Source organism: Dyella tabacisoli, from assembly GCF_003350925.1.
GTDB classification, from domain to species: domain Bacteria; phylum Pseudomonadota; class Gammaproteobacteria; order Xanthomonadales; family Rhodanobacteraceae; genus Dyella_C; species Dyella_C tabacisoli.
This window is the reverse complement of the sequence record NZ_KZ857178.1, coordinates 1-45,638: the sequence shown is the minus strand read 5'-3', so window position 1 is coordinate 45,638 and position 45,638 is coordinate 1. Positions and strand designations below refer to the sequence as shown.

General features: G+C 61.4%; 35 protein-coding genes. 13 read left to right on the top strand and 22 right to left on the bottom strand.

Annotated elements, in window-relative coordinates; genetic code table 11:
• Positions 1-734: DEAD/DEAH box helicase (locus tag DVJ77_RS21460; protein WP_225428005.1), on the bottom strand; the 734-nt coding region annotated here is incomplete at its 3' end.
• A 189-nt stretch (positions 735-923) separates the two neighbouring features.
• Here DVJ77_RS21460 and DVJ77_RS14075 point away from each other — a divergent pair.
• Both DVJ77_RS14075 and DVJ77_RS14070 read left to right on the top strand, forming a co-directional pair.
• A complete protein-coding gene (locus DVJ77_RS14075) occupies positions 924-3,173 on the top strand; it encodes a TonB-dependent receptor (protein WP_114846151.1) in 2,250 nt (749 codons plus the stop codon).
• Between the two features lie 201 nt (positions 3,174-3,374).
• Positions 3,375-4,256, top strand: coding sequence for an alpha/beta hydrolase (locus DVJ77_RS14070; RefSeq protein WP_114846150.1), 882 nt, complete (start codon positions 3,375-3,377; stop codon positions 4,254-4,256).
• Between the two features lie 57 nt (positions 4,257-4,313).
• Here DVJ77_RS14070 and DVJ77_RS14065 read toward each other — a convergent pair whose 3' ends face one another.
• Both DVJ77_RS14065 and DVJ77_RS14060 read right to left on the bottom strand, forming a co-directional pair.
• On the bottom strand, positions 4,314-4,613 hold the full coding sequence (locus tag DVJ77_RS14065) for a hypothetical protein (protein WP_114846149.1): 300 nt from the start codon (positions 4,611-4,613) through the stop codon (positions 4,314-4,316).
• A 122-nt stretch (positions 4,614-4,735) separates the two neighbouring features.
• On the bottom strand, positions 4,736-5,638 hold the full coding sequence (locus DVJ77_RS14060; RefSeq protein WP_114846148.1) for a LysR family transcriptional regulator: 903 nt from the start codon (positions 5,636-5,638) through the stop codon (positions 4,736-4,738).
• A 128-nt stretch (positions 5,639-5,766) separates the two neighbouring features.
• Between DVJ77_RS14060 and DVJ77_RS14055 the strand changes: the two genes are divergently transcribed.
• Both DVJ77_RS14055 and DVJ77_RS14050 read left to right on the top strand, forming a co-directional pair.
• On the top strand, positions 5,767-6,633 hold the full coding sequence (locus tag DVJ77_RS14055) for a pirin family protein (protein ID WP_114846147.1): 867 nt from the start codon (positions 5,767-5,769) through the stop codon (positions 6,631-6,633).
• 118 nt (positions 6,634-6,751) lie between these two features.
• On the top strand, positions 6,752-7,054 hold the full coding sequence (locus DVJ77_RS14050) for a DUF6916 family protein (RefSeq protein ID WP_114846146.1): 303 nt from the start codon (positions 6,752-6,754) through the stop codon (positions 7,052-7,054).
• 7 nt (positions 7,055-7,061) lie between these two features.
• Here the strand turns inward: DVJ77_RS14050 and DVJ77_RS14045 are convergent, their stop codons facing one another.
• From DVJ77_RS14045 to DVJ77_RS14030, 4 genes are all read right to left on the bottom strand, one after another.
• Positions 7,062-7,610 carry a GNAT family N-acetyltransferase gene (locus tag DVJ77_RS14045; RefSeq protein ID WP_225428004.1) on the bottom strand — a complete coding sequence of 183 codons (549 nt, stop codon included), beginning with the start codon at positions 7,608-7,610 and terminating at the stop codon, positions 7,062-7,064.
• Positions 7,610-8,143, bottom strand: coding sequence for a phage tail protein (locus tag DVJ77_RS14040; RefSeq protein ID WP_114846145.1), 534 nt, complete (start codon positions 8,141-8,143; stop codon positions 7,610-7,612). The genes DVJ77_RS14045 and DVJ77_RS14040 overlap by 1 nt, the downstream gene beginning before the upstream one ends.
• Before the next feature lie 65 nt (positions 8,144-8,208).
• On the bottom strand, positions 8,209-8,739 hold the full coding sequence (locus DVJ77_RS14035; protein WP_114846144.1) for a phage tail protein: 531 nt from the start codon (positions 8,737-8,739) through the stop codon (positions 8,209-8,211).
• Positions 8,740-8,775: 36 nt separating this feature from the next.
• A complete protein-coding gene (locus tag DVJ77_RS14030) occupies positions 8,776-9,306 on the bottom strand; it encodes a phage tail protein (RefSeq protein WP_114846143.1) in 531 nt (176 codons plus the stop codon).
• 458 nt (positions 9,307-9,764) lie between these two features.
• Between DVJ77_RS14030 and DVJ77_RS14025 the strand changes: the two genes are divergently transcribed.
• The gene (locus DVJ77_RS14025; RefSeq protein WP_114846142.1) at positions 9,765-16,358 is read left to right on the top strand and encodes an Ig-like domain-containing protein; all 6,594 of its coding nucleotides are present in this window, start codon (positions 9,765-9,767) and stop codon (positions 16,356-16,358) included.
• Between the two features lie 47 nt (positions 16,359-16,405).
• On the opposite strand, the gene DVJ77_RS14020 is transcribed toward DVJ77_RS14025, so the two are convergent.
• Positions 16,406-17,305: a LysR family transcriptional regulator gene (locus tag DVJ77_RS14020; protein ID WP_114846141.1), complete on the bottom strand. Its 900-nt coding sequence runs from the start codon at positions 17,303-17,305 to the stop codon at positions 16,406-16,408.
• A gap of 114 nt (positions 17,306-17,419) precedes the next feature.
• On the opposite strand from DVJ77_RS14020, the gene DVJ77_RS14015 reads away from it, so the two are divergent.
• Positions 17,420-18,430 (top strand): aldo/keto reductase, encoded by a 1,011-nt coding sequence (locus DVJ77_RS14015; RefSeq protein WP_114846140.1) that lies wholly within the window; start codon positions 17,420-17,422, stop codon positions 18,428-18,430.
• Between the two features lie 172 nt (positions 18,431-18,602).
• Here the strand turns inward: DVJ77_RS14015 and DVJ77_RS14010 are convergent, their stop codons facing one another.
• From DVJ77_RS14010 to DVJ77_RS13985, 6 genes are all read right to left on the bottom strand, one after another.
• Positions 18,603-19,292 (bottom strand): TIGR02117 family protein, encoded by a 690-nt coding sequence (locus DVJ77_RS14010; protein WP_114846139.1) that lies wholly within the window; start codon positions 19,290-19,292, stop codon positions 18,603-18,605.
• Between the two features lie 3 nt (positions 19,293-19,295).
• Positions 19,296-19,829, bottom strand: coding sequence for a DinB family protein (locus tag DVJ77_RS14005; RefSeq protein WP_114846138.1), 534 nt, complete (start codon positions 19,827-19,829; stop codon positions 19,296-19,298).
• 80 nt (positions 19,830-19,909) lie between these two features.
• Positions 19,910-20,500: a class I SAM-dependent methyltransferase gene (locus tag DVJ77_RS14000; protein WP_114846137.1), complete on the bottom strand. Its 591-nt coding sequence runs from the start codon at positions 20,498-20,500 to the stop codon at positions 19,910-19,912.
• Positions 20,501-20,598: 98 nt separating this feature from the next.
• Complete coding sequence (locus DVJ77_RS13995; protein ID WP_225428003.1) at positions 20,599-21,975, bottom strand: sensor histidine kinase; 1,377 nt, start codon at positions 21,973-21,975, stop codon at positions 20,599-20,601.
• Positions 21,972-22,649 (bottom strand): response regulator transcription factor, encoded by a 678-nt coding sequence (locus DVJ77_RS13990; RefSeq protein WP_114846136.1) that lies wholly within the window; start codon positions 22,647-22,649, stop codon positions 21,972-21,974. Before DVJ77_RS13990 ends, DVJ77_RS13995 begins: the two co-directional genes overlap by 4 nt.
• 103 nt (positions 22,650-22,752) lie before the next feature.
• Positions 22,753-24,003: an MFS transporter gene (locus tag DVJ77_RS13985; RefSeq protein WP_114846135.1), complete on the bottom strand. Its 1,251-nt coding sequence runs from the start codon at positions 24,001-24,003 to the stop codon at positions 22,753-22,755.
• Between the two features lie 120 nt (positions 24,004-24,123).
• Here DVJ77_RS13985 and DVJ77_RS13980 point away from each other — a divergent pair, with 120 nt between their 5' ends.
• Complete coding sequence (locus tag DVJ77_RS13980) at positions 24,124-25,017, top strand: LysR family transcriptional regulator (RefSeq protein WP_114846134.1); 894 nt, start codon at positions 24,124-24,126, stop codon at positions 25,015-25,017.
• A 17-nt stretch (positions 25,018-25,034) separates the two neighbouring features.
• Here DVJ77_RS13980 and DVJ77_RS13975 read toward each other — a convergent pair whose 3' ends face one another.
• The 8 genes from DVJ77_RS13975 to DVJ77_RS13940 all read right to left on the bottom strand — a co-directional run bounded on the left by DVJ77_RS13975 (position 25,035) and on the right by DVJ77_RS13940 (position 32,867).
• The gene (locus DVJ77_RS13975; RefSeq protein ID WP_114846133.1) at positions 25,035-25,298 is read right to left on the bottom strand and encodes a 2-hydroxyacyl-CoA dehydratase; all 264 of its coding nucleotides are present in this window, start codon (positions 25,296-25,298) and stop codon (positions 25,035-25,037) included.
• Between the two features lie 817 nt (positions 25,299-26,115).
• Positions 26,116-26,487, bottom strand: coding sequence for a hypothetical protein (locus tag DVJ77_RS13970; RefSeq protein WP_114846132.1), 372 nt, complete (start codon positions 26,485-26,487; stop codon positions 26,116-26,118).
• Positions 26,487-27,302 (bottom strand): SDR family NAD(P)-dependent oxidoreductase, encoded by an 816-nt coding sequence (locus tag DVJ77_RS13965; protein ID WP_114846131.1) that lies wholly within the window; start codon positions 27,300-27,302, stop codon positions 26,487-26,489. Before DVJ77_RS13965 ends, DVJ77_RS13970 begins: the two co-directional genes overlap by 1 nt.
• 198 nt (positions 27,303-27,500) lie before the next feature.
• Positions 27,501-27,896, bottom strand: coding sequence for a tRNA (N6-threonylcarbamoyladenosine(37)-N6)-methyltransferase TrmO (tsaA, locus tag DVJ77_RS13960; RefSeq protein ID WP_114846130.1), 396 nt, complete (start codon positions 27,894-27,896; stop codon positions 27,501-27,503).
• Between the two features lie 41 nt (positions 27,897-27,937).
• Positions 27,938-28,354, bottom strand: coding sequence for an SRPBCC family protein (locus DVJ77_RS13955; RefSeq protein WP_114846129.1), 417 nt, complete (start codon positions 28,352-28,354; stop codon positions 27,938-27,940).
• Positions 28,351-28,674: an ArsR/SmtB family transcription factor gene (locus DVJ77_RS13950; protein WP_114846128.1), complete on the bottom strand. Its 324-nt coding sequence runs from the start codon at positions 28,672-28,674 to the stop codon at positions 28,351-28,353. Before DVJ77_RS13950 ends, DVJ77_RS13955 begins: the two co-directional genes overlap by 4 nt.
• A 238-nt stretch (positions 28,675-28,912) precedes the next feature.
• Positions 28,913-31,126 (bottom strand): hypothetical protein, encoded by a 2,214-nt coding sequence (locus tag DVJ77_RS13945; protein ID WP_162791497.1) that lies wholly within the window; start codon positions 31,124-31,126, stop codon positions 28,913-28,915.
• Between the two features lie 94 nt (positions 31,127-31,220).
• A complete protein-coding gene (locus DVJ77_RS13940; protein ID WP_114846126.1) occupies positions 31,221-32,867 on the bottom strand; it encodes an alpha-L-fucosidase in 1,647 nt (548 codons plus the stop codon).
• 421 nt (positions 32,868-33,288) lie between these two features.
• Between DVJ77_RS13940 and DVJ77_RS13935 the strand changes: the two genes are divergently transcribed.
• From DVJ77_RS13935 to DVJ77_RS13910, 6 genes are read left to right on the top strand one after another with little or no spacing between them, the layout of a single operon-like run.
• Positions 33,289-36,177, top strand: a complete 2,889-nt coding sequence (locus DVJ77_RS13935) for a TonB-dependent receptor (RefSeq protein WP_191983703.1) — start codon at positions 33,289-33,291, stop codon at positions 36,175-36,177.
• Positions 36,178-36,179: 2 nt separating this feature from the next.
• Positions 36,180-38,486, top strand: a complete 2,307-nt coding sequence (locus DVJ77_RS13930) for a WD40/YVTN/BNR-like repeat-containing protein (RefSeq protein ID WP_380038633.1) — start codon at positions 36,180-36,182, stop codon at positions 38,484-38,486.
• Positions 38,483-40,414: a sialate O-acetylesterase gene (locus tag DVJ77_RS13925; protein ID WP_114846125.1), complete on the top strand. Its 1,932-nt coding sequence runs from the start codon at positions 38,483-38,485 to the stop codon at positions 40,412-40,414. The genes DVJ77_RS13930 and DVJ77_RS13925 overlap by 4 nt, the downstream gene beginning before the upstream one ends.
• A gap of 41 nt (positions 40,415-40,455) precedes the next feature.
• Complete coding sequence (locus DVJ77_RS13920) at positions 40,456-42,039, top strand: GH35 family beta-galactosidase (RefSeq protein WP_114846331.1); 1,584 nt, start codon at positions 40,456-40,458, stop codon at positions 42,037-42,039.
• A 15-nt stretch (positions 42,040-42,054) separates the two neighbouring features.
• The gene (locus tag DVJ77_RS13915) at positions 42,055-44,556 is read left to right on the top strand and encodes a beta-glucosidase (RefSeq protein WP_225428002.1); all 2,502 of its coding nucleotides are present in this window, start codon (positions 42,055-42,057) and stop codon (positions 44,554-44,556) included.
• Positions 44,556-45,206, top strand: a complete 651-nt coding sequence (locus DVJ77_RS13910; RefSeq protein ID WP_114846123.1) for a DUF5110 domain-containing protein — start codon at positions 44,556-44,558, stop codon at positions 45,204-45,206. Before DVJ77_RS13915 ends, DVJ77_RS13910 begins: the two co-directional genes overlap by 1 nt.
• The last annotated feature ends 432 nt before the right edge of the window (positions 45,207-45,638 follow it).

The window sequence follows — 45,638 nt, the reverse complement described above, 5'->3', positions numbered from 1 at the left end:
GGCGAGGTTTGACCCCCTCCCAGCCTCCCCCTGCTAGCAGGGGGAGGAGCAAGCGTAAGCGCAGCATCTTCACCCACACCAACCAAAAACCGCGCCACCTCTTCAATCGGCTTCTGCGTCGCCGACAAGCCGATTCGCAGCAAGCGTCTCTGGCACAAACATTCCAGCCGCTCCAGCGACAGCGTCAAATGCGCGCCGCGCTTGTTGCCGGCAAGCGCGTGAATTTCATCCACGATCACCGTACGCGTGGTGCCGAGCATTTTTCGGCCGGACTCGGAGCCGAGCAGGATGTACAGCGATTCAGGGGTGGTCACCAAGATGTGCGGCGGCAGCTTGCGCATCAAGGTGCGCTCCAACTGCGGCGTATCGCCGGTGCGCACGGCGGTGCGGATATCCACATCGGGCAGGCCGAGTTTTTCCAGCTCGGCGCGAATGCCCGCCAGCGGGGCCTCCAGGTTGATACGGATATCGTTGGATAACGCCTTCAGCGGCGACACGTAGACCACGGTGGTGCGGTCCGGCAGGGTGCCGCCATTGGCCACGCCTTCGCAGATCAGTGCGTCGATAGCCGCGAGAAAGGCGGTCAGCGTTTTGCCCGAGCCGGTAGGCGCGGCGATCAGGCTGTGCTGGCCGTTGCGTATGGATGGCCAGGCAGCCGCCTGCGCGGCGGTGGGGGCCGGAAAGGTGTGTCGAAACCACGCGGTGACGGCGGGATGAAATGGCTGCAGGGGCATAGGTCTGGACCCGCCATGGCGGGAAAGCGAACTCGATCATAGATGAGGGCGATCTACCCGGTCGCAAAGCCGGCTGCAAAAACTTACGCTTTCACCAAGACCCACGACTGTATGACAATATCGTGTCGCTGCAGCGCAACAATGCCGCGTAGCGCTATCACCCGTTGCCTTTCATCCTGGGGAATACCTATGTCCGTTGCCAGTCCGTCGCGCCTTGGCGTGCTCGCTTTGTCCATTGCCGCCGCACTCACCTTCGGCGCGGTCCAGGCGCAAGACGCCGCCGCCCCGCAAGCCAAGCCGCAAACGGCTAAGACCACTGAGCTGCAGACGGTGAATGTCACCGCCGCAAAGCGCGTGGAGAACATGCAAAAGGTGCCGATCGCACTGACGGTGATTACGGCAGAGAAGATCGAGGCGTTCGGCCAGTCAGGCGATACCGTGTTGCAGCTCGCCTCGCGCGCGCCCAGCGTCTATGCCGAAACTTCGTATGGCCGGGTGTTTCCGCGCTTCTATATTCGCGGCCTGGGCAATAGCGATTTCGATTTGAACGCATCGCAGCCGGTGTCGATGGTGTACGACGACATCGTGCAAGAAAACCCGATTCTCAAAGGCTTCCCGCTGTTCGACCTGGATCAGGTCGAGGTGCTGCGCGGCCCGCAAGGCACGCTGTTCGGCCGCAACTCACCGGCCGGCGTCATCAAGTTCGATTCGCGCAAGCCAAGTCAGGAGACCAGCGGCTACGCGCGCGTCTCCTACGGCACGCTGGGCACGGCTAATGTCGAAGCGGCCCTGGGCGGCGCCCTGAGTTCGCACTGGTCTGGCCGTGTTTCCGCGCTGGCCCAGCATCGCGACGGCTGGATCGACAACGACTACACCGGCAAGAAAGACGCGCTCGGTGGTTACAACGACCGTGCAGTGCGTATGCAGGCGCTGTACGAGAACGGCGACTTCAACGCACTCATCAACACGCATGCCCGTTGGTTGAACGGCAGCGCCATGGTCAATCGCGCCAACGCTATCGAGCTGGGCAGCGACACCCTGGTGCCGGGCTTCAGCCGCGACCGGGTCACGCAGGACGGTCGCAACAAGCAGCACCTGTTTAGCTGGGGCAGCAACCTGCACCTGAACTGGAAGCTGGGCGACTACAGCTTCACCTCGATCACCGGCCTGGAACGCGCTACTACCTACAGCCTGGGCGACGTGGACGGTGGTATCGCGATACCCAATACCCCGGCGCAAGCCTCCGCAGTGACGGCGTTCCCGGTGGAAACCGCCGATGCCTTGCCGCGCGATCGCCAGCTCACCCAGGAATTCCGCCTGGCCAGCAATACACAGGATCGCTTGAACTGGCAGGTCGGCACCTACTACTTCGACGAAGACATCAAGATCACCAATTACGACTACGCCACGCTCAACAACCACGCGCTGGACGGCTACGCCAACCAGACGCAGCGGACCAAGGCGTGGGCGGTGTTCGGCTCGACCAACTACCAGCTCGCCGATGACTTTGAGCTGCGTGCCGGTGCGCGCTATTCGCACGATTCGCGCACCTTCCGCGTGGACCGCCTGTTGTCGCCGATCGGTGCCGGCCCGATGCAGTTGAGCGCCAATCCGCACGACTCGCGCTGGAGCGGCGACGTGACCGGCACCTGGACGCTCAACCCCAACGTAAACGTATATGCGCGCGTGGCCAATGGCTTCCGCGCCCCCAGCGTGCAGGGCCGCGTGCTGTTTTCCAACAGCATTTCGCAGGCCAAGCCGGAGACCATTACCTCCTACGAGCTGGGCATCAAGACCACCGGTATGGATAACCGCGTGCGCTTCAATGCCGACGTCTACGCCTTCAATATGCACAACCAGCAGCTCACCGCGGTCGGTGGCGATATCAACGTGACGCGCTTGCTCAATGCACGCAAAACACAGGGCTACGGCGCCGAATTCGATCTGGAGGCCTACCTCACGCCGCACTTCGTTCTCACCGGCGGCGGCAGCTACAACTACACCGAGCTGAAAGACAAGAATCTGGCCGTGGCCCCGTGCGGTTCCGCTTGCACCGTGCTCAACCCGCTCAACGCCAACGGCAACGCCCTGGTCGATGGCAACCCCTTGCCGAACGCACCCAAGTGGGTCGGCACAGTGACGGCGCGTTACGGTATCCCCTACGGCGAGAGCGGTGAGTTCTTCATCTACACCGACTGGAACTACCGCAGCGAAGTGAATTTCTTCCTCTATCAATCGGCGGAGTTCCGTGGCAAGCCGCTGCTCGAAGGCGGCGCGCGTGTCGGCTACAACTGGGATTTCGGCAAGCGCGAGGTAGCCCTGTACGGCCGCAACCTCACCAACAAGCGCGCCATCACCGGTGCCATCGACTTCAATAACCGCACCGCCTTCGTCAACGATCCGCGCGTGATCGGGGTGGAGTTCCGCGCCGAGCTGTAATCGGCGCGCGACCGCCGGCGCCTCGCCTGCAGGGGGAAGCAAGCTACCCCCTCGCTGGCGACCGCGCCGTTACGGTCGTGGAGCAGGCTTTTCACAGCATGCAGGGTGAGCCTGTCGCCTGGTGCCCCGCACGAAAACGCCGGGATCAGGCAAAATCGGCGTTTTGTCGCGTAGAGCACGCAAGTGAATCACCCAGGCAGCATGGTCGGCGAGCAGACCCATAGGCTATCGATGGCTGACGGCCAGACCGTGCTGGTGCGCGACTGGCCGCATCCGAAGGCACGCGACCCGGTACTGATCGTGCATGGTCTGGGCGAGCACAGCGGCCGCTATCGGCGGTTGGCGCAATGGTTTCATGCGCGCGGCTATGCGGTGCGTTGCTACGACCAGCGTGGCCATGGCGAGACAACGGGCCCGCGCGGTGCGTTACGGCATGAGGACGACTTGCTGGAGGATCTGGCCATTGTCTACAACGACTACGCCGACCAGCAGCCGCGCCTGCCGCTTTTGCTCGGCCACAGCATGGGCGGTCTGGTGGCTGCGCGAGCGGTGCTGGATGGCCGGGTGACCCCGGCGGCGCTGGTGCTGTCATCGCCGGCGCTGCGTAGCCTGGAGTCGGTTTGGATGATGCGCCTGGCCAAGCTGTTGGCGCGCGTCGTACCCAATCTCCCATTACGCAACGGCTTGCCGTCCGAGAAGCTCACGCACGATATGCAAGCCGTGGCCGCCTACCGCAACGACCCTTTGCGGCATCGCTGGGTCACCCCGCGCTTGGCCGATTTTATTTTCCGCGCCGGCGCCAGCAGCATCGCCGACGCTTTGCGCTTATCGGTGCCGACCTTGTTGCTCGTCGCCGGTAGCGACGATGTGGTCGACCCTTCCGGCAGCCGCGACTTTGCCGCCGGTGCCGTTGCCACCCGGCAACTCACCACGCGCTTCTTCGACACGCTTTATCACGAGCTATTCAACGAAGCCGAGCCTGCGCGCAGTCAAGTACTGAAGCAGCTCGGTGATTGGTTGCAGCGACGCACGTCCGCACCCCTCCCCAACCCTCCCCTGCACGCAGGGGAGGGGGCCAACTGAGGCAAGCTTTCGACTCATCTCCCTGCATGCAGGCAGGGAGTTGAATGAAGCGAGCTTTTAGCTTCTCCCCCTGCAGGCAGGGGGAGGCTGGGAGGGGGCGCAGCTCTTCGCTTCCCTCCGCGCATACCGCAACTGCACCTGGGCATGGTTGGATGAGCTTTGCGCCATATCGATAAAGGTGGCGAGGGCGGCGAAGGTGCCGGCAATGTGGTGGCTATCCATTTCAGTGTTTTCAGTGATGCTGTGACTCATGGCATTGGCCACGCTGTAGGCGTAATCGAGCAACGTGACGGCATCATCGAGCAGATCATCCGCCGAGGCGTCGGCGGCGACGTGATACGCGTCGGAAAGGCGCATCCAGGTATGAATGAATGGATAGGGCCGTTTTGGCCTTACAGAATCAAGTTGAGTGATCTAACAGAAAAATTCGACCTGGTCGTTGCTCTCTTCACCAGGGCATGTGTCACGCAACACCCGCGCTAATCCTCAATCTGTGCAAACCGTGCCACCAGAAAATCGATCAACGTGCGCACAGCGGGAAGCACACCGCGCCGCGATGGAAAGACCACATGAACAATGCCGTGCTTGGGCGCCCACTCGGGTAGCAGTGCGAGCAGGCTGCCATCTTTGATTTCATCGCAGACGATCATGCTGGGTAGTTGAGTGACGCCGATACCCCGTATCGCGGCAGTGCGTAGCGCGATCATGTCGTCGGTGACCATGCGTGGCTCGTGACGGATCGCAGCGCGCGCGCCTTCCGGGCCATCCAGTTCCCAGATGTGTTCGCCCAGTGCTGGGCGCATATCCACCGTGGGCAGGCTGTGCAGATCGGCCGGCACGTGTGGCAAGCCTAAGCGCTCGATCAAGGCCGGGCTGCCGACCAGCCGCCAGCCGCGTTCGGCCAGTACGCGCATGACCAGATCGCTATTTTCCAGTGGTGGCGGGCGCACGCGTATCGCCATATCGACGCCTTCGCCGATGACATCAACGCGGCGATTGGTGGATTCGAGCTGGATGGTCACCTTGGGATTTTCGGCCATATAGTCGGCCAGCATCTGCCCCACGCGGGCATGCAGTATCGCTACCGGACAGGTCAGGCGGATAACACCTTGCGGAGCTGATTGCCTGAGGTCGATGACCTCCTGCGCCGCCTCGGCTTCGATCAGCATGGCCTTGCAGTGCTGGTAGTACTCCAGGCCGATATCGGTTACCGAAAAACGGCGCGAGGAGCGTTGGATCAGGCGTGCGCCAAGCCGCTCCTCCAATAGGGCGATGCGTCGGCTGAGCTTGGATTTGGGAATGCCCAGCGCGCGGCCTGCTGGCGCAAAGCCCTGGTAATCGACGACCTGGGTGAAGAAATACAGATCATTGAGATCGTGCATGGCCAGGTCATCGTTCCATGGATAGGACGCAAAGGATAAATCGCGCTATCTACCGGCGCCATCGTTGCAAGCCTATCGTGCCTGTCATTCGGGTCGGCCCATTCGGCTGACTGCCAAAGGAGATCACCATGAAGAAGATTCTCGGCATTTACAGCGCTCCCAGAGGGCATTGGGTGGGCGACGGTTTCCCGGTGCGTTCGCTTTTCAGTTACGACAGCCACGGAAAGCATCTAAGCCCCTTCCTCATGCTGGACTATGCCGGCCCGGCCGCGTTCACGCCGACCGAAAAGCAGCGTGGCGTGGGTCAGCATCCCCATCGTGGCTTCGAGACGGTAACCATCGTCTACGAGGGCGAGGTCGAGCATCGCGACTCCACCGGAGGCGGCGGCAAGATCGGTCCGGGCGATGTGCAATGGATGACGGCAGCGTCGGGCATCCTGCATGAGGAGTTTCATTCGCGCGACTTCAGCCGCAAGGGCGGCACGCTGGAAATGGTGCAGTTGTGGGTAAACCTGCCGGCCAAGGACAAGATGGCGCCGGCGCGCTACCAGACCCTTATGAACAAGGACATTCCCGCGGTCGATCTGCCCGATGGTGCCGGCAAGGTGCGCGTGATTGCGGGCGACTATCAAAAGCATCGCGGCCCGGCACTGACGTTCACGCCGATCGACGTGTGGGATATCCGCCTCAATCAAGGGCATGAGGCCCGCTTCGAGGTCCCGGCGGGGCGCACGCTGGCGCTGGTGGTGTTGCGCGGTACGGTGCAGGTCAACGGCAGCCAGATTGCCCGCGAAGCGCAGTTGGTAATGCTCGATCGCGAAGGCAGCGATGTACTGGTGGAGGCAAATTCGGACGCCTCGCTGTTGTTGCTCAGCGGCGAACCGATTGACGAGCCTATCGTCGGCCACGGCCCGTTTGTGATGAACACGGTGGAGGAAATCAACCAGGCCATCGTGGATTTCAATAGCGGTCGCTTCGGCCAGATCGCGCGCTGAAACATGGCGACTTCGGCACACGTGCCGAAGTCGCAACGTCACTTTGAACTGCGCCGGAGCGCATGCTTTGTGCAACACTTCGCCCTTAAGTCTGGCCACGCTCGGGGGGAGCGCAGCGATGCAATTTTTTGCGTTGGAACATTTCGCGGGTCATCTCAATGAGACCTTTACGGTGGCGCTGGACAGCGAGGGGCGAGCACCGTTTGTTCTGGTCGAGGCACGGCCATTGGCCGTGACGGGGCGGGCCATTCCCGGCATGGTGCGCTCACCGTTTTCGCTGCTGTTTCGCAACGAATCGGCGATTCTGCTGCCGCAAAAGATCTATCAGATGACGCATGCGGCGTTGGGCGAGTTCGGCATCTTTCTGGTGCCGATCGCACGCGATCGCGATGGGTTTATTTATCAGGCGGTATACAACTGACCGGCAGTCATTCGTATTGCCAAAGCATCCGCTGATAAGGCCCTTCTTCGGCGACAACCTGGAAACCGAGGCGCTCGTATAAACGACGCGCCGCCGTGTTGCGTTGATCGACATGCAAGGCGACGCCACGACCGAAACTGCTGGCCCTGTTTTGGGTAGCGCGGATCAACTCGGTGCCGACGCCAAGCTGTCGCCATGTCGGCAGCAAGGCGATATCGACGATCATGAAATCGGCCGCTGCTTCGTGCAGTAAATAAAAGCGCCCAACCGGCGAGTGATCGTGCTCGATCACCAGAAAATCGGCGGCCGCATAGTGGCGCACGAAATGCAGATGCTGCAGCGCGAACTGATCGTCGAGAAAGGTTTGCTTGGTCGCGTTTGGCCACGGCAGCGGCGCCAACTCATCGGCGCGCAGGACGCCGTAAAGCTCGCGCATAAATACCAGGTCGCGCTCGGTCGCCGCGCGCAACCGAATACCGCGCTCCCGAAGGAGCGCGGACTCGGCAAAGGGCTTGCGATCCGGCGGAAAGGCCGGCAGTGCACGCGAAGCCCGCATTAGCTGAAGGCGGGAAAGATGCCGGTCAAGGCGATGCAGTAGTTGATGGCCAGATAGGGTTGATCGTTTTCATGGGGCAGGCTGCCGCCGATCGGGCTTAACATGCTCGGCGCGAAGGACGTGTTGGGTGCAACGTTGGGTAGAAAAGGCGAGATTTGAGTCGGTATCAGCAAACTGGCTCCAGCGGACGGTACGTTGGTGCGCTTGGTCACATCGCGTTGTGTATGCAGGTCGAAAACATGATTGTGCATCGGCATCTCACTGGCCAATAGCGTCACCGTGTCTTCACCAAAATTCTCGCCGATGGTTCGCGGCGATAGCCCCACTCCGCTACCTTGGCTACACGCTGCACGGGTCATCAGGTTGGGTAGTTGATAGGTGTTTTGGCCATTGCCGCCATAGTAGGTACCAAGCAGCGAGAACAAGGCCGTGTTCTGCGAAATCGACATCACGGCACCATTGCACTGCGAAAAACCCATGGGTGCAAAGTTAAAACCGAATAGCTGAATTTCGCCGATAAAAGGTGAGCTCATAAGATTCTCCTGGCACTGACGCGGCGCGGTGGCAGCCGGCGTCTGCGCGCGTTGATCGTAGGTGGTTAACTCTGCGACGGATAAATACCGGCCCAGGCGATGCAATACGACACGGTCAGCGTCGGCATGGTGTTGTCATGCGGAAGGCTGTTGCCTTGCATATCGATGCTGGCGCTGCCGAGTGCGAGGGTGTTGCTGCCGGTGAGATCAGTGGCATACATGGTATCGGTCGCGGGGACGGCACCTGGCAGCATAGTCGGGCCCGGTGTGGTGGCGCTGCCGTTGGTGGTAGCCGTCAAGGCGTGCGTGTGCGCTGGCATTTGCGCGGCTATCAAGGTGACGGTTTCGGTGCCGCTCCTCTCGCCGATGACTCGCGGGGTCAGTCCGTTCCCCCGGCCCCAATGCAATGGCACCCGGCCGCTCAGGTCAGGCACACTGAAAGTTGTCTGGCCGTCGCCACCGTAAGTTGTGCCTATCAATTGAAACAGCACTTGGTATTCAGCGATGCTTTTCAAACTGCCGTCACAGGCGAACCAGCCGTCGGGTACGCGTTGAAAGCCGAATAGACGAATTTCGCCCACATAAGGTGTGCTCATGGATTGCTCCGCAGTAAGAGAGTGGTGGTCGACCGCTTAGTTGCGCGACGGAAAAATGCCGACGAGAGCGATATTGAAATTAATCACCAGATACGGCTGCATATTGTCATGCGGTCCGCTGCCACCTGTCGGGAGTATTTCGGCGGGATTGAGGGCGACCAGGCCGCTGCTGGCGGCGCCGTACAAAGCATCGGCTGATGTACTACTGCCGTAGACGGCGTTGTTTGGATTTTTTACGGTACCCGCTTGCGTGCTGGCCATCACCTGATGCGTATGCTGCGGCAGATTGGATTGTAGAAGGGTGACGGTTTCAGTGCCCCCTGTTTGCCCGTAGGTATAAGACGCTCCACCACCACCTGCGGGTATGCCTGCGCCTACCGGTGTGACGCCTTGCATATTGGGCAGCATGAAGGTGGTTTGACCGTTACCGCCATAGCTGGTGCCGAGCAAGGCGAACAGCGCGGCGTTTTGATTGATGGCCAACGCCTGGCCGTTGCACAAGGCAAAGCCTTTCTGCGCAAAGCCGAAGCCGGTGAGCATGATTTGCCCGAGATAGAAATTGGACATCGGTATTCCCCCCTGTTGGATTCCGTTGTCTCTCTACTGTCCGCGATGCGGCCTGCCGGTACAAGTGCAATCTTCACGCGACTTGGAGATATGTGGTTATAGACACCCCGAGAATTTCGTAATCTCCTGGAAATAAAGTACTGAATCAGTGCGATATTCAAATCCTGTCGTAAATAAGTGCAGCTTTTATGCTCGATCTAAATTCGTGAAGAGAAGCTTCATCGCAAGTTTTTACTTCCCTTTATTCGTGCCAAAGCAGGGGTGCCAAAAGGCACGTTGAGATAAATGGTTGGGTAAATGCAAAGAAATAGCGTAATAATGCGCAGGGTTTGGGCTGACGGTAGATAACTGTCCACCCACCGATGGGGTTCGGTTCTTGCACTTCTGCCGCGCACCATCTGTGTCGTTCGAGGCGCGTCTCGCTGGGTACGCGCAATAGGGGCTCGAAGGAGTAAGACATGCAGGGTTTTCAGACTGTCGGCTCGACTGTGGGCGCGAGAGGTTTTCAGGCTCGTTTTCTATTTTGGTTTGCGATGCTGGTGCTGTGTGCGGGCATGCTATTGCCTGTCACGGCACGGGCGGCTTGCACGAATCCGATTGTCGACACGGTGGCCTCGGGCGGCACGCTTGTTATCGACGAAAATACCTGCTCGCCCGGAGGCATCACTGCCACCGGTTCACAGCCAGCGCACGGCACGTTAGTCGTCGATCAAACCGCGAATAACCTTACGTATGTCAACAACGGCGATAGTTCAGTCACTGACTCGTTCACCTTCATGGACGACAACAGCATCGTAGTCACCGTGAACCTGACCATTGGTGCAGGTGGATCCACACCGATCACGATCGGCCCTGCCACACTGCCTTCGGGCACAGTCGGTTCCGCATATCCAACAACAAACCTTACTGCCAGCGGCGGCAATGGTGGTCCATATACCTATTTCATTTCCGCTGGCAACTTGCCGGCCGGTCTTACCGACTCGTTAGGCGGCGTCCCCGGCGCCCTTGGAGGTACACCGACCGAAGGCGGCAGTTTCACTTTTACCGTTACGGCAAGCGACGGCGTACACGACGGCACCCGGACCTATACCTTGAATATCGGCGGCGGCCTCACCGTGTCACCGCCATCAGGGGCGCTGACAGCCATCATCGGCACGGCCTATAACCAGCCCATTACCGCCACTGGCGGTACCGGCCCCTACACCGTGGCCTTGCTTCTGGGCGGTACGCTACCTGCCGGCATCACCTTGACAGGCAACGCGCTGGTCGGCACACCGACAGCGCTTGGCGCGTCGACGTTTTCGCTCAAAGTTACCGATAGCGGCAGCTCCGTCAGCGAACAGGTCAACTACACGCTGACCGTGAATAACCCGCCTAAACCGGTGGCGAATAACGTCAGTGCCACCGTGGCCTTCGGCAGCTCAGCCAATCCGATTACATTGAACATCAGCGGCGGTACGCCGACGTCCGTCGCTGTGGCAACCGCGGCTTCACATGGCACCGCCACCGCCAGCGGCACATCGATTACCTACACGCCCTCCGGTGCCTATTCGGGTAGCGATACCTTTACCTATACAGCGACGAATGCCGGTGGCACCTCGGCGCCCGCCACGGTGACCATTACGGTGTCCCCGCCGCCGGTACCGGTGGCGAATGCGGTCAGCGCCACCGTGGCCTATGGCAGCACCAGCAACCCGATTACCTTGAATATCACCGGTCTTGGCGTGACCTCGGTCGCCGTGGCTAGTGCGGCAGGAAATGGCACGGCCACCGCCAGCGGTACCACGATCACGTATACGCCTGGGGCCACTTACTCTGGCCCGGATAGTTTTACTTATACGGCGACCAATGCCGGCGGTACGTCGGCACCGGCGACCGTGACCATTACGGTGACCCCACAGCCTCCAGTGACTGGCGCGGTATCGGTCTCGGTGCTTAAAAACAGCACCAATAATCCAGTCACGCTTGCACTTAGCGGCGGTGCCGCAGCCTCGGTGGCGGTAGCAAGCGCCGCAACACATGGCACGGCCACGGCCAGTGGTACGTCGATTACCTACACGCCCGCGAGCAATTACGTAGGCAGTGACAGCTTTACTTACACCGCGACCAATGCCGGCGGTACCTCGACACCAGCCACGGTGACGGTGACGGTGAATCAGCCAGTACCGGTGGCCAATGCGGTCAGTGCCACCGTGGCCTATGGCAGTTCAGCCAATCCAATTACGTTGAACATTAGCGGCGGCACGCCGACTTCGGTCGCGGTGGCAACGGCGGCTTTGCATGGCACGGCCATCGCCAGCGGTACGTCGATCACCTATACGCCATCCAGCACGTATTCGAGTAGCGACACCTTCACCTACACGGCGACGAATGTGAGCGGCACGTCGGCTCCCGCCACCGTGACTATTACGGTGACGCCGCCGCCAATACCGGTGGCGAATGCGGTCAGTGCCACGGTGGCTTACGGCAGCAGCGCCAACCCGATTACCTTGAATATCACCGGTCTTGGCGTGACTTCAGTGGCGGTAGCCAGTGCAGCCGGGAACGGCACGGCCACGGCTAGCGGCACTACGATCACCTATACGCCTGGGGCCACTTACTCTGGCCCGGACAGCTTTACTTACACGGCGACGAATGCCGGTGGCACGTCGGTGCCGGCCACCGTGACCATCACGGTGACTCCACAGGCTCCAGTGGCCGGGGCGGCAGCGGTCACGGTGATTGAAAACAGCACGGCCAATCCCGTCACGTTGGTGCTTAGCGGGGGTACGGCAGCCTCGGTGGCGGTAGCGAGCGCGGCAACACACGGCACGGCCACGGCCAGTGGTACATCGATTACCTACACGCCGGCCAGCAATTATGTGGGCAGTGATAGCTTCACTTACACCGCGACCAATGCCGGCGGTACTTCAGCACCGGCTACGGTGACGGTGACGGTGAATCCACCGATTCCGGTGGCGAATGCGGTCAGCGCCACGGTGGCTTACGGCAGTTCAAGCGACCCCATTACATTGAATATCACCGGCAGCGCGGCGACCTCGGTCGCGGTGGCCGGTGCGGCGGCACATGGCACGGCCACGGCCAGCGGTACGTCGATCACCTACACACCTGCCGTCGGTTATTCGGGCAGCGACAGCTTTACTTACACGGCCAGCAATGTCACCGGTACTTCGGCGCCCGCCACGGTAACCATTACGGTGAGCCCGCAGATCCCGGTGGCTGGAGCGGTATCGATCACCGTGCTCGAAAACACCAGCAATGACCCAGTGACGCTGGCGCTTAGCGGTGGCGTGGCTACTTCGGTAGCGATAGCTGGTGCCGCTTCGCACGGCACGGCTGTGGCCAGTGGCACATCGATCACCTACACGCCTTCGAATGGCTATACGGGTAGTGACAGCTTTACTTATACGGCGACCAATGCCGGTGGAACTTCCGCGCCGGCAACGGTGACGGTGACGGTGAATCCGCTGGTACCTGTGGTTAATGCGGTGAGTGCGAATGTCGTCTACGACAGCAGCAACAATGCCATCACATTAAGCATCAGCGGTGCGGCTACTTCGGTTGCCGTGGCCAGTGCGGCTGCCCATGGCGTAGCGACCGCCAGCGGTACCGCGATCACTTATACGCCCACAGCCGGCTACTCCGGCCCGGACAGCTTCACTTACACCGCCAGCAATGTGACGGGTACGTCGGCAGCGGCCACCGTTACGATCACCGTGGGCAGTGCCACGATCACCATCAACGCCTCTTCGCCGCTCACCGCGACCGTCGGCGTGCCGTATACGCAGACCTACACCTTCAGTGGTGGCGCCGCGCCATACACCGGCATTGGCGTCACCAATATTCCGCAGGGTCTGTCGATTACCGGCACCACAGCCAATAGCGTCACGATATCGGGCACGCCGCAGGCGGCGGGTACGTTTGCTGAAACGGTTTCGGGGACAGATAGCAGTACCGGTGCTACCCAATTCACCGGCACGCGAGTTTTCACGCTGACGACTAACGCACCCCTGCTGGTGATGTCACCGGCCACCGGTACCTTGACCGTGCCATACGGCAATCCATACAGCCAAACGGTCAGCACCAGCGGTGGCACCGCGCCGTACACCTATGCCTTATCTGGAGCCTTGCCGACGGGCCTGACGTTCAACACGGCCACTGGCGTGTTGTCGGGTACGCCGACACAGCCCGGCAACTTCCCGATCACGATCAGCAGCACCGATCACTCCGTGGGTACGGGCGCTCCGTTTTCGACCAGCACGGTTTACACCCTGGCGGTGGCCACACCGAACATCGTTTTGTCGGGAACCTTTCCGAACGGCATGGTCGGCGCGGTGTATCCGGCCGCCGCGCTGAGTGCCACCGGCGGTGTGGCTCCGTATCACTATCAGGTGACTGCGGGCGCGATTCCGCCCGGTCTTGCGCTCAATGCGAATACCGGACAACTCAGCGGCACACCAACCGGTTCCGGCACCTACCCATTCAGCGTGACCGCCACCGACACCAACAGCCAGACCGGCGTACAGGCATACACGGTAACGATCAGTGTGGCGACCCTGGCGATGACACCTGTGAGCCTACCCAATGGCATCGCGGAAACGGCGTACAGCCAGGCTGTCAGTGCGAGCGGCGGTATTACGCCGTACACCTATAGCGTGGCGAGCGGCGCCTTGCCGGTCGGGGTGACCTTGAATGCGGCGACGGGTGCTTTGAGCGGTACCCCTACCGTGGCCGGTCATTTCACCTTCGCCATCCGTGTCGTCGACAGCAGCACCGGCGCCGGTTCGCCGGCGATGTTGACGATGAACTACGCCGTCGACATCACCGCACCGGCGATTACCGTTACGCCTGCCAGCTTGCCTGCGGCACAGGTCGGCGCGAACTACAGCCAGAACATCAGTGCCAGCGGCGGCAGTTCGCCGTATGCCTTCAGTGTCAGCGCGGGCAGCTTGCCTGGCGGTTTGGCCTTGAGCGCCAGTGGTGTTTTGAGCGGCATGCCGACGACACCCGGCAGCTATGCGTTCACGGTATCGGCCAAGGACAGCTTGAACTTCAGCGGCAGCCAGAGCTTCACCTTCGTCGTAGGCCAACCGGTGCCGATCGTGGTCAACGATACGGCGAGCACGCCGGCGAATACGGTGGCGACGATTCCGGTGACCAACAATGACACCGGCCCGATCACCAGCATTGCCATCGGCCAGGCGCCGACGCATGGCACGGCGAGCGTGAGTGGCTTGAACGTGGTTTACACCCCGGCCAGCAACTTCTTCGGCAACGATACGCTGACCTATACCGCGACCGGGCCGGGTGGAACATCGGCAGCGGCGACGGTGAGTATCACCGTGACGCCGCTGGCGGTGCCGGTGGTGCTGGCGCAGACCGTCACCGTGCTTGCCGGCAAAGCGGTGACGATTCACGTGACGACGGGTGCCACGGGTGGGCCGTTCACCACGGTGGCGATCGCCACGGCACCGGCGTCGGGCGTAGCCAGTGTCAGCGGCACCGACATTGTCTATACGGCGCCTGCGGATGCTTCGGGCCATGTCAGCTTCAGTTACACCGTCGCCAATGCATTTGGTGTGTCCTTGCCGGCAACCGTCGCGGTGACGGTGAATCCACTGCCGGTAGCGGCAGCGCTGACAGCTACCGCCATCGCGGGCACCACGGTGCCGATCGATCTCACGGCTGGCGCGCGCGGCGGACCTTTCACTGCGGCCAATCTGGTATCCATCTCGCCGGCCAATGCGGGTAGCGGAACCATTCGCGCCACGGCAACGGGTTATGCGCTGGACTTCACCGCCGCAGCGGATTTCAGTGGCGTGGCTCAGCTCAGCTTCACTCTCAATAATGCCTATGCCACTTCGGCGCCGGGCACGGTGACAGTGACGGTGACCGGGCGCAGCGATCCATCGAAGAACGCCGAAGTACTGGGCATTCTGAGTGCGCAGGCGGACGCTGCGCGACGCATGGCCATCGGCCAGATCAACAACTTCCAGCGTCGCCTGGAGAGTCTGCATAGCGGAGCCGGCGGCAGTGACTTCAGCAACGGGATTACCTTCAGCTCCGGCGGTGGACGCCGGGCCGCCAAGGATCCTTTCCTGAGCATGATGCGCGGTAACTCTGCCGATAATGACGAGCGCCGTTATCTGGTGCAGCCAGACGCGGAGGGTGCGGGCTTGAGTCGCGCGAGTGGTTCGGCCGGTAGTGCGCCGGGCGATATCCGGGTATGGACCGGTGGTGCGGTGAACTTCGGTACGCGTCAACTCGGCGCCAGCGCCAACGGCATCGATTTCACCACCTCGGGCCTCAGCGTAGGCGCTGACAAGCAGATCAACTCGTCGCTCGCGGCAGGTGTCGGCGTCGGCTACGGCCACGATGCTTCGGATATTGGCCAGAAGGGCAGTCGCAGCACGGTCAATAGCTACAACATCGCGGCATATGCGAGCTACCGCCCGACCGAGGCGACGTATCTCGATGCGCTGATCGGCTACCAATGGCTGTCGTTCGATGCACGCCGCTATGTCACCGATAACGGTAATTTTGTGACCGGCAGTCGCGATGGCAAGCAATGGTTCGGCTCGCTTGCATTGGGCTATGAGCATCGCGGTGAGCTATGGCTGTTGTCACCGTATGGCCGTCTGGATGTGGCTAACGCCAAGCTCAACAGCTACACCGAGCATGGCGATCCCGTGTACTCGCTGAACTACCAGAAGCAAACCGTGAAAACCTCCACCGGCAGCGTGGGCTTGCGTGCTCAATACCTCCTCAAGGAGGACTACGGCACCTGGATGCCGAGCGCGCGCGTGGAGTATCAGCGTGACTTCCAAGGCGCCAGCCTGGCTACGATGAGCTATGCCGATCTGCTGAGCGGTCCGCTCTATCACGCCACGCTGATGCAGCAATCACGCAATCACACCTTGCTTGGGATAGGCGTGCAGTTGCAAACGCTACGCGGTTGGACCTTACGCTTCGAATACCAGAACCTGCTCGACAACAGCAGTCAGGACAATCAATCGTTCCTGTTCGGCGTGGAAAAGAAGTTCGATCCGTAGTGGATGTGCGGTGCTGCGCCCACGGGCGCAGCACCGCACGCACGGTTTCAACGGCTGCGCTCGCGCTTGAGATAGTCGACAAAAGCCCGCATCGGCGCCGGCATATGTGCGCGGCTGGGGTAATACAGCAACGGGCCGGAAAAGCTTTGCCACCAATCGTTGAGTATGGGCACCAGCGCGCCGCTGGCGAAGGCGCCGCGTAGGTCTTCCTCGAAGATATAGATCAAACCCAGGCCGGCGATGGCGGCTTCGATTTCCATGTCGATGGTGGAGGCGATCAGCGGCCCGTCCGGGCTGATGCGAATGATCTCGCCATCGCGTTCCAATTCCCATGGTGCGACTACGCCGCTGGCAAAGCGGTGGCGAATGCAGGCGTGCTGCAACAGCTCGCCGGGATGTTCTGGCCGTCCATGCGCGGCGAGATAAGCCGGCGAGCCGGCGGCGACAAAGCGTTGCACGCGTGGCCCGATCGGGATGGCAATCATGTCGCGCTCGATGCTTTCCTCGTAACGGATGCCCGCATCGAAGCCGGCGGCCAGCACATCGATAAACGTATCGTTGGTGGTTACTTCAAGCTTGATGCCGGGATGCGCGGCAAGAAAGCCAATCGCGATCGGCGGCAGGATATGGCGGGCCACAATGGTGGGTACATTGAAGCGCAAGGTGCCGGTGGGGCTATCGCGAAAGCTGTTGACGGTATCCAGCGCGCCGGCGATCTCGTCCAGTGCCGGGGTCAGCCGCTCCAGCAGGCGCTGGCCCGCCTCGGTGGGGGTGACACTACGGGTGGTGCGATTGAGTAAACGCACGCCGAGCTGAGCTTCCATCCGGCGCAGGGCCGCGCTTAGCGCCGAGGCCGAAACGCCGCGTATCGCTGCGGCACCGCGAAAGCTGCGTGCGCGAGCTACCGCCATAAAAGCATCGAGGTCAGAAAGATCGGGATCGCTCATTGTGCGTAAATCCGTACAACCTGTGCGCAGTGGGCCGGATTATCGCACGCCGATCCCGCGCCCATACTTCACCCCGTCAACGCCGCATCGGGCGGTTAATCAGGAGCTATCCCCATGAAACATCGTCAATTAGGTGCGACCGGTCCGCGCGTATCCGCCCTTGGGCTGGGTTGCATGGGCATGTCGGGCATGTACGGCCCCTCTGACCGGGTCGAGAGCCTGGCCACCATTCATGCTGCGCTTGAGGCCGGCGTTACCTTGCTCGACACGGGCGATTTCTACGGCTCGGGCCACAACGAGATGTTGATCGGCGAGGCATTGAAGGGCGCCGGCGCCAAGCGCGACAACGCGCTGCTCAGCGTGAAGTTCGGCGCTCAGCGCGACCCGGCCGGCGGTTGGGCAGGCAACGACACGCGGCCTGAGTCGGTGAAGAATTTCCTGGCCTATACATTGCAGCGGCTCGGCGTGGATCACATCGATATTTACCGGCCGGCGCGACTGGACCCCCATGTGCCGATCGAGGAGACGGTCGGCGCCATCGCCGACATGGTCAAGGCGGGTTATGTGCGGCATATCGGTTTGTCCGAAGTCGGCCCGGAGACTTTGCGCCGGGCGGCAGCGGTGCATCCCATCAGCGACTTGCAGATCGAGTACTCGCTGATCTCGCGCGGTATCGAGGACGGCATCTTGAAGACTTGCCGCGACCTGGGCATCGGCATCACCGCTTATGGCGTGCTTTCGCGCGGCCTGATTAGCGGGCATTGGCAAAAAGATGCCACCACCGCCAGCGATTTCCGTGCGTACAGCCCGCGTTTCCAGGCCGGCAATATCGATCGAAATCTCGCCTTGGTCGAGGCCTTGCGAAAAATCGCCGATGCCAAGCAGATCAGTGTGACCCAGCTCGTGATTGCCTGGGTGGCGGCGCAAGGCGAAGACATCGTGCCGCTGGTCGGTGCGCGTCGTCGCGACCGCCTGCAAGAGGCGCTGGGCTCGCTCGATGTGGTGCTGAGCGCGCAAGACCTGGCGCAGATCGAAACGGCCGTGCCCAAGGGCGCCGCATCTGGCGATCGCTATGCCCCGGCGCAGATGGCGCATCTCGATAGCGAAGGCCCCGGCCACGTGTAGGTTGGGGTGAGCAAAGCGAACCCCAACGCCGCGAAACCTACCAACATCGCAGCGGTAGGTTGGGCTGAACGGAGTGATGCCCAACGTGGCGCAACGTTGGGGGCAGATGTTGGGCGCAGATGTTGGGGTTCGCTTTGCTCACCCCAACCTACGACTGCCTTACTCGCCATGGTCAGCGCGGTGTCAGATACCAAAGCACATTCGCATCGAGCGGTGTCCAGCGACTGACCTTGACACCGGCCTTCAGCAGGCCACGGCCAATCCAGGTATTGCAGGTATTGAACAGATGATATGAGCCGTTTGCCTCGAAGAAAGCATCGTGTCTGCCGTAGTGCGCATCGGTCACATTCACGCCACCAGATGTATCCCGGCGGGTGGTATCGAGAACGTAGTGAATAAGCGACGCATATTGGGCCTGAGAAAGCGGTAATCGGTAGACGTCGGTCTGCAGTTCGGCTGCACTCAGATACTCGACATGCAGCAACGAGCGATCGCGTCCCAGCAGGGCATTGAATGCGCGCCCGGCGGTGAGGTCGCTCCAGTTCGGCGTGTTCAAATAAAACTCGCGATCGCCCCAGCCGATGGCAATGAAGTCGAGGGCGGCGGGCATGGCGGTGAAATGCTCGGCGGCAAATACGTTGGTCCAGTCCATTTGCGTCGAACGGGCGGGGAAAACAAAATCGGTGTGGACGCCGTTCGAAACGATATAGGCGTCCACGGAGTGAGCAACTGGCGCATCTCGGTTGGCCGGAACAAGCAGCAAGCCGAAGGCCGCCAGCAGGTAGCCGGCGATCAGGATCAATGGCGCGGCAAATAGCCATCCGATCCATTTGTACACGCGCCGTAAGGCAGGCTTACACACGAGCTATGCCTCGGGAATAAGAACAAGCAAATCGGTCGCACCCACATCGACGCCGGCTTGAGAAAGCAAGGTCGTCACCTGGCCGCGATGGTGGGTTTGGTGATTGAAGAAATGCAGGATAAGGCCGAAGAAGTTTCGCTTTGAGGCGATACCTTTCGTATTTGAATAAGCCAACACGGCATCGAGTTCGCCGTCGTGAACCGACTGGGCCCATGCGGTGATGGCCTGATCGAGTAACTGTCGATGCTCGGCAAGGCTGCGGATGTCGGCAAAGGGCAGTGGTTCAAGGCTGGTTAGCGCGGGCAGTTCGCGTATCGGCTGCAGCGCGGCGTAGTTTTCGGTGTGCGCCGCAAAGCGCCTCAGCCAGATTCTGTCTGCTACGACGAGGTGATTCAGCGTGCCGAGAATGGAGCCGAAAAAGGCTTTCTTGTCGGCGCTCAATGCCTCGTCCGGCAAAGTCATGGCAGCGTCGTACAGCTTGCTGTTCATCCATGCGTTGTATTTCGCCATAAGGCGAATCTGATCGGTGCGGTTCACGTGGCTTCTCCTGAAGATGCTCCAGTTTATTGGACACAGGGTCGAACCGATCGAACCAGCCTGGCTTAACCGTGACGGTGTCAGGCGACATCCAGCGCATGCATGCCGCGGCGACGGATACGGTACACGGCGGCCGGTGGCATATTACGGACCACATAGCCTATGCGCGTAGCTTCGAGATCCAGGCGTAAGAGCAGCGCCCGTGGTATCGGGCAAGCCAGGCCATAAGTGAATTGATAAAACGCACCGTCCTCGGTGAGGCAGGCAAAGGCGCCGGTGAGAATGGCCATGATCCGCTCAGCCGTGAGATTGAGCAGCGGCAGGCCGCTGACGACCGCGCCGGTGCAACCAGGCTCCACCCGTGCCCAATCGCCGAGCTGTATCGCGTCGATGCGCAGCAAGCGCGCTTGCGGAAAGCGTGTGCGCAGAAGCAACGCAAAATCCGCATTCTGCTCGACCAGAACCAGATTGGCTTCTCGGACGCCGCGGGCCAGCAACGCGCGTGTGAAAACGCCGGTACCGGCACCAAGCTCAATCACCCGGCCCGAGCGGCAGGTGATCTCGCGAGTCATCATTTGCGCCAATGCCGCGCTGGACGGTGCGATCGCGCCAATGCGGGCAGGGTCGGCAAACCAGTGGCGGAGAAAGTACATCAGGTCGCTTGTGGTCATCGGTGGTATGTAGGCATGGGGACGATACCGATCTTCCAGCTAAGCATTGCGCGAGCATTGCGCTGCGCTATTCCCAGCGATCGCCGTGCCCGTTCTTATCAGGAAAAGCGAGCAACAGGCGCCGCTATCGGAAACGACAATCTGAAACATGCGCCGCCGAGCGGTTCGTCGTGCACCGAGATGCGGCCGCCATGCCTGCGCACTATTTCGCGCACCAGGTGCAGGCCGAGACCGACACCGCGGTCGAGTGGCTGCACACGGTGGAAAGGCTCAAAGATGCGTTCGCGGTGATCTGGCGCTACACCGCCACCCTCATCAGCGACTTCAATCGTGCGATCGCTGTGCACACGCAAGCTGATCGTGCCGCGGCGGCCACCATGTTGAATCGCGTTTTGTACGAGATTGGCCAGGGCTCGCTCTAGTGCGGAGCGATCGGCTTGTAACAGGATCTGCGCCGTGTCCGCTTCAAAAGCGATCGTATAGCCGGCGGCGATGACCAGCGGAGCCAGATCGGCGGCCACGCGCTGCACCGTGGCGACCAGATCGACGGATGCGAAGGTGATCGCCTGTTGATCGAGTCGCTGCAAATCCAGCATTTGTTCGGCCAGATTGGCCAGGCGTGCAACATCTTCCAGCAGGCGCGCGTTTTCGGGATTCGCCACAGCCCCCTCCAGGCGCGTCTGCAGAATGGCGATGGGTGTGCGCAGCTCGTGCGCGGCGTCCATCAGAAACCGTTGTTGGCGTGCGTAGCCTTCGTCGAGACGCCCGAGGGCGGCGTTGACCGCATCGACCAGTGGCATCGCTTCGGTCGGCACGTCGGTGGTCGCCAAGCGCACGCCGCGCTGTTCGACGTCGATACGCCCGGCATCGGCGGCGGCTTGATCCAGGCCTTTCATCGTGCGCCGCACGACAATGGGCGTGGCGACGAGCGTTGCCAGGGCCATCAAGAGAATGGCGGGAAAAATGAAGGCCACCAGCACCAGCATGGTCGACACCAGTACTCGCCAAAGCGGTACCTGGCCACCGGGTCCGGTCATGGCATGGACGGTTCCGGCTGGTGTCAGGATGCGTCTGACTTGCGCGGTCGGTCGCGCCGGATCGCCCATATTCCAGCCCAGCCGCCCTTGGCCGATGGCATTGAGCGCATCGCCGATGCGCGCGTACTCCGGCGGCACGCTGCCTTCGGAGACGACATGTCCGTGGTCATCCCTGACGACAAACCACAGATCGGGCACATCGGTGCGCAGACGATTCAGCGCCGAGGTCGGGCGCAAGCTCAGGCCGCCATCGGCATCACGGGTCACCGCTTCGCGCAATGCATTGAAAACATCGTCTTCGGATTCCAGCGTCATCATCGAGCCGCTCATCCACAGCAGGCCGACGATCATTATCAGTAGCAACGCCAGCAGGGCCGCCTGCAGCGCCACCAGACGACGTATCAGCCGCCATCGGAGCGAGTTCGCGCCACGTTTCAACGCGATGCCTCGCGCAGTAGGTAACCGACGCCGCGAATGCCGTGAATCTCGATATCGGCACGAGCTTGCGCGAGTTTGCTGCGCAAGCGCGAAACGTGGGTGTCCAGAGCATTGGATTGCACATCGTCATCGAAGCTATAAACCGCCTCCTCCAGCGCGCTGCGCAGTACGGTGCGGCCTCTTCGGCGCAATAGCGTTTCCAGCACCAGCAGCTCGCGTCGCGGCAGCTCCAGCGGACGGTCGTCGATGCTTGCCTCGCGATGGGTCAGGTCGAAGCTGAGCCGGCCGATGCGGATCACATCGGCCACCACGCGACTTGGCCTGCGCAGCACGGCGCGCAGGCGTGCCAGTACCTCTTCCACCGCAAACGGTTTGGCCAGGTAGTCATCCGCGCCGGTGTCCAGTCCGGCGATGCGGTCGCCAAGTTGACCGCGCGCGGTCAGCACGATCACCGGTATGTCGATGCCGCGTGCGCGTAGTTTTGCGATCAGGCTCAGGCCGTCGCCATCGGGCAGTTGGCGATCCAGCAACACGGCATCGTGCACCTTGATGGCGAGCGCCTGCTCGGCGGCCGTCAAGCTAAGCACGTGATCGACGACGATGTCGTGCTTCGCCAGCGCTGTCATCAGCGCCGTAGCCATTTCCGGTTCATCCTCGACCAGCAAGACACGCATGCGCGAACGCTCCGAGCAAAATATCACCGTGGCACGATGACATTGCCACTACATTGCGCAAGAGCCGGTTGGCATGGGGTGCGACTGCCGGGAATGCTCTGATCTATTCGATCGGCCGCGCTATCAAATCACCGATAAATGCCAGCACGCAGAAGGCCAGGCAAAGCAGGCAAACCCCGCTCCATCCAGCGATAGCCCAGGCGGTTCCGGCAGCTACCGCGCCTAGGCCGCCACCGACGAAAAACACGCCGACGAACAGGCCGTTCAGGCGGCTGCGTGCGGTCGGATCGAGCATATTGATCGCACGTCGACCCAAGGTCTGGTCGCCGATGGCGCCCGCGTCGAGCGCGATGGCGGCGACGACGAGCAGGCTCAACGCCAGTTGCGGATGTTCGGCGACATCAAAGCCGAACCAGCCGGCACCCGCGCTACCCGCAAGCAGACTTCCGCAAAGCAGCACCACATGCGAGGCAGGCATGCCGATCGCGCTATGGCCGCGATCGCCGATTTTTCCGGCCAGCGGGGCAACGACGATGCCGGCGACGCCCGCCAGTGCAAACAACGCCACACCGTGACTGTCCAGTGAGAACGGCATTTGCACCAGGCGTAAACCAATGCCGGTCCAAAAGGCGCTAAAGCCCGCCATGGCGATTGCCGCCGAGTACGCATGGCGACGCAGCACGGCTTCGCGTCGCCATAGCATCCACAACGAGGCGATCAGCGCACGATAAGTCTTGCCGCCGGCCGGCTGGCGCGACGGCAGCCAGCGCCATAGCGCTAGTGCCAACAACGCATCGAGTACTGCGAGCATGCCGTAAAACACGCGCCATCCGAATGCGCCGGCCACCAGGCTGGCGAACGGGCGCGAAAGGAGAATGCCAAGCATCACCCCGCTCATGACATTGCCGACGGCGCTGCCGCGCCGGTCGGGATGGGCCATGGCCGCCGCCAACGGCACCAGAATCTGGATGGCGCACGACGTGGTGCCGGCAAGGCAAACCGCCAACAGAAACCAGGGTGCCGTCGGTGCAGTGGCGGCTAGTGCCAGCATCAATGCGCAGCACGCCAGCGTCATTACCGTGAGTCGGCGGTTCTCCAGCAGATCGGCCAGCGGCACTAGAAAAAGCATACCGATGGCATAGCCGAGCTGGGGCAACATGGCGACCAGGCCCGCCATCGACATCGGTAAGTGCAGTGCGCGTCCAACCGGGCCGGTCAATGGTTGTGCCGCCGTCAGGTTGACGATGATGACGCACACGGCGAAGGCAAACAGCGCCGTCAGTGGCCCCGTAAGCTGTGCAACAGGCTCGCTCGCTTTCGCGATATCGAGAGGGCGACGGGAAAGGGACAGCATGATCGGGCCTTGCCAACGAGGAGACTGGCGATGCTAAATACATCCACGCTATGCGACTATTGAATATTATTCATAGTTGTTATGCATTATTTGCATAAAGTACGAGAGCAGGCAGCCCGCATGAATACGCGTGACATCAGCGCCTTTATCGCCGTCGTCGACACCGGCTCCATCGTGCAGGCGGCCGCTGCGTTGCACCTCACCCAGCCGGGGGTGACGCGGCGCGTGCAAAGTCTGGAGCTGCTGCTGGGCGTAGAGTTGCTGGATCGGCAATCCAAACCGCTGCGGCCCACCGCGGCCGGGCGCGAGGTCTATCAAAAAGGCCGCCAATTGCTGCATGCGCAGGCCGACCTGATGGCGTTGGTGCATGCCGATGTCGAGCCGTCCGGTGAGCTTCGCTTGGGCATGCCACCGTTTCTGGCCGAAATGGCGCTTACCGTTCCGGTCGATTGCTTGCGTGAACGTTTCCCTCGGCTTGGCCTGCGTATCGCGGCGGGCTGGTCGTCAAGCCTGCTGGAACAGGTGGAGCAGGGCCTGCTGGATGTTGCCGCCGTGGTTTTCTCCGAATGCACCCCGTCGCCGGCCGGTTTGATCGCGCACGCGTTCAACCGACAGGCGATCAAGGTCGTGGCATCGCCCACGCTGGGTTTGCGTACACGTGTCGGGTTGAAAGATTTGGCTGCTTTTCCCTGGGTACTCAGTCAGAACGGTTGCGGTATGCGATCAGCGCTGCGTCGTGCGCTGGAGGCGCAGGGGCTGCCCTGCGACGTCGGTGTCGAAGCGTTCGGCGCCGATCTGCAATTGTCGCTGGTTGCGCGCGGTGCCGGCATTGGCCTGGTAACGCCCGACCTGCTCGCGGCAAGCGTTTATCGCGACCGGCTCAAAGTGCTCAGCGTGAGCGACTTCAAGATCCAGGTAGTCGCATGGCTGGTGCATCGCGCGCTGCCGCCGCGGTTGGAAGCGCCGGTTGCTTTGTTGCTGCAGCAGTTGAAAATAGTGATGGCAAAGCGCTGAGCGCTTTCAACGCATCCTCAAGGTTTCTTCACGCGGCGCGGCTTGGTCTCGGATTTCTTGGCGATGATTTGCATCAAGTACTCGATGCCTTCCTCTTCGGGAAAGAACGCGACGACATCGGCGACCGATAATCCATAGCGTTTGCGCAACGCTAGAAATTCCGACTTAGCCCGTTCAAGTTTGGCTTCGGCGGTGTTCGCGGGAGGGCTTGCTTTCGTCGTCTGTTCGAGGGCGGCGAGCTCCTCCTGAAAGCGTCGAAATGCGTCTTTGGGGGCGTTCATGCTGAGTCGAAAGATATCCGTTGGATCGAGCGCTTAGTGTATCGACTCTGTGCCGAGGTTTCTTCGGTATGAGCGCGGCTCCATGCTCACTCACTTTCATTTCACGTGTAACGGGCCGAGCCTGGTCTTCACTCGGCATGCTCCGCCAAGATCTTCAACGCATGCAATACATCGGGAAAGTCCGCCGTGACCAGTGGGCCAAACGCATTCGCGTTGGGACCGGTTATCTCCGTTCGACGGGTGATTTGGGTGTGACCGAAAGGCAGGCTTGAGATGTCGTGATGGACGATTACCCGCGTGCCGTCAATGAACGTCTCGTCGGTAAAGTCTTTGGCGAATGGTCCGTGAATCTCAATGTTTTCGATGCTGGCATTCCATCGCAGCCTGTCGTCCCAGCCTCACCGCAACGATTGCAGGCAGTCGCCGACATATGAAACGCACGCCGCATAGCTCCCCCCCTGCCAGCAGGGGAGGGGCAAAAGCGGCGCAGCGGCAGCTTTTGACGTTGTTTTTGCTCTTGCTCTTGCTCTTGATCTTGGGGCCCCTGTGCGTCGGTGAGGGTCGGACGATCAGGCCCGCAGGGGACTCGGCATGGATGCCGAGTCCTTTTCGCCAGTGCAAGGATGCACTGTCGAAAAGCCCGGCCGACCCTCACGCACCCGAAGGGCGACGCACCGGGGTGGCCTTCTCTTTGGTTACTTTCTCTTGGCCACTCAAGAGAAAGTGACTCGGGCCCCGGCAGGGGTCCGAAAGCCCGCCGCAGGCGAACCAGCTCGCACTAACACCCACTAAAAAAAACAACAGCAAAAGCCCAGCCCTACCACTCACGCCACATTTCAGTGATGTCGTCCTCGGCGTCCAGCCCGGCATCCGAACACGCGCGAATAATCAGCTCGCATAGACCTTCCCGCTGATCCGTCTCGATAAGGCAATGATCGCAGCGCGCGTTCAATACATTGAGCGCAAGAACGGCCTGTTTGACGGCAAGCGTCATCTGCTCTTGGTTTCCAGCGGGTACGGACGCTACGGATTGGAGAAAGCTGTCGATGATCTGCGCGCACTGGCCGATATCGGCCTCGGTGTAGCCGGCGTCGCTATCATCGTCTTTGCAGCTATGCATGAAGCTGCGCATGCCATCGATAATTTCCGTCTTCAAGATGGCAAGATCGCTTGGTGTATCGACATGCATCAGGCGTCCTCGGCGATGTCGCTCTTGTAACGATCAGCGGCGCGGTTGCGCGATAGATTCGGGCCGAGTTTCAGGCGCGCGGCATTGTAGGCGTCCCAGTCGGCCGTATCCGGCAGAGAGGGGATGGTCACCACTTCGCCCTGTAGAAAACCGGCCATGGCGGCATCCACCATCTCGTCGACTTCCATCACCATATGCGCCGGCAGGGTATTGATATCGCCACCTGAGCGCGCCCAGATTTCGGTGCGGGTGATGCCGGGCAGTACCGCTTGCACGCGCACACCTTGGGCGGATGCCTCTTTGTGCAACGCCAAGGTGTAGTTCAACAGATAAGCTTTGGTCGCGCTGTAGCTGCCGCCGAACATCTCCGGTGCCAGCGCAAGCACCGAGGCGATATTGATGACGCTGCCATGACCTCGCGCGAGCAGTCGCGGCAGAATCGCGCCGGTGAGGCGGGTGGGGGCGACGACATTGAGTTGAATCATCTGCTCCAGCAGATCCGCATCGGCGGTGGCAAGAGGGCCGCCACCGGCCATGCCGGCATTGTTGATTAGCATGCCGATTGAAACATCCGCGCGCAGACGCTGTTCGACCCGAGCGCGGTCCTGTGTCGAGGTGAGGTCGGCGGGCAGTACATCCACCTTGACCTCGTACTCGCGCGCGAGGCGTTCGGCCAACGCTTCCAGGCGAGCCTTGTCGCGAGCGACCAAGACCAGGTCGTGTCCGTGTCTGGCGAGCCGGTCGGCATAGGTGGCTCCGATGCCGGAGGATGCGCCGGTTATCAGCGCGGTGTCGCGTGGGTTGGTCGGTGACATGGCTGGTTTCTCCTGGCGGCGCTGAATGAGTATCGCTGCTTGCGGGCGGGGTAGCGACTTGAGGGTTGGCTTATATGATGATCGACATACAATAAGAGTCGCATCCGCGAAGTTCAATGGCTGGATCGCCATTGGTGTCGCAAGCCTGGACCCCTCCCTAATCCTGTCCCGCGTGCAGAGGAGGGGGCAGGTGCAGCGTTATGCGTCGTTGCTGTCGGCGATGACCGGCGTGCCGTCGATGGCCTCGATCGGTCCGATCCGCAAACGGGTTCCGGTGATCTCGTGCACGGTCACACGATGCAATCCCATGGGATTGGGTCGGTGCGGAGAACGTGTGGCGAACACACCGGCGAGTGGGTTCGAGGAGTCACCGCGCGGATGCACTTCGAGTACGTCGCGATCCGCGCGATGCAGCCAGGTGATAACAATAATCTCGTCGCCCGTAGCGAGTCCCGATAGCCCTTGTGCAAAGCTCGGGCGTATTTCGAGCCAGGCATCCGGCGCGCCCTCCGAACCCTGCCTCGGTGCTTCGTTCAGCGCCCGAAGTGTCGATCGGATGTAGCCGACAGGCTGAAGCGAATATGCCTCGTGCATCTGGGTCACTTTGTGGCTCGCGAGATTTGCCGCTGGCGGTGTCAGTCCAGCTTTGCGACCACCAGCTCCAGGTCGCCGAGGAACTTCTGCCAGCCGTAGCTCGCGCCCTTGTAGTTGGCGTCTTCTTCTGACTGGAAGCCGGCTTGCTCCATGCGCAGGTGGGTCCCGGTGCTGGTAGGGGTGAGCGTCCAAGTGACGACGCTCTCCAGGCCATAGGCCGCCCACGTATAAGACAGCGTTTTGTTCGGCTCGATGGCCAGAACCTGACAGTCGACCGAGCCCCAGTCTGCGCGGAAATTGAAACGGTGGTCCACGACTGGCTTGAAATCGCTTTTCATCAACCACTCCTCGATCAGGTGTGGTTGGGTGAGGGCACGCCAGATTTTTTCCGGCGGATGCGACATCTCCCGGTCGACGACGAGCGTGCGTGTAGCGGTGGCAGTGGCGAGCTTGGTCATTGATCCATCCTTTTGAGCAGGTCTTCGAGGTGATCGAACCGGTCTTGCCAGAAGGCGCTGTAGTGGCTCAGCCAGTCGATGAGAGGGGCCAGGCCTTGCGGCTCGGCGCGGTAATGGGTTTGCCGTCCATCAGGCCGATCGCGAACCAGGCCGGCGAGCTTTAGCTGACCCAGGTGCTTGGACACCATCGGTTGCGACACGCCCGCGTGATCGGTCAAGGCGCGCACGGTCTGCTCACCGTTGTGGATCAAGCGCTCAAGAATGGCCCGACGGGTCGGGTCTGAAAGGGCCTTGAAGAGGTCGTCCGGGTCAGCTTGCATGGATAAATCATAACCATATGGTTATTGATTGGTCAAGCAGTGATGTGCCGAAGGTTTGTCGCTTACTGCGCTTACGGCTGGTTGGAGCCTGTAAGTAAGGCAGTGGCGGGATCGAAAACAGTCGATGTTCGGACGGACCCCCATACTTCATGACTGAAGGTGATGGCTCTTAATCAGCCGCCAGCACCTTGCCTGGATCGTTCGCCCCCGCGCCGTGGCCCTTTTGCGTACTCATTGCCTAGTAGTCGCGATGAATCCAGCCCGCGCTGTAGTAGAGCTCATGCAACTGATTATCTGGACCTTTGTATTCGATACGCGGGATGCCATCTGAGCCGACAAATCCCCTGGGGTCATCCACAACCGATAGCGCCCCCCGAACCAGGCTCAAATCATTGTGAACCCATGCGCCGGACCACCAGACAATCTCATGCAGATGGCCGTCCACACCTCGATAGATGACACGAGGGGCATTGCCGGCAACGAACCCCATAGGATTCCCCGCTGCGGACGGGGCTCCGGCCGCAAGGGTGATATCAGTATGCTGCCAGCCTGAAGAGTTCATGCGCAGCTCATGAATATGACTGCCGACATCTTTACTGCCGATATCTCTATAAACGACGCGAGGGAGCCCATCTGTATCGGCATACCCTTGCGGGTCGGAATCCGCGATGGGCGCTCCAGAAATCCCCGTCATCAGCCACTGATGCCACGCACCACCAAAGAAATATATTTCGACGACCTGGTTATTGATGTCGCGAAAAACGACACGCGATGCGCCGCCGGCGACGTAGCCCATTGGTGGGTTCTGCTCAGTGCCTGGGGGATTGGCTTGGCTGGCGGCGCTGAGGTCCTGAAGGCGCCAGCCAGTGGTGTCCATATAGAAGTCGTCAATGTGACCACCGGCATCGCGGTAAACAAGATGTGGCCAGCCATCGCCGGCCACATAGGGTTTTGGGTCGGTAATCGCGTCCGGGGCTGCAAGATATTTAGACATATCCCACTCAGACCATGTGCCGTTTTGAAAAAATATCTCGCGGAGATGTCGGCTCGTATCTCGATAGACCACTCGCGAGGCTCCGGCCGCAACGTAGCCCGCGGGATCACCTGCGGCGGTTCCGCTAGCCAAGATGGTTTGCGTTGTTGGGGTTCCGTTTAAATCGCTTGAGAAGACATTGATGCTGTTCGAGTTGTCTCGGTACAGCACCATAGGACTGGCGCCATTGAAGCCGGAGGGAGAGCCGCTCGCTTGATGGTCCAGTGTCGATGTCACACGGAAATTGCTGACCGACATGCCCAGTTGGCCATGATTGCTGCTAGAGCAAAGTGCAATATGCGATTGATCAACACAGGGGTCATAAACCTCGCCGTTGACGTTCAGCAGAGCGATCTCATAGTCAAGGGGGTTGGTCGACAGGTTTTCGTACGGAGATGGAGAGAGAGGGGAGGATTGTTTTGTTACTTGAGCAATTACTGCGTTAATCACGTTGACGAATTCGCTCGCGGTTATTCGAAAGTGCTCGTGACCCGAAAAAAGAACCGATTGGAAAGGGATGGAATCAGGTTTTGAATGCAGCCATGTCGTTGGAAAACTCGAACTCAACCAAGTCTGCGCGATAGGTCCCTGTATCGTATGGGTTGAATCAAAGAACACGCTTGGCCCGGCGGCATCGAGCGAACCGGGAGTGGCATAGAAATCCACGGCTAAGGTGAAAGTGCAGGGAATATAAACAGTCATATTATTAACGACTGTGGGTACCGTGCATTTTCTCGTATCAACGGCGACCAACTGGAAATAGGCCTGTGCATGCGCCTTATTGCCAGATCCATCGGTAGCTCCATCTTTAGCCACGCCTGTATCGAACGAGACATCCAGCTCATGTGACAGTGAGGGAAAAAGTTTCGCGTAGGGAGGGATGTTGTACCAACATCCGACATTGAGTGAGTTAGACCCGCTATACATCAGAATCGCCGGGTCCATGGAGTTGAGCCAAAGTCCCGCATTGGCTCCCGACACCTGAACACCCGAGCGGCTGAATGAGTCGACATGCCCGCGTTGTGAAGAAGCGAGCGCACCGCTCGGCGCAAAGCCGGTGTACGTGTTCAACGCCCAGCTTGTAATCGGCACGAGACCAGCATTCATCGTGTTGTCCCGCACGGTGAAGTGGTTATACGGGGCAGCGTTCGGAGAACTTTGTGCTACCTGATCAATAGTTGTTCCATCTACAGACGGCTGATAGAACGGCAGCGACGGCGGTAGCTGACCATTGGCATCGGTTGGAATGAGCCCGGTCGCCATGCAGTCGAGCGGAGCAAGGGTGACTGGACTATTGGCGAGTGCCGCACCCGACGAGCTGGGGGCGGCGAATGCATCGATGGCAAAAAGGGTCAGGCAGCAACCGACCACCATAAGCAAAAAGCTTCTTGCCCGCGTGAAACACGGATGACGATACATGTTCGATTCCCTGGTTAATACGTAACGGCTAAGACGGGCTATCAACCGATAGTAGACTTTTGCCTTACTCGCTTCCATAAATGGAACGCATGAATCAGTGGGCCGAATCGATCGGTTTTGCGGCAAGTTCGATCTCATAAACGTAGGCAGCGACGCCAGCGGGCTTGTCAGTGGCCGTCAGATGCAAGCCATCGGCCTGCTGGCTCCATTTCACCGTTTGCGCGCTGCCAAGCAGGCGCACCGCGCGCACGCCGTCATCGGAATGGATCGCGTGAATCACGCTGCGTCCATCAGTGGGCCAATCCAGGGCGATGGCGTAGAGATGGTTGTCCTGCACGGTGAAGCGAAAGTCTTCGGCGGTATACGGTTTGAGTTTTTGCTCCTGAAACGCACCGGCGACGAACTGGGTCGGGCCTTCGCCGAACTGGCGCCACGGCCGGCTGCCGTAGATCGCTTTGCCGTTCACTCGCAGCCATGCGCCGATCTCGCGCAGCGTGGTTTGTTCTTCGTCGACGATGGTGCCGTCCGGGCGTGGGCCGATATCCAGCAGCAAATTGCCGTTCTTGCTGACAGTGTCGACCAGCACGTGCACGATCGAGGTTGGCGATTTGAAGGTGGCATCGGTGACGTAGCACCACGAGCTATTGCTGATCGTGGTGTCGGTCTGCCAGTGCTGCGAACGAATGCCGTCTAACTGGCCGCGCTCGACGTCGAGCGTGGCGACACCCTCGGGCAGCGCATTTAGTTTGTAGTTGAGCACCACGCCGCCGCGCTTGGCGCCGGCGTTGTAGTAGTAGGCGAGCAGTTTCGGCAGTGCGTTGCGAAACGAGGCGTGGCCGATCCACCAGTCCAGATAAATCAGATCGGGATGGTAGTTCTCCAGCTCCACGGCATGCGCCAGCCAGTCGTCGACCCAGGCTTGCGACACATGAGTCCAATCGACGGCAAGGTCTTGATCGCCGTCGGCGGGCCGATGCTGTTGGGCGGGGCCGTACAGATCGGCATAGCGCGGATCGTTGACATCGGCATCGATCTCGCGGCCGCGATCAAAGAACCAATCGTGCTCGGCGTGATGCAGCGACAGGCCAAAATGTAGCCCGGCGGCGTGCACGGCCTGACCGAGATCGGCCATAAGATCGCGCTGCGGGCCCATTTTTACTGCGGTCCAGCGGGTGAGTTGCGAGTCGTACATGGCGAAGCCATCGCTATGCTCGGCCACGCCGACCACATAACGCGCGCCGGCATCGCGGAACAATCGCGCCCAGGCAGCGGGATCGAATCTTTCCGCACGAAACTGCGGAATGAAATCCTTGTAGCCGAAACGGGCCGGCGAGCCATACGTCGCTACGTGATGCGCGTACTCGCGACTGGTGCGGTCGTACATATTGCGCGGATACCACTCGTTGGCAAAAGCCGGCACCGAGTAAATGCCCCAATGGATGAAGATGCCGAACTTGGCGTCCTCGTACCATGCCGGCGCGCGGTATTGCTGCAGCGATATCCAGTCAGGGCGATAAGGGCCCTGGCCTGCGCCAGCCTCGGCCCGTTGCAGCAGCGCATTCCGGGCCGGCTCGAACGGACGTGCGGCATCGCGCCAACGGCGGTCGGCTTGTCCCGGGGTAATGGTCGCAGCCGTGGGTGCTGTCGCCGGCACGGTGGTGCCTTTTGCGACACCGCTGACCAGCAGCAGGCAGCAGATCCAGGCCAGCCGCTGGCTGGCAGGGCGATCTTGCAAAGACATGCAGACTCCTTGGCGTAGGTCGCTCGTGGGCAGGTCCCGCGAGCAGGCCGACGCTAACAGCCGCATGGCGTCTGGCGCTCTTTATGTGGCGAACGCAAATGAAGAAACGTTACTCGCCCCCCTCAATTTCGCAATTGTGCGTATGGCGTGCGGGCTCCAGCATGCGCCCTGCCATACGTCGGGGTAGCGACTTGCCATCGCTCAACGGGGAGCCCGCGACCAGATGCGGTGCCGGGGCCGATGCTTTGGATGAGCCATAAGCACAGCCGTTCGGCGAAACCGCGCGGTATGAAAATAACGATGTGGGAAGGGGTAATTCATGATCGATCGGTTTCCAGGGGGCGTCACCACGCAGCCTGCGCACGCACGGCCGGTGGCCATGGCGCGTCTTTCAGCCGCCGTCGCCCTGGGTATGGCGCTGCTGTATGGCGGCACGGCTCACGCACAGCAGAACACCGGCACCACCAGCCAGGATGCTCCCAGCCAGGACGCCGTGGCGCCCGCCACCGCTGCCGCAAAAAAAGCCGGCGCGAAAACCAAAGACGATAAACAAGCTGTCGCTTTGAGCGCGGTTACCGTTACCGGCGTGCGTGCCAGCCTGCAATCGGCCCAGCAGCTCAAGCAGAACGCCGACCAGATCGTCGACTCGGTCACCGCCGTGGATATCGGCGCCCTGCCCGATCGCAGCGTTACCGAGACCCTGCAGCGCATCAGTGGCGTCACCATCGACCACTTCATGGCGCGCAACGATCCCGATCATTTCTCGGCCGAAGGCAGCGGCGTGATGATTCGCGGCATGACCCAGGTGCGCGGCGAGCTTAATGGCCGCGACGTGTTCAGCGCCAACAGCGGCCGTGGCTTGAGTTTTGAAGACGTGCCGGCCGAGCTGATGGCCGGCGTGGACGTGTACAAGAACCCGGCGGCCGACATCATCGAGGGCGGCGTCGGCGGCACCGTGAACCTGCGCACGCGGCTGCCGTTCGACGCGCCGGGGCGGGTGATCGGCTTCACCGGTGGCATCAACGAAGGCGATTTCGCGAAAAAGAACAAACCATCGGCGTCCTTCCTCTATAGCAACGTGTGGAAAACCGAGAACCACGGTGAGTTCGGTGCTCTGTTCGACGTCGCCTATTCCGAGCTGGCCACGCGCTCGGACGGCATCCAGGTCGAGCCCTATATAAAGCGCACCGACGCGGCAGTGCTGGCCGGCAGCAACCTAAGCCAGGCCTATGTGCCCGGCGGTGCCGATTGGCGCACGTTGGATTTTCAGCGTCGGCGCATCGGTCTGGCCGGTGCGCTGCAATGGCGGCCGAACAAGAACCTGGAGCTAACCACCCAGGTGCTGCGCTCGGACTACCGCATGAACTGGGACGAGCACGGCGCGATCTTCGGCGACAGCTCCAGCAGCATCGTGCCCGCCGACGGCACGACGTTTAAATACAGTAACGACGGCGTGTTCCAGAGCGGTTCGCTGGCTTCCAACTCGTCGCGCGGCAGCCTCGCCGGCAACGGCGTGCGTTTTGGGACCGATCATCGCAACGCGGCCCAGCGCACGATCACCACCGACTGGTCCAACAGCCTCAAGTACAACCTCAGCGATCAGATGGTGCTGTATGCGGATGCGCAACTGGTGAAGTCGACCAGCAAGTCGCTGGACTTCACCGTGTTCGACGCCACCTATCTGCCCGGTGTCAGCCTCGACGTCAGTGGCGCCCGCCCCACGGTAACGGTCAGCCCCGCTTCGTACACCAGCAACCCCGCGAACTATTTTTGGAACGCGGCGATGGATCACCACGAGCAGAACCGCGGTATTGAGCGCGCGCTCAAGCTCGATCTGGAATACAACTTCGAGGACAACAAGTGGCTGCGCTACGCCCGCTTCGGTGTGCGTGCCACTAGCCGCAGCGAGTTGAACAAGAGCAACGGCTACAACTGGGGCGTGGTCACCGACAACTGGGCCACCATCGACAGCCCGAATGGCTTGGCCAACTTGTCCAGTTACCTGCCGAACTTGTCCTCGCTGTACTCGTTCTCCAACTTTTTTCGCGGCAACGCGAAGATTCCCGCGCCGCTGTATTTCCCCGGCGGCGCGCTGGCGGGCAATTACCTCTATGCCTATACCCAGCTACATTCGATCGGCGTGCCCTGGGGCTGGAAGCCGCGCCCCGATTTCCGTCCGCAGGACATCAACAACCAGAGCGAGAAGACCAAGGCTGCCTATGGCGCGCTCTACTTCGGCAACGATGAGGCGCTGGGCGTGCCGTTCGACGGCAATATCGGTGTGCGCCTGGTGCGCACCGACGTCGATGCGGCGGGCTATGGCCAGTATCCCGATCTCACCAGCGCAGGTGTGCCCGACAGCCTCAAGGCGATCTACAACGGTTCGTACTTCCCGCTCGGCAGCCGCAGCCATTACCAGAACGCGCTGCCGAGCCTGAACCTGCGTTTCAAACTCACGCCCGAACTGCAGTGGCGCTTGGCCGTGTCCAAGGCGATGGCCCGCCCGGACTTCACCCAGATGCAGCCGTATCTGGCGATGGGGGCCACGCTCAACCCGGACAAGACTGAGGTGACCAAGTGGACCGGCACGGCCGGTAATCCCAATCTCAAGCCGATGCGCGCGACCCAGTACGACACTGCGCTGGAATGGTATTTCGCGCCTACCGGCCAGCTTTACACCACGCTGTTCTACAAAGACGTGAGCGACTACATCGCCAGCCAGACGCATAGCGAAACTTATAACGGTCAGGTCTTCGGGGTGACCCGCCCGTACAACATGGGCAGCGGCAAGATTCGTGGCGCTGAGATCGGCTACTCCCAGTTCTACGATTTTCTGCCGAGCTGGCTGAGGGGCTTCGGTATGCAGGCCAACTTCACTTATGTGGATAGCAAGGGTGGCGTCAATACCGCGACCGATCCGTACTCCAATGCCACCGTCACCGGCGTGACGCTGCCATTGGAAGGCTTGTCCAAGCGCAGCTATAACTTCACCGGCATGTATGAGCGCGGCCCCTGGTCGATGCGCCTCGCCTGGACCTGGCGCTCACGCTATCTGCTCACCGCCAGTGATGTGGCGACGCACCTGCCGACCTGGTCCGATGATTTCGGCCAGCTCGATGGCTCGGTGTTCTACCGGATCAACTCTAACGTTCAGGTCGGCTTGCAAACCAATAACCTCACCAATACCACCACCAAGGTGCTGATGGGGCCGGCCAGTTATAGCGACGGCACGGTCGATCGCCACCTGTACACCCGTGGCTGGTTCGTCAACGATCGTCGTTACGAGTTCGTGCTGCGCGCTACGTTCTGATGATGAGTGGAATGAGCGATGGACTTTGCGCGCAGCGCCAGACTGCGCGAAGCGGCGGATGGAAGGCCATCGCCGCCATGCTGCTCCTGTGCGCTGGCCTGTCTGCACGCGCGGACGATGCCGTCGCCTACCGTTATGCCAGTGTGCGCATCGGTGGCGGCGGTTTCGTCAGTGGCCTGGCTTTTCATCCGACCGAGCGCAACCTCTACTACGCACGTACCGATGTGGGCGGCGCTTATCGTTGGGATCAGGCCAGCGCGCAATGGGTGGCGCTGACCGATTGGATCGGCGCGCAAGACCAGAACCTGCTCGGCATCGACAGCATCGCGCTCGATCCCAGCGACCCGGAGCGGGTTTATCTCGCTGCAGGCACCTACACCACCGACGATGCCGGCAACGGAGCGATCCTGCGTTCCAGCGATCGCGGCCGCCATTTCGAGCGCAGCGACCTGCCGTTCAAACTCGGCGGCAACGAGCTGGGTCGCGGCAACGGCGAGCGGCTGGCGGTCGATCCACATGATGGCCGCGTACTCTTCTTCGGCTCGCGCAGTGCGGGCCTGTGGCGCAGCGACGACCATGGCGCGCACTGGACCCAAGTCGAGAGCTTTCCGGCCGTGGCCACCGCGCCCTCGGCCAGCGCGGAAAATAGCTGGCGGCGCCAGGCCATCGGCATCGTGTTCGTGCGATTCGACCCCGACAGCGGCGTCGCCGGTCAAGCCACACCGACCTTGTATGCCGGCGTATCCACTCGCGAAACCAGCCTGTTCCGTTCCACCGATGGCGGTCGCAGTTGGAGCGCGGTGCCGGGGCAGCCGCTAGGTCTGCGTCCCAACCATATGGTGCGCGGCGGCGATGGCGCGTATTACCTCAGTTACGGCGACGAACCAGGCCCCGACACCATGCATGACGGTGCGGTGTGGAAGTACACCCCGGCCGGGCAATCCGCAACGCACCAGGATTGGACCGAAATCACGCCATGGCCGCGTCCGGCCAACGGCCCCAGCGGCTATGGCTGGGGTGCGGTGACGGTCGATCCGCGCGACCCGAACGTGCTGATGACGGCGACCTTTGCGCACTACACACCGCGCGACGAACTGTTCCGCAGTATCGACGGCGGTCGCCATTGGCGAACGGTATTTCCACATTCGCAGTTCGACTACAGCGATGCCGTATGGACGCGCGAGCACACACCGCATTGGCTGGCTTCGATCGAGATCGATCCCTACAACCCCGATCACGTGCTGTTCGTTACCGGCTACGGCATTTGGGCCTCCCGCGACATGCGCAGTCTCGATCACGGCGGCACTGTGCATTGGCAATTCCAGGATCGCGGCCTGGAGGAGACCGTGCCGCTGGGCCTCATCAGCCCGCCGCAAGGCGCGCATCTGCTGAGCGCCGTGGGCGATCTGGATGGCTATCGGCATGACGATCTGGATACCGCACCGCTGCAGTTCGATGCACCGCCGCGTTATGCGAACAGCGAAAGCATCGACTATGCCGGGCAAGCGCCGGCATGGATCGTGCGCAGCGGGCGATTGCGCAAGCCTTTTGGGCCGGCGATTCATGCCGCCTATTCGCGCGATGGCGGGGTCCATTGGCAGGCATTCGCCAGCGATCCACCTGAAGGTGGTAAACCACCCGAAGGTGACGGCGCCGGCAGCATCGCCATAGCCGCTGACGGCAGCGCGGTACTGTGGTTTCCCGATCATGCGCGGCCGGCGTACCGCACCGGTGACTTCGGCCAGCATTGGTCGGCGGTGACTGGCTTGTCCATACATGCGTATGTGCTGGCAGATCGCATCGATGCCAAGCGCTTCTACGCCTACGACGCAGCAGCCGGGAAAATCTTCGTCAGCCACGATGGCGGCGAGCACTTCGCGCCGATAGACGGTGCACTCGCCGCCGCAGCGCAAGGGCGCGAGTACCTGCAACTCTATGCCGCGCCCGATGCCGCAGGCGTGTTGTACTTGAGCAGTCGCGACCGGGGGCTGTTGCGTGGTCGCGACGACGGCAGCCTGTTGGCGCCGATAGAAGGCCTGTCAGGTGTGGATGCCTTCGGTTTCGGTGCGCCTGCAGCGGGCCAGGCCGAGCCGACGCTATTCGCCGCCGGGCGGCATCAGGGAGTGCAAGGCATATTTCGTTCCGTCGATGCCGGCGTGCATTGGCAACGTATCGACGACGATGCGCATCGCTACGGCAGGATCAGTCATCTCAGTGGCGACCCGCGTTTGTACGGTCGCGTCTATTTCAGCACCGGTGGCCGGGGCATGTTCTACGGCGACCCATCGCAGCTCGCGGAAAAGCCATGATGAAATCACTTGCCTGCCGGGGTCTTGTTGCCGCGTTGTTCGCTGCGCCGTTGCTGGCGCGGGCAACCGTCGAATTGCCGCTGATCTTCGCCGACGGCGCCGTACTGCAGCGCGACCAGCCCATGCGCGTATGGGGTTGGAGCGAGCCGGGCGCTAAGGTGCAGGTGGTTTTCGATGGTCAACACAGCGACATTTCGGCCGCTGCCGATGGACGCTGGCTCGCCGTATTGCCGGCACATGGCGCGGGCGGGCCGTACGAACTGACTGTCCATGGCGGCACCGACACTCGTATCGTCCATGACGTGTGGGTGGGTGATGTGTATATCGCGTCGGGTCAGTCGAATATGGAGTTCGAGCTTGCCCATGCGGGCAATGCGCAGAGTGAGATGGCGCAAGCCAATGACTCTTTGATACGTCAATTCAAAGTGCCGCATGCCTGGGCCACCGAGCCCTCCGACCGCCTTCCCGGTGGCCGTTGGGTCGCCGCCTCCGCAGCCACCGCAGGCGATTTCTCGGCGGTGGCGTGGTTCTTCGCCCGTGAGATCCGCATCGACCAGAAGGTGCCGATAGGCATCGTCAACAGTAGCTGGGGCGGTAGCCGCATCGAGCCGTGGATGGATGCGCGCACCGCCGGTGTCGACCCGATCGCCAGCAAGGCACGCCTCGAACGCGAAGACGCCGCCGAAGAGGCGGCCCTGGCCGCCACGCGCGCCCGTCTTGCACGCTGGCCGGAGGTACTGAAGTCCAACGACAAAAATGCAGCGGACTATTCAGCCGCATCGCTGGATGAAACTGACTGGGCCGATATCGCCGTACCTGCCTATTGGGAATCGCTCGGTTACTACGGCATGGACGGTATCGCGTGGTATCGCACCACGTTTACGTTGAGCGCCGCCGAAGCCGCCGACGGCATCACACTCGGCCTGGCGATGATCGACGATTCGGATCGCACCTGGGTCAACGGCAGCCTGGTAGGAAGCACCGAGCGCGCGTGGAACGGCGAGCGGGCCTATCGCATCGCCGCGGGCGTATTGCACGCGGGGCGCAACTCGCTGGCCATACGAGTCGAGGATCTGGGCGCTGGCGGCGGCATTCATGGCGAGGCATCGATGTTGTATATCCAGCCTGCGAAAGGTCCGCGTCGGCCCTTGGCTGCGACGTGGAAATTTCGCCCTGCGGCGGTGACTCTGGTGCCCATGCAGAGCAGGAATCAGATCGACACCTTGCTCTATAACAAGATGATCCATCCGCTGTTGCCGCTGTCCGTGCGCGGTGTGCTTTGGTATCAAGGCGAGTCGAACGCCCAAGAGCTGCAGGCGTTTCACTATCGCCAGCAGTTCCCCGCGCTGATCGCGCAATGGCGACGAGACTTTATGCAGCCTGCGTTGCCGTTCTTGTGGGTGCAACTGGCCAATTGGATTTCCGGCGGAGACACACCGACAAGCAGTCCCTGGGCGATGCTGCGCGAATCGCAATCGAGCGCGCTGACGCTACCGGCCACGGCGCAGGCCGTGACGATCGACGTCGGCAACCCCTCGGATATCCACCCCACCGACAAGCAGACGGTGGGGCATCGCCTGGCCTTGGCCGCGCGTCATGTCGTCTATGGCGAAACGTTGGTTTACCAAGGCCCGGTATATCGCGCGATGCAAATGGAGAACAAGCAGATTCGTCTGCATTTCGATACCGGCGGCAGCCCGCTGTCGGTTCGTGCGGCGCAAGCGCTCGCCGGGTTCAGCGTTGCCGGTGCCGACCGCCACTTTCATGCCGCAGCCGCACGCGTGGAAGGCGATACCGTCGTTGTCGAGGCGCCCGACGGCGTCGAACCCGCGGCGGTGCGCTACGGCTGGAGCGACAACCCGGTAAACGCCAATCTCGTCAACGAAGCCGGCTTGCCTGCTTCGCCATTCCGCACCGATAGCTGGTAAAGCGTATGCCGAAGATCATCCTGTTTCGCCGCCGTGGGCTGATGCCGCTGTTTACCGTGCTGTTGTGCATGGCCAGTCTTGCGCAGGCCGCCGAACCGATGCCGCGCATCGTCAGCGAGCAGGGGCGGCACGCGCTGCTGGTCGACGGCAAACCCTATCTCTTGCTTGGCGCGCAGGTGAACAACTCCAGCGCATGGCCGGCCATGATGGATCAGGTGTGGCCTGCCATCGATCAGCTACAGGCCAATACCGTGCTGGTGCCGATGGCCTGGGAGCAGATCGAGCCGCGCGAAGGCCGGTTCGATTTCAGCTATCTCGATACGCTGCTCGCGCAGGCCCGCGCGCACCACGTGCGTCTGGTACTGCTGTGGTTCGGCACCTGGAAAAACAATGGCCCGAGCTATGCGCCGGCGTGGGTCAAGCTGGACAATCAGCGTTTTCCACGCGTTGTCGCCCGCGATGGCAAAACGCTCAACTCACTTTCGCCGCACGCGCAGGCCACGCGCGATGCCGACAGCAAAGCGTTTGTGCAGTTGATGACGCATCTCAAGCAGATCGATGGTGAGCGGCACACGGTCATCATGGTCCAGGTCGAAAACGAATCAGGCACCTACGGTTCCGATCGCGATCACTCATCGGCGACCGACGCTTTAATACAGCAGCAGGTACCCGAGGCTTTGCTGCATGCGACGGGCAAGTCGGCGGGAACTTGGCGGCAAGTGTTCGGCAACGATGCCGATGAGTTTTTCCACGCGTGGTCGATAGCGCATTACATCGATCATGTCGCCGCCGCCGGCAAGGCGGTGTATCCGCTGCCGATGTACGCCAATGCCGCCTTGCGCGATCCGTTTCATCCGGGGCCGCCCGGCGGCTATGCCAGCGGTGGTCCCTCCGACAACGTACTCACCGTATGGAAGGCCGCCGCGCCATCGCTGGATGTGCTGGCGCCGGACATCTATATGCCGCAGTACGACAAATACATGGCTGTGCTCGACCGCTATCGGCGCAACGACAACGCCTTGTACGTGGCCGAAACCGGCAACGCACCGGCCTATGCGCGCTATGCCTTCGCCACCTTCGGACACGGCGGCATCGGTTTCGCCCCGTTCGGCATGGATTTCACCGGCTATGCGAATTTTCCGCTTGGCGCGCGCAAGGTCGACGCCGAAACGATCGAGGCCTTCGCCGCCAATTATCGCCTGCTCGCGCCGATGTCCGGGCAACTGGCTGCATGGGCCTATGCCGGCAAAGTATGGGGTGCCGCCGAGCCGGAGCAGACGCACGAGAGCGATCTCGATCTAGGCGACTGGCAGGTGCATATCGGCTACGGCCAGTTGCAGTTCGGGGTCGATCCGCCGACCGGCAACCCGCAACCAACGGGCGGCGTGCTGATAGCCGAAATAGGCAAGAACGAATACCTGGTCACCGGCTTTCACGCGCGGGTGAATTTCTCTGCCGGCAAACAGCATCAGAATCGTCGGTTTCTACTCGAACGAGTGGAGGAAGGCCATTACGAAAACGGCCAGTGGATTTTCCAGCGCCTGTGGAACGGCGACCAGACCGATTACGGGCTCAACTTCACCAGCGCGCCGCAGGTGCTGCGCGTCAAGCTCGCCACCTACTGAGGAACGCTGTCGATTATGCGTCGCAAGCTGCTAGCCACCGTTCTTTCCTGCCTGTGCGCCGCACAGATTTCCGCCGCAACCTCGGACCCGGCCGGCGACAGCCGGGTCGACGGCATGCTCGGCAAGCTCAGCCTTGAGCAGAAAGTCGAGCTGCTTGGCGGCGTCGATAATTTCCATATCCGTGCGGTGCCGGCGATTGGGCTACCGAAACTGGCGATGTCCGACGGCCCCTCTGGCGTGCGCGGCGATGGGCCTTCGACAGCTTATGCGGCGGGCATCGCCCTCGCCGCCACCTGGGATCCGGCGTTGGCGCAACGTGTCGGCGAAGCCATGGGACGCGATGCGCGCGCGCGCGGTTTCCATTTCATTCTCGGCCCTGGCGTAAACATGTATCGCGCGCCGCAAAACGGCAGGAACATGGAGTACTACGGCGAAGACCCGTTGCTTGCCGGAAACATCGCCGTTGGCGTCATCGACGGCATCCAGAGCCAGGGCGTGGTGGCGACGGTGAAGCACTTCGCCGCCAACAACTCCGAATACGACCGCCGCCATCTGAACACGCTTATTGACGAACGCACGCTGCGCGAAATCTATCTGCCTGCCTTTGAAATGGCGGTGAAGGATGCGCACGTCGGTGCAGTGATGGGTAGCTACAACCTGGTCAATGGCGACTATCTGACCGAGAACCGTACGATCAGCGACGGCATCCTCAAGCGCGACTGGGGCTTCGACGGCATTTTTATGTCCGACTGGGAAGCGACCCACGATGGCGTAAAGGCATTCAAGGCCGGGCTCGATCTGGAGATGCCGGCCGCGACCGCGATGAAGCCCGAACTGCTGTTGCCGCTGCTGCGCAACGGTACGCTTTCGTTAGCCGATCTCGACGACAAGGTACGCCGTATCCTGCGCACCGCCGTGCGCTTTGGCTTCTTCGATCGTGCGCAGACCGACCTCACATTGCCACGCGATAGCCTGCAAAACGACGCGGTGGCGCTCGATGCCGCGCGCGAGGCGCTGGTGCTGTTGAAGAACGAGCATCACGCCTTGCCTTTTGACGCGCACGTAAAAACCATTGCACTGATCGGTCCCAATGCGTATCCGGCCATTGCATCGGCCGGCGGAAGTTCGCATGTCGAAGCCTTCGCGCCTACCAGCGCGCTCACCGGCTTGGCCGCTGCGGCAGGCGATCAGGTAAAAGTGCTGTACAAGCGCGGCCTGCCTTCGCCCGATGAGGTGTTCAAGCAAACGAATTTCCGTACCAGCGATGGTCAGCCGGGTCTCGTCAGAGAGAATTTCGCCAATGCCGATTTCGCCGGCAAGCCCGAGTCGCGCGCGGTCGATGCGCATCTGGATCAATGGAAGCCCGAGCTATGGACCACCCCGGCGGTCGATCGCCGCAGCATTCGCTGGAGCGGCCGCTTCGTCCCCGCCCACGATGGCGACTACATCTTCCTCGCCGCAGCGGCCAGCCTGGATGCCTATACGCTTTTCGTCGATGGCAAACCGGTGATTACCCAGCCGCATCGCGAAGGACAGGCGCCGTTGTTTGCCACCGTGGCGCTGAAGGCCGGTGCGTCAGTCGATGTGCGCCTGGATTACCAGCCGGATGTCAGCTACAGCCGCATCGGTCTGGGGGTAGTCGCGGTGAACGAATTGGTTTCCGCCGATGCGGTAGAGATGGCCAGACATGCCGATGCCGCGGTGGTCGCAGTCGGTTTCGATGGCAACTCGGAAAGTGAAGCCTTCGACCGCACTTTCGATCTGCCGTGGGGACAGGAGGCGCTGATCCAGGCCATCGCCGCGGTCAACCCGCGCACCGTGGTTACCGTGAATTCGGGCGGCGCCTATGCCACCGATCGCTGGCTCGGCAAAGTGCCGGCCCTGCTGCAGAGCTGGTATCCAGGACAGCAGGGTGGCCGTGCCGTCGCTGAGGTACTGCTGGGTCAGCGCTCGCCCGAAGGCAAGCTTCCGATCAGTTTCGAGCGTGCTTGGCGCGATAATCCGACTCACGACTGGTACGACGCACCCGCGCATGCGCCGGGCAGCAACCCGACGGTGAAATACGGCGAAGGCGTCTTTCTTGGCTACCGCTGGTACACCAGCCAGCCGCGCAAGCCGCAGCCGCTATATCCCTTCGGCTACGGCCTCACCTACAGCAGTTTCCGTTTCTCGAATCTGCAGGTGAAGCCCGCCATCGCGACGCGCGAGGGCGAGGTAACGGTGTCATTCGATGTCACCAACACCGGCACGCGCGAGGCCGCCGAAGTGGCGCAAGTCTATGTCGGCGAGCCGGGCGCGAAAGTCGCACGGCCGGCACGCGAATTGAAGGCCTTCCGAAAAGTACGCCTGGCGGCGGGACAGACCACCCACGTCGAGTTGCCACTGAACCGTCGCGCATTTGCCTGGTACGACGTGACCAGTCACGGCTGGAAGGTCGACCTCGCGCGTTTCGAGATCCACGTCGGCAACGCCTCCAACGATACGCCGCTGTCGACCGCCATCACGATGGGAAACTGATGTGCGCCGTTATCTGCTGCGACCGCTCGCCGCCGCGCTGGCGAGCTGCGCCACGTCGCATGATAATGCGTGGACTTGTCATGAATTTCGCCGCCGATGCGAAGGTGCGAAATATCGACGACGAGTTTATGTTCGGCCCGGCTTTTCTGGTCGCGCCGGTCACTCAATATGGCGCACGTAGCCGCTCCGTTTACCTTCCGGCCGGAGCCGACTGGTACGACTTTAATCACGGCAAGCGTTATTCGGGCGGCCAAAGCATCGACGCCGATGCGCCGTTGGAGCGCATGCCATTGTTTGTGCGTGCCGGGGCGATTGTGCCGACTGGCCCGGACATTCAGTACACCGGGCAGAAGCCGGATGCTGCGCTGACCCTTCTTGTCTATACCGGTGCCGATGGCAGCTTTTCGTTATACGAGGACGAGGGCACCAATTATCGTTATGAGCAGGGGCATTATTCGCGTATTCCGCTGCGTTGTGACGAGGCTACTCACACGCTTAGTCTTGGTGTTCGCGAGGGTGATGGGGCTGGTGCTCCGGCGAGTCGCCGCTTTGTCGTGCGTTGGGTTGATGGGTGTGGCGGTGGGCGTGTGCATGGTGATGTTGCGGTTGATTATCGGGGTTTGGGGTTGAGTGTTGTTCGTAAGTTGTAGTGGTGTTGTCGCTAGGTTGTTCGCCTGCGGCGTTTTCGAACCCCTGCCGGGGCTCGAGTCACTTTTCTTTGCTTGCTCAAAGAAAAGTAACCAAAAGAAAGAGCACCCCCATGCAGCGCTCTCCGGGCATCCTGCCCTGCGAGTGCGTGAGGCTTGGCCGGGCTTTTCGACAGTGCATCCATGCACTGGCGAAAAGGCATCGACATCCGTGTCGATGCCCCTACGGGCCTTGTCGTCCAAGCCTCACCGCTGCAAAGGGGCCCCGAAGAGCAGCGCGCGTCCTGCGCGCACTCTTGAGCGACTGCGAGCAGTCGCCGAGGAATGAGATGGTGACGCAGCGTGGCCCCCTCCCCTGCTAGCAGGGGAGGGTTGGGGAGGGGTTCAATCTTGCGGCGAGGTTGCACCCCCTCCCAGCCTCCCCCTGCAAGCAGG

Bases quoted from the DNA above. Each gene is read 5' to 3' on its own strand.
- DVJ77_RS13980 (WP_114846134.1), top strand. From the start codon at position 24,124: ATGAATACGCGTGACATCAGCGCCTTTATCGCCGTCGTCGACACCGGC.
- DVJ77_RS13970 (WP_114846132.1), bottom strand. From the start codon at position 26,487: ATGCATGTCGATACACCAAGCGATCTTGCCATCTTGAAGACGGAAATT.
- DVJ77_RS13950 (WP_114846128.1), bottom strand. From the start codon at position 28,674: ATGCAAGCTGACCCGGACGACCTCTTCAAGGCCCTTTCAGACCCGACC.
- DVJ77_RS14020 (WP_114846141.1), bottom strand. From the start codon at position 17,305: ATGAGCGATCCCGATCTTTCTGACCTCGATGCTTTTATGGCGGTAGCT.
- DVJ77_RS14045 (WP_225428004.1), bottom strand. From the start codon at position 7,610: ATGCGGGCTTCGCGTGCACTGCCGGCCTTTCCGCCGGATCGCAAGCCC.
- DVJ77_RS14030 (WP_114846143.1), bottom strand. From the start codon at position 9,306: ATGTCCAATTTCTATCTCGGGCAAATCATGCTCACCGGCTTCGGCTTT.
- DVJ77_RS13920 (WP_114846331.1), top strand. From the start codon at position 40,456: ATGCCGCTGTTTACCGTGCTGTTGTGCATGGCCAGTCTTGCGCAGGCC.
- DVJ77_RS14065 (WP_114846149.1), bottom strand. From the start codon at position 4,613: ATGCGCCTTTCCGACGCGTATCACGTCGCCGCCGACGCCTCGGCGGAT.
- DVJ77_RS13925 (WP_114846125.1), top strand. From the start codon at position 38,483: ATGATGAAATCACTTGCCTGCCGGGGTCTTGTTGCCGCGTTGTTCGCT.
- DVJ77_RS14070 (WP_114846150.1), top strand. From the start codon at position 3,375: ATGGTCGGCGAGCAGACCCATAGGCTATCGATGGCTGACGGCCAGACC.
- DVJ77_RS14055 (WP_114846147.1), top strand. From the start codon at position 5,767: ATGAAGAAGATTCTCGGCATTTACAGCGCTCCCAGAGGGCATTGGGTG.
- DVJ77_RS14025 (WP_114846142.1), top strand. From the start codon at position 9,765: ATGCAGGGTTTTCAGACTGTCGGCTCGACTGTGGGCGCGAGAGGTTTT.
- DVJ77_RS14075 (WP_114846151.1), top strand. From the start codon at position 924: ATGTCCGTTGCCAGTCCGTCGCGCCTTGGCGTGCTCGCTTTGTCCATT.
- DVJ77_RS14035 (WP_114846144.1), bottom strand. From the start codon at position 8,739: ATGAGCACACCTTATGTGGGCGAAATTCGTCTATTCGGCTTTCAACGC.
- tsaA (WP_114846130.1), bottom strand. From the start codon at position 27,896: ATGCACGAGGCATATTCGCTTCAGCCTGTCGGCTACATCCGATCGACA.
- DVJ77_RS13945 (WP_162791497.1), bottom strand. From the start codon at position 31,126: ATGTATCGTCATCCGTGTTTCACGCGGGCAAGAAGCTTTTTGCTTATG.
- DVJ77_RS13955 (WP_114846129.1), bottom strand. From the start codon at position 28,354: ATGACCAAGCTCGCCACTGCCACCGCTACACGCACGCTCGTCGTCGAC.
- DVJ77_RS14050 (WP_114846146.1), top strand. From the start codon at position 6,752: ATGCAATTTTTTGCGTTGGAACATTTCGCGGGTCATCTCAATGAGACC.
- DVJ77_RS13985 (WP_114846135.1), bottom strand. From the start codon at position 24,003: ATGCTGTCCCTTTCCCGTCGCCCTCTCGATATCGCGAAAGCGAGCGAG.
- DVJ77_RS13915 (WP_225428002.1), top strand. From the start codon at position 42,055: ATGCGTCGCAAGCTGCTAGCCACCGTTCTTTCCTGCCTGTGCGCCGCA.
- DVJ77_RS14060 (WP_114846148.1), bottom strand. From the start codon at position 5,638: ATGCACGATCTCAATGATCTGTATTTCTTCACCCAGGTCGTCGATTAC.
- DVJ77_RS13940 (WP_114846126.1), bottom strand. From the start codon at position 32,867: ATGTCTTTGCAAGATCGCCCTGCCAGCCAGCGGCTGGCCTGGATCTGC.
- DVJ77_RS13975 (WP_114846133.1), bottom strand. From the start codon at position 25,298: ATGAACGCCCCCAAAGACGCATTTCGACGCTTTCAGGAGGAGCTCGCC.
- DVJ77_RS13965 (WP_114846131.1), bottom strand. From the start codon at position 27,302: ATGTCACCGACCAACCCACGCGACACCGCGCTGATAACCGGCGCATCC.
- DVJ77_RS13990 (WP_114846136.1), bottom strand. From the start codon at position 22,649: ATGCGTGTCTTGCTGGTCGAGGATGAACCGGAAATGGCTACGGCGCTG.
- DVJ77_RS13910 (WP_114846123.1), top strand. From the start codon at position 44,556: ATGTGCGCCGTTATCTGCTGCGACCGCTCGCCGCCGCGCTGGCGAGCT.
- DVJ77_RS14000 (WP_114846137.1), bottom strand. From the start codon at position 20,500: ATGACCACAAGCGACCTGATGTACTTTCTCCGCCACTGGTTTGCCGAC.
- DVJ77_RS14015 (WP_114846140.1), top strand. From the start codon at position 17,420: ATGAAACATCGTCAATTAGGTGCGACCGGTCCGCGCGTATCCGCCCTT.
- DVJ77_RS14040 (WP_114846145.1), bottom strand. From the start codon at position 8,143: ATGAGCTCACCTTTTATCGGCGAAATTCAGCTATTCGGTTTTAACTTT.
- DVJ77_RS13930 (WP_380038633.1), top strand. From the start codon at position 36,180: ATGAGTGGAATGAGCGATGGACTTTGCGCGCAGCGCCAGACTGCGCGA.